Genomic DNA, 56378 nt, shown 5'->3' with positions numbered 1-56378 from the left:
CAGCCGCGAGGGGGTGCAGCGCGACCTGTTGCCCTTGATCGAGGGCACCACTGTCAGCACCAAACATGGCCCGGTGAAAACCGATCATATCCTGTTCATCGCCTCTGGCGCGTTCCACATCGCCAAGCCCTCGGACCTGTTGCCGGAATTGCAGGGGCGTCTGCCGATCCGGGTGGAACTGCGCGCGCTCACCGAAGAGGATTTCGTGCGTATCCTGACCGAGACCGACAACGCCCTGACCCGCCAGTACACCGCGCTGATGGGCACCGAAGAGGTTACTGTCAGTTTCACCGATGACGGCATCGCGGCGCTCGCCAAGATCGCGGCGGATGTGAACCAAAGCGTCGAAAATATCGGCGCGCGTCGGCTCTATACGGTGATGGAACGCGTGTTCGAGGAACTCTCGTTCACAGCACCCGATCAGGCCGGAGTGGAAATCACTGTGAATGCGCAATTTGTCGACGACAATCTGGGCGAATTGACCAAATCCACCGATCTCAGCCGTTACGTTCTGTAACGCATCCGGCTGATTATTGCCGCCTGTGCCAACCTGCCTCGCTGGACGCGGGGCGGGAATGCGTTAGCCTAGGGCCAAACCTCTAAAGGGCCGTTTCCCGTGCTGCGTTACCTTCTGATTATCCTGACCGCGACGACTCTGACCGCCTGCGTGGATCGCACCGTGTCCAAAACTTTGCCATCTGCGCTGAACGTCGGAACGGCCGAGACCATTTTTGCCACCACCACCCGCGCGCGCGAAGTGGATGGATCATATGGGTTCAAACGCGGTGAGACACTGCAATTTCTGGAGATGACAGTCTCTATCCCGCCCAACCACACGCCGGGAACGCTGGATTTTTCTTACGCCAATCCAAACCCTGAAAAACAGTTTGTCATGGCCGGGGTCGAAGAATTGCAGGGGCCCAAAGACATGAAATCACGCCTCAAAGGCGCAGATGAGGTGTCGATATTTATTCATGGGTACAACACCACACAGGCAGAAACCGCCTTTCGTGCCGCTCAGCTTAGTCACGATCTGAACATCCCCGGCGCGACAATGGTCTATTCCTGGCCCAGTCAGGCCACGGGATATGGCTATGCCTATGATCTGGACAGTATGCTGTTTGCCCGCGACGGGCTGGAAAAAACCGTCCGCCACCTGAAATCCATGGGTGTCAAACGCGTGGTTCTGGTGGCGCATTCCATGGGCACCGCCCTGACGATGGAGATGATGCGACAGGCCGAGCTGCGTGAACCCGGATGGTCCAAGCGCAACATCGAGGGGGTTGTTCTGATCGCGCCGGATCTGGATGTAGATCTGTTCCGGTCCCAGATGGATGTCATCAAGACCCCACCTGACCCCTTCATCGTCATCGTCTCGCAAAAAGACAAGCTGCTGAGCATCTCGGCCCGGCTGCGCGGCACTACCAAGGGCGAACGGCTGGGCAATATCAGCTCGACCGATGCGCTGGCCGAGTACAAGATCAGCATTCTGGACACGACGGCCTTTAATGATGACGCAGAATCCTCGCATTTCGTGGCTGCAACTTCGCCTGCATTGCTTGCGATCATCGGGTCGGCCCGCCGGGTCAGCAATACATTTGGCACCGAACAGCGGGGCATCGACGTGATTGCCCCAGCAAGCATCCGCAACCCGACCGGCGCGACCGAGATCGTTCTGACCGAAACAGGACAAGCGCAGGTCAGCTCTCCGTGACGCAGTTTCAGGCTGCCCGGTTTCTACGTGACAACGGGGCTTGGTTGGGTGCGGGCGTGGTTCTGACATTCCTGTCCAGTTTCGGTCAGACCTTTTTCATTTCGGTTTTTTCGGGCGAGATTCGTACCGCCTATGGGTTGAGCCATGGGGCGTGGGGTGGGTTGTATTCGCTGGGCACCACAGTTTCCGCCGTCGTCATGATCTGGGCCGGAGGTTTGACGGATATCTTCCGTGTGCGTGTGCTGGGCCCTGCCGTTCTGGCCGGATTGGCGCTGGCAGCATTGGCCATGGCGCTCAATAGCCTGTTGTTCCTGTTGCCGGTCGTAATCTTTCTGCTGCGCTTGTTTGGTCAAGGCATGAGCACCCATCTGGCCATGGTCGCAATGGCGCGCTGGTTCACCGCGACACGGGGCAAGGCGCTGTCAATCGCTTCGGTCGGGTTTGCGGTGGGCGAAGCATTGCTGCCAGTGATCTTTGTGGCCGCGATGGTGTTTGTGGACTGGCGGTTCCTTTGGGGGGTATCCGCCGGAGTGATACTTTTGGGAATCCCGGTCCTACTGCTTCTGCTGCGGAAAGAACGCACCCCGCAAAGCCTGGCCACCGAGTATTCCTCGGTCGGTATGCAAGGGCGCCACTGGACCCGGAGGCAGGCACTGCTGAACCCGCTTTTCTGGTTCATGACCCCTGCAATACTAGGGCCATCCGCCTTCATCACTGCGTTCTTCTTTCATCAAGTGCACCTGGCTGAAATCAAAGACTGGCGACATATTGAACTGGTGGCCCTGTTTCCGGTCTATACCGGGGTTTCGCTGCTTTCGATGTTTGCAGCGGGCTGGGCTTTGGACAAATGGGGCACTGCGCGGATGATGCCGTTTTACCAATTACCTATGGCAATTGGTTTCATGATCGTCTCAGCCACAGATACACTGGGAGGAGCTTCACTAGCGTTGATCTTTCTGGCCCTGACTGTCGGAGCAAACAGTACCCTGCCCAGCGCTTTCTGGGCCGAGTTTTATGGAACCCGCCATATTGGGGCGATCAAGGCGATGGCCACGGCGGTCATGGTATTGGGTTCAGCGATCGGTCCCGGTTTGACAGGAGTTCTGATTGATCAGGGTGTGGCACTGCACAAACAGTTCTTATGGATCGGTGTTTTCTTTGTTGCCGTTAGCGCGTTGGTCTGGATCGGAATTACACGCGCTGTCCGCGCGCTTTAGCGCGTGCGCCGCAGGTAGACGTAATACGCGCCATCACCGCCATGACTGATATGCGCAGGAGTAACCTGCAAAACCGCCTGCGCCAGCGGCGGGATCGACAGCCAATGCGGCACTTGATTGCGTAGAACGCCGCGCGGGGTGGGAATGGGACCGGGTTCATCCCGATCCTTGCCTTTACCGGTCACCACCAGAACCAGACGTTTGCCCTGTGCCTGCGCGGTCAGCACAAATCGGACAAGAGCAGGATGGGCCGTGTCCATGCGCATTCCATGAAGGTCCAGCTTGCCCTCTGGCTTGATCTTGCCGCGCTTCATGCGGCCAAATGCCTTGGTGTCCATCTGCACCGGGCTAGCCCGCAGCCGATCCGTGACAGAGGGCTGCAGCGAATTGCGCGATGGCTTGGCTGGCGCTGTTTGGCCAAGCTCGAACGGGTCGACCCGCGCTTTGGGCGTTTTGGTCGGCTTGGGCTTGGGCAGTTGGGTCGGATGTACGGATTGTGGCAACTCGGGATGCATCCGTTCAGCTTGTTTGGCAACTTTGCGCCATAGCTCGATCTCGTCCTCGGTCAGTTTGCGCCGGGTCATCAGAATGCATCCGGCAACAGCGCATAGGCGCGCTGGATTGGCAGCAAAACGACCATGCGCCCCGAATCCTTAAGACGACCAGCAGCACGGCCAGCCTCGTCCCCGGTTCCAAAGAAGATATCTGCCCGCTGCGCGCCTTTGATTGCGGCCCCGGTGTCCTGTGCAATCATCAAGCGGCGCAAAGGATCTTTGCCGTCCTTTTCGACCCAGACCGGTGCGCCCAGCGGAGTATAGGCCGGATCAGCGGCAATACTGCGCATGGTCGTGACAGACCGATTCATTGCGCCCAACGGCCCAAACTCGGGTGCCACGCGCGTGACCTCTCGGAAAAACACGTAAGAGGGGTTGTGAAACAGCAGTTCGGCACCGGCCTCGGGGTTTTTGCGGACCCAGGATTTTATCATCTGCGCACTGACCTGATGCGCAGCCAATGCACCTTGTCGGATCAGCTCTTTCCCGATCGAACGATACGGATGGCCGTTCGCCCCGCCATAGCCCACGCGCAATCCACCACCATCGGGCAGACGAATACGGCCCGAGCCTTGAATCTGCAAAAAAAACAGCTCGACCGGGTCATCGACCCATGCAATCTCAAGCCCGCGGCCGTTCATTGCCTCGCCTGTCAAAATATCGCGGCGGCTCAACCAAGGTCCATCGGCCCGTGCCTCGGGGGGCATTTTGTAGATCGGGTATTTGTACCGTTCGGTCCGCGTGCGAGAGCCATCCAGTTCGGGTTCAAAATACCCCGTGAACAGGGCATCATCGCCGTCCTCGACCAGAACGGGGCGAAAGAACAGTTCAAAAAAGGAACGTGCAGCATCCGCCTGGTAGGTGCGGGCGACAGCACACAGGGCGCGCCAGTCCGGATCTTCCAGATCTCCACATGTGTTCAAGAAAACTGAAAGGGCCGCACCGTGGTCATCGGCGGCCCAGCCATCAAGATCGTCAAAAGACAGAATGGAACGCGTCGCTTCGGCGCTGGCAGAGGTTGCCATCACAGCCCCCAGCAAAAGCGACCGAAGCGTAGCAATCATGCGTCCGTGGCAACAAGCAGCCAGTTAGGATCGTCCGAGCCCATGACGCGGGCAAAGGTCCAGCTGTCCTTTTGGCGTTTGACGGTGTTGGGGTTGCCTTCGATGATATCCCCACCACGATCCCGCACGACCGATGTCAGCTCACCCACAAATCGCATGGTGATTTCGGCCTCGTTGGTGTCCTTGTCAAACTTCACATCAGCCAGGGCGGTTTCCCGCACACCGATAAACTCGGCCTCGATAGTCAGACCCTGATCTTCGCGAGAGGCGACCACCGAGACAAATGTGTCAAACACTTCTTCGGACAAGAAGGGCTGGATTTCATCCAGATTGCCCTTTTCGAACCCCATGACGATCATCTCATAAGCACCGCGGGCGCCTTGGACGAATTCGCTGACAGAAAAGCCGGGCTCAATCCGTTTCATCGCGGCCAGGGATTGGGCCTGCTCGCTGTCTTCGGCGACGTGGTCGGTGATGTCGTGATCCGGGCCACCTTCGATCACCTCGAAGTCTCGGCGCGATTTATGCGCTTCCGGCTGCTGTTGAACGGGGGGCTTTTCAAATCCCTCACGCGTCCCCAGCACGCTTTTAAGGCGTAGGATCAGGAAAACGGCAATTCCGGCCAGGACCAGCAACTGGATCATCGGTTCGTTCATTTCATCCTCTTTATCAGACCGCAGCTTTGTATACGCGGCCTCATGCCACTATGTAGGTGACAGTTCGGGACAAGTCTACTGCCCGACCTGTAGTAAAGGATAACGCTTATGTATCTGTTTCTGGCATTTTTGCTGGTTCCGATCATCGAAATCGCCCTGTTCATTCAGGTCGGAGGTCTGATTGGCCTGTGGCCCACGCTTGCAATCGTCGTTGTGACCGCTGTTATGGGTACTGCTTTGGTCAGGACACAAGGTCGCATGGCACTGGCAAATCTGCAGCGTTCCTTTGCTGACCTTGACGATCCGACCGAGCCATTGGCCCATGGAGCGATGATCCTGCTGTCCGGTGTATTGTTACTGACGCCAGGCTTTTTCACCGACGCGGTCGGATTTGCCCTTCTTATTCAGGGGGTTCGCGTCGCTGTATTTCGATATCTGAAATCAAAAGTGCAGATCACTCAATTCCAGATGGGTACAGGCGCGCAGTTTCGCGGTGGCCCCAACCCATCGGGTGATGACGTGATTGATGGGGAATACACCGAAGTTCAACCCCGTCGGGACCCATCAAAACCATCGAAATGGGTGGATGGCCCGTGACCTGCATTGAGGTGCCGCGCCCAACTTGCTAAGCAATGGCGGATTTTAGTTTCGGAGTAGACCCATGGCCGAAGAAGACGCCAAAGAAAACACCGCAGCCGCACCGGCTGCACCTCAGATTCAAATGCGCGTTCTGGGACAATTCATTCGTGATCTGTCTTTTGAAAACGTGATGGCCCAAAAGGGTGTGTCGGGCGACGTGCAGCCCGAGATTTCTGTTCAGGTCAATCTTGACGCTAAAAAGCGTCAGGTCGAGCATCAGTATGAGGTCTCGGTCAAGCTGAACCTCAAGTCCAAAGCCAAGGGGATGGAAGACGTCCTGTTCCTGTGCGAGATCGACTATTGCGGTCTGTTCCATGTGGAAGGCGTGGCCGAGGATCAGCTGCACCCCTTCCTGATGATCGAATGTCCCCGGATGCTGTTCCCGTTCCTGCGCCGTATTGTCAGCGACGTGACACGCGACGGTGGATATCCGCCGGTCAATCTGGACAATATCGACTTTGTAGCTTTGTACCGGAATGAGCTGATGCGCCGTCAGGCCGAGGCGCAGAAAGCAGAAGCCTAAACGATCTGACCCGCGCCGGGGACACCTTCAGGCGCGGGTCCACAGGGCGTTTTCGCCCAGTTTTTCAACAAAACCTTCATGCGCCGCGCGCTCTTCTTCCGTGATCCTTGAGGCCAACGGCGTCGGACGGGCTGTGGGCCGCCATTCCTCACCCCCGGCTGCTGTTGCCGCCGCTGAAGTCGACAGACCAAAATCCGGCTGTCGTCCGCCGATCAGTTCGAGATAAACCTCGGCCAGGATCTCTGAATCCAAAAGCGCACCGTGCAGCGTTCGGTTCGAATTGTCGATATTGAACCGCCGGCACAGCGCGTCCAGAGTCGCGGGCGAGCCGGGGAATTTCTTGCGCGCCATAGCCAGCGTATCCAGCGCCTGTGCCATAGGCAGGGTCGGCAAACCCATCCATTTGAGTTCGGCGTTCAGGAATTTCATGTCGAACGAAGCGTTGTGGATCACCAACCGCGAATCCTGCACGAAATCCAGAAACCCCTGACCAACCTTTGCGAAAACCGGCTTATCTTTCAGCGTGACCTCGCCTTTTTCCGGCGGGCGCGGGTTATCCAGCAGGTCGGGGCCGATACCATGCACGCCAAAGGCCTCTTCGGGCATCCCGCGTTCGGGGTTGACATAGACATGATAGGTCTCGCCCGTGGCCATGTGGTTCCACAGCTCAACCGCGCCGATCTCGACGATCCGGTCACCGCTTTCAGGGTCAAAGCCCGTGGTTTCGGTATCCAGTACAATTTCACGCATCTGCCAACCCCGCCCGTATCCGCCTGACCACATCCTGCACCTGCGCGCGGGCGTGGTCCAGACTGTCCGTCTCGATCACATAGTCCGACCGAGCGCTTTTTTCGTCATTAGGCATCTGTTTGGCACGGATCTGTTCGAACTGCGCCTCGGTCATCGTACCGCGCGCCATCACGCGGCGCTTTTGTTCATCGGCTGGGATCGACACGCAGGCGATGGCGTCCATCGCAGCGTCTCCACCGGTTTCGAACAGCAAGGGAATGTCGAAAACCAGAATATCCGCCGTGGCATTCGCCCGAAACGACGCACGGTCTGCAGCGACCAAAGGGTGCACGATGCCTTCGATCTGTTTCAGCGCAGCCGGGTCATTTCCGATGATTTGTTTCAACGCATCCCGGCTGACGGCGCCGTCAACGATTGCGGCTGGGAAAGCTGCTTGCATTGGGTCAACGGCAGCTCCACCCCTTGAATAGAGTCTATGTACGGCCGCATCCGCATCCCACAGCGCGCAGCCTTCATCGACAAACATCTGCGCCGTCGTGCTTTTGCCCATTCCGATTGAGCCCGTCAGGCCCAGCGCGAAACTCATGACAAAACAGCCGCGCGCAGGTCCAAATTGACCTCGGGGCGGACGCCGAACCAGCTTTCGAAACCCGGCACCGCCTGATGCAGCAACATGCCTAGGCCGTCGACAGTGGTGCAGCCGACCTCTTCAGCGGTTTTCAGCAGATGAGTTTTCAACGGCGCATAAACCAAATCCGTCACAACCGCACCGGGCTGCAATCCGTCCAGCGGCACACGAAGCTCGGGCTGCCCTTGCATCCCCAAAGAACTGGTGTTGACCACCAATTCTGCATCCTCGATCACATTTCCGGCCTGAACCCAATCGACAACCTTGATGCTGGGCCCAAATTCATCGCGCAAGGTCTCGGCCCGTTCACGGGTACGGTTGGTCAGCAAAATCTCGGGCACCTCTGCGTCAACCAAAGCCTGAAGCACCGCCCGCGCGGCACCGCCTGCCCCGAACACAACCGCAGGTCCGCCCGACGGGGACCAATCCGGCGCACCGCTGCGCAGGTTCTCAAGGAACCCGTAGCCATCGGTATTGTCTGCGTGAATTCGGCCATCTTTCTGGAAAACCAGCGTATTTGCCGCGCCGATCTTGCGTGCCCGGTCCGAAACCTCGTCGGCCAGTCGCAGCGCAGCCTCTTTATGCGGAACAGTGACATTTGTCCCCACGAACCCAGCCTTAGGCAATGCGCGCAACACATCCTGCAAATCTTCCGGGGCCACATCCATCGGCACGTAGTGACCCGGCAGCCCATATGTCTTTAGCCAATGCCCATGTAACTGAGGTGACTTCGAATGCGCGACCGGATGACCAATCACCCCAGCCAAAGGAATTTTTGTCTTACTCATTGATCGATCACCCCTTTGACAGCCAGATAGTTCAGCAGCTCTAATAGAGGCATACCCAAAACGTTGAAATAGTCTCCGTCAATGGTGGCGAACAGGCGTGCGCCCTCTTCTTCAAGCTTATAGGCCCCGACCGCATGGCGGATGCTGTCCCAGTTACGGTCGATATAGTCGCGCAGATACGCATCCGAGCTCATCCGCATCCGCAGACGAACCTGACCCACATGCCGCCAGATCGGCTCGCCGTCTTGATAGATCACTGCAGCAGATAACAACATGTGCCGCTTGCCCCGCATCGCCTTAAGCTGCGCAAAAGCATCCTCGGCCGTTTTGGGCTTGGACAACAGCTGACCGTCGAAATCCAGTACTTGATCACAGCCCAGCACCATCGCGCCAGGGCTCTTGTCACTGACCTTGCGCGCCTTCATCTCGGCCAGCGCATCGGCAATGTCGCGCGGGCTGGCACCTTCGGCCAACAAGGCGCGTTTCATCGTCTCTTCGTCCACGCGCGCGACTTGGACGGTAAATGGCACGCCTGCGTTCTGCAAAAGTTGCGCGCGAATGGATGACCCCGAGGCCAAGATGATGGGGACAGACATGTGGAAAACCCCGTGTGCAAATCGTTGAGCGTTCTAGAATGGTTTGTATGGTTTTCAGGTTGACACGCAAGCCCGGTGTTTTCGACTGAAACTTCCCCGAGTCGCCCAAATCCTGTCCATCCGGGACAAGGATAAGTTTGTCGAATGGTATAACCCGATTTTTCTTAATTATCCAAAGAGTTATCCCCAGAAATACACATTCAATTATGGTTTAAAACACTGTTTTTTATGAATAATTTTTTTCCTCAACAGAATCACCTTGTTCAGGCTGAATTCTATCCACTTGGGGAAAACACATGTGTAAAAAAGTAATCCACGGAATTTATCCTCCCTACAAAACCATCTTCCTTTTTCTTTTCTTATTTTTTTATTAGGGAAGATCACAAGCAACGTCCGGAGCCAAAATGACTGATCTGCTTTTCACGATTTACCCATGGGTGAAGGCATTACATATCATGGCGGTGATCTCATGGATGGCTGGCTTGTTCTATCTGCCCAGATTGTTCGTCTATCACGTCGAAAAAGCACAATCGGTTGAGGGCGCGGAACCCATCTTCTTTGAAATGGAAGAAAAGCTGCTGCGTGTGATCATGCGTCCTGCGATGATCGTGTCGTGGGTGTGCGGGTTGATCATGGTGGTCACGCCGGGCATTGTTGGTTGGGATTTCGCGTGGCCCTGGGTTAAAGGCGCAGGCGTCATTGGGATGACCGGATTTCACCATTGGCTGATGGCACGGCGCAAAGACTTCCTTGAGGGGCGAAATAAGCTCACTGGGCGGCAGTACCGCATGATGAATGAGGTTCCGACCATTCTGATGGTTGCCATCGTTCTGGCGGTCATTCTGAAGTTCTGAGGGCACATTTGCGCCTAAGGGTCCGACGGGCGGTTTGACTCCGCTAAAGGTCACGCTTATGTAGGGATCAACACGCCCGTCCGGGCGGCGTATCTTCCGTACTGAAATTCCACTTCGTGCCGCACTGTCAGCGGTGAAGGTTTGTATCATGTCTACTGAATCCCTGAATCTGGCCGATCTGAAAGCCAAAAGCCCCAAAGACCTTCTGGCCATGGCCGAAGAGCTGGAGATCGAAAACGCCTCGACCATGCGTAAGGGCGAGATGATGTTCCAGATCCTGCGCGAACGCGCGGACGAGGGCTGGACCGTGGGTGGCGACGGCGTTCTTGAAGTGCTACAAGACGGCTTTGGTTTCCTGCGCTCGCCCGAGGCGAACTATCTGCCGGGTCCGGATGACATCTATGTGTCGCCTGACATGATCCGCCAGCATTCGCTGCGTACCGGTGATACCGTCGAAGGTGAAATCAAAGCGCCTGACGACAATGAACGCTATTTCGCGCTGATCAAAGTGACCAAGATCAACTTTGAAGAGCCCGAAAAGGCCAAACATAAAATCCTGTTCGACAACCTGACGCCTCTGTACCCCGATGAGCGCCTGAAGATGGAGATCGAGGACCCCACCATCAAGGATAAATCGGCCCGTGTGATCGACCTCGTGTCGCCCATTGGGAAAGGCCAGCGGTCGCTGATCGTGGCGCCTCCGCGGACGGGTAAGACGGTGATCCTGCAGAACATCGCGCATTCGATCGAACAGAACCACCCGGAATGCTATCTGATCGTCCTGCTGATCGATGAACGTCCCGAAGAGGTGACGGACATGCAGCGCTCGGTGAAGGGTGAGGTTGTATCCTCGACCTTTGACGAACCAGCGACGCGCCACGTGGCTGTGTCGGAAATGGTGATCGAAAAAGCCAAGCGTTTGGTCGAGCATAAACGAGATGTTGTTATTCTTCTCGATTCGATCACAAGACTTGGTAGGGCCTTTAACACTGTTGTCCCATCCTCGGGCAAGGTTCTGACCGGTGGTGTGGACGCCAACGCGCTGCAGCGCCCCAAGCGGTTTTTTGGTGCTGCCCGGAATATTGAAGAGGGCGGCTCGCTGACCATTATCGCCACCGCGCTGATCGATACCGGTAGCCGGATGGACGAGGTGATCTTCGAAGAATTCAAAGGCACCGGTAACTCGGAAATCGTTCTGGACCGCAAGATCGCCGACAAGCGTGTGTTCCCAGCCATCGACATCCTCAAATCCGGTACGCGGAAAGAGGATCTGCTGGTCGACAAGGGTGATCTGGCCAAGACTTTTGTTCTACGCCGTATCCTCAACCCGATGGGCACGACCGACGCGATCGAATTCCTGCTGTCCAAGTTGAAGCAGACGAAGACGAATGGCGAGTTCTTCGATTCAATGAATACCTGACACAGGTCTTAACCAACGCGAGGCCTTCGAATGGATACAATATTCGCCTTGGCCAGCGCGCAAGGCAAAGCCGGGGTGGCGGTGATCCGCCTCTCCGGGCCCATGGCGCATTCCGCGGCTGCAGATTTGACGGGCGGAGATTTACAGCCGCGCGGGATGAAGCTGCGGACCTTGAGGGCGCCAGATGGGTCACGCCTGGATGATGGGCTGGTTTTGACATTTCAGGCACCAGCCAGTTTCACTGGCGAGGACGTGGCAGAGCTGCAAATACATGGCAGTACCGCCGCGGTGAATGCCGTCATGCGTTGCTTGTCGGATACAAACGGTCTGCGCTTGGCAGAACCCGGAGAATTCACCCGACGCGCGCTTGAGAATGGTAAGATGGATCTGACCCAGGTCGAGGGGTTGGCCGATCTCATAGATGCGGAAACAGAAGCGCAGCGCAAGCAGGCGCAGGTAATACTTGCAGGTGGACTAGGAACGCTTGCGGAAAGATGGCGTCGTGATTTGATCAGAGCAGCTTCACTATTGGAGGCCGTGATTGACTTTGCCGACGAGGAGGTTCCAACAGACGTAACTCCTGAGGTCCGTTCTTTGATCTCTGGTGTTGTTACGGACTTGCAGCATCAGGCCGAAGGTGTCCGGATTGCGGAACGCATCAGATCTGGCTTTGAAGTGGCTATAGTAGGTCTTCCAAACGCAGGTAAGTCGACTTTGCTTAACGCATTGGCAGGGCGCGAAGCGGCGATCACTTCCGAATACGCTGGAACTACCCGAGACGTCATTGAAGTAAGGATGGACTTGGATGGGCTTCCGGTTACCTTGCTGGATACAGCGGGCCTTCGCGAGACTGAGGATCACGTTGAAAATCTGGGAATCGAGCTTGCCAGGAAACGGGCGGAAACAGCTGATCTTAGAGTTTTCCTTGCCGAAGATCCTGAATCATTGGGTATCTCTATGCAAAAGGGGGATATCCATGTGTTGCCGAAATCTGATCTTCGCAGTGTATCAGAGGGTGGAGTATCGGGTATAACAGGTCAGGGCGTGGATAGACTAGTTTCCGATATATCGGGGGTACTTGGTCAACGAACCACTAGTTCTGGTATTGCAACACGGGAACGGCATCGGGTTGCGCTGGTGAATGCTCAGACCTCTTTGATCGCTGCGATGTCGTTTCTTGAATCAGGCCCCGACATGTATGATATCGTGGCTGAGGAGTTGCGCAGTTCAATTCGGGCGCTCGAGGCGTTGGTTGGCAGAATAGGCGTGGAAGATTTGTTGGACGAGATCTTTTCAAGTTTTTGCCTGGGTAAGTAAGGAGTGTTTCACGTGAAACATTCAGATTTCGATGTTGTAGTTATTGGTGCAGGCCATGCTGGAACAGAGGCTGCTCATGCAGCGGCACGGATGGGCGCTAACACTGCTCTGGTGACACTGTCCGCGTCTGATATTGGCGTGATGTCCTGCAACCCAGCTATTGGAGGTCTGGGCAAAGGGCATCTTGTTCGAGAAATCGACGCGTTGGATGGCGTCATGGGCCGGGTCGCCGATGCGGCAGGAATTCAGTTTCGTTTGCTCAATCGCCGAAAAGGCCCAGCGGTGCAAGGGCCCAGAACACAAGCAGACCGAGCTTTGTACCGATCTGCAATGCAGAAAGAAACACAAGCACAACCGAACCTCACCGTAGTTATTGGTGAAGTCGTGGACTTTCTGATGTCCGGTAACAAGGTTGTCGGCATAAAGCTCTCGGATGAATCCGAATTACGCGCCGCTGCAGTGATCTTGACCTCAGGTACGTTCCTGCGGGGAATCATTCATATAGGAGATGTTTCCAGACCCGGTGGTCGAATGGGTGACAGGCCATCGGTTAAACTGGCTGAGAGACTGGATAGCTTCGAACTTCCATTAGGTCGGCTTAAAACTGGAACGCCACCGCGGCTTGATGGCCGCACCATTGATTGGTCTGGTCTGGAGCGTCAGGACGGTGATGACGTTCCGACGTTATTCTCATTTTTATCCAATACCGTCCAAGCGCCTCAAATTTCCTGCGGTATAACACATACCAACTCACGAACGCATGAGATTATCGAGCAAAACCTGTCGCGATCAGCGATGTATGGTGGCCACATTGACGGGATTGGTCCTCGGTATTGTCCATCTATAGAAGACAAGATCGTTAGGTTTGCAGACAAGGACTCTCATCAAATTTTTCTTGAGCCCGAAGGTGTGAATGACCACACAATCTATCCCAACGGAATCTCCACCTCTTTACCCGAAGATGTTCAATTGGAATATGTTCGGTCGATTAAGGGCTTAGAAAACGCAGAGATTCTTCAACCCGGGTACGCAATTGAATATGACTATGTCGATCCGCGGGTACTGACGTCATCACTGGCACTTCCCGAAGTGCCGGGACTATTCCTTGCCGGGCAAATCAATGGAACAACAGGTTATGAAGAGGCTGCGGCCCAAGGATTGGTTGCGGGTTTAAATGCTGCTTTGTCGGCATTTGATAGGGGCCCCGTCCATTTCACACGTTCAGACAGTTATATCGGCGTTATGATAGATGACCTGACAACGCGTGGCGTTGCTGAGCCGTATCGAATGTTCACGTCTCGGGCTGAATTCCGCTTGTCTTTGCGTGCTGACAATGCCGATCAACGTTTAACGCCGATTGGTTTGGATTTAGGCTGTGTGAAATCTGTTCGCAGAACCTCATTTAATGAGAAGATGGAAAAGCTTAGCTCTGCAAAAGGTAAGTTGATTGAACGCAGTTTTACGCCAAAGGAAATCCGATCTGCTGGTATCAATGTCAATCAAGACGGTAACCGCAGGGACGGTATGGCTATTCTAGCATTCCCAGATGTGTCGTTCGAAGGTTTACTTTCCTTAATTCCTGCTTTGGAAGCCGTCGACCAAGACATACGCCTTCAGGTAGAGCGCGACGCCTTATACGCGAATTATATCGAACGTCAGAAAAAAGATGTTGAGGCGATGAAGCGGGATGAGTCTTACGAGATTCCGCAGGACTTTGACTTCTTTGCTTTGGAAGGGCTGTCTTCTGAGATGAAGCAGAAACTATCGATTGCCAGACCTGAAAATGTCGCTCAGGCCGGACGCGTAGAAGGCGTAACGCCCGCAGCTTTGACTTTGGTCTTGGCAAAACTTCGGCGGAACCAAAAGGTGCGAAAAGCATGATCGGGGCGATTTTCGAAGGTCTGGATGTTTCACGTGAAACATTGGAACGGCTGACGACATATGTTGACTTGGTAAATCGCTGGAATCCTAAAATAAATCTTGTCTCTCGCAACAGTCTTAATGAAATTTGGGTTAGGCACATTAAGGACTCCGTTCAGGTTTATCGGTGTGCAGATACCTTCGACAATTGGGCTGACTTGGGTAGCGGAGGAGGTTTTCCAGGTATGGTCTGCGCTTTGATGGCGGTAGAAGAGAACCCAAATGCAGAGTTTACGTTTGTCGAAAGCGATCAAAGGAAATCGGCGTTTCTAAGGAATGTTGCGCGCGAATGTGGTGCCAATTGTAAGATCATGTCTAAGCGAATCGAAACAGTTGGCCCTTTGAATGCACAAGTTTTGTCAGCCCGTGCACTAGCGGATTTGAAGACGCTTTTATCCTATTGTGACAGACATTTAAGCGAGTCTGGTGTGGCGTTGTTGCCGAAAGGCGCAAACTGGAAAAAAGAATTGGACGACGCTCGGGAAGAATGGAATTTCCAAGCTGACCCGATTACAAGTTTAACAGAACCCCAAGCCGTTATCCTTAAGATTAAAGGAGTTTCACGTGGTTGACCTGTCTCGCCCCGCCGGCCCCAGAATTATAGCGGTTGCCAATCAAAAAGGTGGGGTAGGGAAGACAACAACTGCGATCAACCTCGCAGCGGGACTAGCCGAAGCAGGGTGTAATGTCCTGGTTGTCGATCTGGATCCTCAGGGCAACGCCTCAACCGGGCTTGGTGTTGAAGACCGGGATTGGACAACTTACGACCTTATTCTGGACGACGCTCCGTTAGAGGCAGTTATCCAAGAGACGGAAATTGGCGGACTCTACGTCATTCCGGCCACAGTGGATCTGAGTTCGGCGGATATCGAGCTTATTTCAAATGAGAAACGCAGCTACTTGTTGCACGACGCGTTGCGTCAAACGGCGATCGACAAGTTTGAATTTGATTTTGTCCTGATCGACTGCCCACCGTCACTGAACTTGCTGACTGTGAATGCCATGGTTGCCTCGCATTCCATCCTTGTTCCTTTGCAAAGCGAGTTCTTCGCCTTAGAAGGTTTGTCACAACTGATGTTGACGATCCGAGAGGTACGACAAACGGCGAATCCCGACCTCAGAATCGAAGGTGTTGTGTTGACCATGTATGACAACCGCAACAACTTGTCTCGGCAGGTCGAAAAGGACGCGCGTGACAATTTAGGTGAGATGGTATTTAAAACCAAGATACCTAGAAATGTTCGGGTCAGTGAGGCTCCATCTTATGCGTTGCCTGTATTGCAATATGACTCCGGCTCTTTAGGAGCGATGGCATACCGTCATTTGGCGCGGGAAGTCATTCATAAAAACAAAAAAGCCGCTGCATAAACGGTAAGAGGAGGGTCACGTGGCCGCAAAGAAAGCAAAACCCCGAGGTTTGGGCCGCGGATTGTCCGCTTTGATGGCCGATGTGACGCAAGAACCCGAAGGTCGCTCTGTATCCGAGCCGCGTCGTCCGGACATGACGGTGCCAATCGAAAAGCTGCACGCGAATCCTAATCAGCCACGTAGAACATTCTCGCGCGAGCGACTGGATGAACTTGCGGCTTCAGTCAAAGAAAAGGGCATCATTCAGCCGCTGATCGTGCGCGAGATCTCGGAAGGTGACTATGAAATCGTCGCGGGCGAACGGCGATGGCGTGCTGCTCAGATGGCGCAATTGCATAATATACCGGTGATCGTCCGAGATTTCGACGACACTGAGGTTCTGGAAGTCGCTATTATCGAAAACATCCAGCGCGCCGACTTGAACGCAGTAGAAGAGGCGGCGGGTTACAAACAGCTTATGGATCGCTTTGGTCATACGCAGGAGAAACTCGCCGAAGCACTGGGTAAAAGCCGCAGTCACATAGCGAATCTTTTAAGACTTTTGTCTTTGCCAATGGATGTTCAGCATTTCGTCGTTGAGGGGAAGCTTTCTGGCGGACATGCGCGGGCTTTGGTGACGGCTGAAAACCCGACCGATCTGGCGAAAACCGTCATTCGAGATGGTCTTTCCGTGCGTGCGACTGAGGCTTTGGTAAAAAAGCAGCACCAACCCGAAGCTGAAAAACCTGCGCCACGATCACGGAACTTGGACGCGGGCAAAGACGCCGATACGCGCGCGCTAGAAAAAGACCTGTCTGCAATTCTCGCAATGAAGGTTGTCATAAATCATAAAGCCGGAACCGAGACGGGGCAGGTTGTTTTGACATATGAGAATCTGGATCAGCTGGACGATCTGTGTGCCAAACTTAGCCGTTAGGCCGGGTCCAGATAAAAGTTAGCACACCGCCAAGAACGACTGCTTGAATTGCCAAGACGTAGATAGGCACGGCGATCAGAACAGAAATTCCAAAGACGGCGGCGATCGATACGGTGGCCGCTCTTTTTGCGGCGGGTCGAATGGCGCCAGAGCTCTGCCAATCCTGGATTAGTGGTCCAAACGTACGATGCGTGACTAGCCAGTGGTGCAAGCGTGAAGACGAGCGCGCGAAGAAGAACGCCGCCAACAGTAGGAACGGCACCGTGGGCAGAAGGGGCAGCACAATGCCGATCACGGCAAGCGCGACACTAATCAAACCCAAAGCTGCCCAGAGATACTGCATGTTACCCCAACAATTCTCGAATGACGGCGTTTAGAACTGCGCGTCCATCTTTGGTTGCGCGAAGTCGTTTATCATGCAGTTCGATCATCCCAAGTTCGCAGAGATGTTGCAGTTTTTCTTGTGGCAGAGGTTGCTTGGACAGAGCACCAAATCGATCAATATCTAGTCCTTCGTCAATCCTAATACCCATCATAAGGTATTCACTAGCCTGATCGTGCAAGGTTAAGGCAGCTCGTTCCTTCTCACCTGATCCCGCAGATGCAGCTTTCAGCCAAGCATTCGGCGATAGGTATGTTTCGGTGGCCCATTTTGTTCCGTTTGCGGTTACCCGTCCGTGTGCTCCGGGCCCGATGCCGACATAATCGCCATAACGCCAGTAAATCAGATTGTGTTGCGACTCTGACCCCGGTCGGGCGTGGTTCGAAACCTCATAGGCGGGCAGGCCGTGGGCCTCACAAATCTCTTGCGTGGCAAGATACATGTCAGCGGCGTGGTCATCCTCGGGCAGGCCGCGCAGTTTGCCCACCGCGTAACGGTCGCCAAAGGCGGTGCCTTCCTCAATCGTCAGTTGGTACAGTGACAGATGATCAACGGCCATCGACAGAGCTTCGGTTAGTTCCGCGCGCCAATCGTCCAACGTTTGATGCTGGCGGGCATAGATCAGGTCGAAACTGACGCGGTCAAAGCAATTACGGGCGATATCAAAGGCGGCGTGGGCCTCGGCCACCGTGTGGATACGGCCCAGACGACGCAGATCTTCATCGTTCAGCGCTTGTACCCCCATCGAGATCCGGTTCACGCCGGCATCACGATAGGCGGCGAAGCGCCCAGCCTCGACCGAGCCGGGATTGGCCTCAAGCGTGATTTCCATGTCATTGGCGGGCCGCCACAGGGCGCGGGCCTCATCAATCACAGCGGCAACGGTGTCGGGGTCCATCAGAGATGGGGTGCCGCCGCCAAAGAAGATCGTGTTCAGGACACGGTTGGGCGTTTCGGTGGCCGAGCGGCGCAACTCGGTCAGATATGCCTCAAGCCATTGTTTTTGATCTATATTACGCGATACATGGCTGTTGAAATCGCAATAGGGGCATTTGGCCTCGCAAAAGGGCCAATGCACGTACAGGCCAAAGCCCCCATTGCGCCAATCATCCGCCAAAGCAGCCCTTCACGAACATCTCCACCGCGCGGCCGCGATGGCTGATCTTGTTCTTTTCCCAGCGATCCATCTCGGCAAAGGTAATGTCATAGCCGTCGGGGACAAACATCGGGTCATATCCGAACCCGCCTTCGCCACGGATAGGCCAGACCAGATGGCCGGGGGCGATGCCTTCGAACACTTCGTCATGACCGTCGGGCCAGGCCAGAACCAGCGTGCTGCGGAACTGCGCGGTGCGCGGATGAGGGGCGTTTTTGGCTTCCAATTCATTATGAGCGCGGGTCATCGCCATCAGGAAATCCCGGCCATTGCCAGTTTCGGCCCAATCGGCAGTGTAGACGCCGGGTGCGCCGTTCAGCGCGTCGATGGTGATCCCGGAATCGTCCGACAGAGCAGGCAGGCCGGTCGCCTTTGCAGCGGCATGAGCCTTGATCCGGGCATTGCCGACAAAGGTATCCTCGGTCTCTTCCGGTTCGGGCAGGTTCATCTCACCCGCGCCAATGACTGTCACGCCAAAGGGTTCGAGAAGATGCGCCATCTCTTCGAGCTTGCCGTTGTTGTGCGTGGCAAACAGCAGCCTGTCGCTGTCGAACTTACGGGTCATGCGGTGGCGGCTTTCTGTGCCGCTGCCAGTTCGCCGACGCCTTTCTCGGCCAGATCCATCAGCTGATCCATCTGCGCGCGGCTGAAGACCGAGCCTTCGGCGCTCATCTGCACTTCGATCAGTTTGCCGGACCCGGTCATGATGAAGTTGCCGTCAACACCGGCTTCGCTGTCCTCAGGATAGTCCAGATCCAGAACCGGCTGACCGGCATAGATGCCACAGGACACGGCGGCGACGGGATCGACCAGCGGATCAGAAATCACATCGCCTGCTTTCATCAGCTTGTTCACCGCCAGACGCAGCGCCACCCAACCTCCGGTGATCGAGGCGCAGCGGGTGCCGCCATCGGCCTGAATGACATCGCAGTCGACGGTGATCTGACGTTCACCCAAGGCAACCCGGTCGACACCGGCGCGCAGGGCGCGGCCAATCAGGCGCTGGATTTCCACGGTGCGACCGCCTTGCTTGCCCGAGGCCGCCTCACGCCGCATCCGGGTGTTGGTCGCGCGGGGCAGCATCCCGTATTCCGCCGTCACCCAACCCAGGCCCGAGCCCTTGATGAAGGGCGGCACGCGATCCTCGATCGTCGCGGTACACAGCACATGGGTGTCGCCCATTTTGATCAGGCAGGACCCTTCGGCATGTTTCGTGAAACCTGTCTCGATGGAAACAGCGCGCATTTCGTCTAGATTACGTCCTGAGGGTCGCATGGAATTTCCTTTGTTTGCTGGCTTTGGGATACCGCCCCGTGGCGTTACGATGCAACCCCGATTGACCTTTCATTTGCCTGCGATTTAATGACGGACCAGCAGGGGGCCGCCGATGAGCGAAGCAAGCAAAATTCTGAATGAGATGAACGACCGCTCACGCGAGGTGTTCCGGTTGATCGTCGAAAGCTATTTGGAAAGTGGCGAGCCGGTGGGCAGCCGCACCCTGACCCGTACCCTGTCGGAAAAGGTCAGCGCTGCGACGGTGCGCAATGTGATGCAGGATCTGGAGTTTCTGGGTCTGCTGGACAGCCCTCATGTGTCTGCGGGGCGGATTCCGACGCAACAGGGGCTACGGATGTTTGTCGACGGGCTGCTTGAGGTCGGCGATCTGGGCGCCGATGATCGGCAGAAGCTGGATGAGACGTTAGGCTCTAACGCAGGTGATGTGGGCGGAATGCTGGACCGGGTAGGATCGGCTTTGTCACACGTGACACAAGGCGCATCATTGGTGCTGACGCCCAAACATGAGGCCGAAATCAAGCATATCGAGTTCGTCTCGCTGGGCCATGACCGGGCATTGGTGGTGCTGGTGTTCTCGGACGGGCATGTGGAAAACCGTCTGTTCACCCCGCCTCCGGGGCAGACGCCCAGTTCCATGCGTGAGGCGGCGAATTTCCTGAACGCGTTGATTGAAGGGCGGACGATCAGCGAAGTGCGCAAGCAGATGCTGTCTCAGATCGACGCGCGTAAACAGGAAATTGATGTGCTGGCCCGCGAGATGGTCCAAAGCGGTATGGCCGCGTGGGAGGGGGACGATGGCGACTCGGCCCGTTTGATTGTGCGCGGGCGGGCGAATCTGCTGCATGATCCCGCACAGGAAGAGGAACTTGATCGCATTCGCACCCTGTTTGACGATCTGGAACGTAAGCGTGACATCGCCGAATTTCTTGAATTGACCGAAGATGGCGAAGGTGTGCGCATTTTTATCGGCTCTGAGAACAAACTTTTCTCACTTTCGGGTTCCTCTTTGGTGGTGTCTCCATATATGAACGCTGATCGAAAGATAATCGGTGCGGTCGGGGTTATTGGACCCACACGTCTGAACTATGGACGGATCGTTCCGATCGTGGATTATACGGCGCAACTGGTCGGCAAGCTGATTTCCGACCGGAGCTAGAGGGTAAGAGATGGCAGAGCCCAAGAACGAAGATTTTCTGGACGATATCGCAGCCGCCGAGGCCGAAGAGCTGGCGGAAGAAATTGCAGAGTTCAGCGACGAAGCGCTGGAGCTGGACGAACTGCGCGCCGAGCGTGACGAGTACAAAGACCGGTTCATGCGCGCGCTGGCCGATGCTGAAAACGCGCGCAAGCGGGGCGACAAAGCGCGTCGCGATGCGGAACAATATGGCGGGTCGAAACTGGCCCGTGACATGCTACCGGTTTACGACAACATGAAACGCGCGCTTGAGGCCGCGACCGATGAGCAGAAAGAGGTTGCTGCCGGTCTGATCGAAGGTGTTGAGCTGACCATGCGTGCGCTGACGAACGTTTTCCAGAAACACGGGATCGAGGTGATCACCCCCGAGGTTGGTGATCGATTTGACCCAAATGTGCATGAGGCGATGTTCGAGGCCCCCGTGCCGGGCACCAAGGCAGGCGACATCATTCAGGTTTCTGCCGAAGGGTTCATGCTGCATGACCGTTTGCTGCGGCCGGCACAGGTTGGGGTGTCGTCGACACCTGCGAGCTGAGCGGTTGCAGAGTTTTGGGAAGGGGCGGTCAGGATTTGGCCGCCTCTTTCAGTTTGTAGATAAGGTCGAGCGCCGCGCGCGGGGTCAGCTCATCCGGCAGGATGTCGCCCAGCATATCCGTGACCGGTGAAGCCTTGGGCGCGGGCGGCGGAGGCGGCGGCGCGGCGGAAAACAGGGGCAGGTCGTCGATCAACGCCTTTTGCTTGCCACCTTCGCGTTCGGTTTTCTCCAGCTGGTCCAGAACGACGCGCGCGCGGTCGACCACGGAGGCGGGCAGCCCGGCCAGCTGCGCTACCTGAACGCCGTAGGAGCGGTCGGCGGCGCCTTTGTGAACCTCGTGCAGGAAGATGACCTCGCCTTCCCATTCCTTGACGGCGACGGTGGCATTATCGACGCCTTCCAGTTTGCCCGCCAGCGCGGTCAGCTCGTGGTAATGGGTGGCAAACAGCGCGCGGCATTGGTTGGCGGCATGCAGATGTTCCAGCGTGGCCCAGGCGATGGAGAGGCCGTCATAGGTGGCGGTACCGCGCCCGATTTCGTCCAGAATAACCAGCGCGCGGTCGTCGGCCTGATTAAGAATGGCGGCAGTTTCGACCATCTCGACCATAAAGGTCGAACGGCCACGTGCCAGATCGTCTGAGGCTCCGACCCGGCTGAACAATTGGCTGACCACGCCGATGTGGGCCTGTTCGGCGGGGACATAGCTGCCCATTTGCGCCAGTAGGGCGATCAGGGCGTTCTGGCGCAGGAAGGTTGATTTACCGGCCATGTTGGGACCGGTCAGCAGCCAGATCGCGGCCCCCTGATCGGCGCTCAGGTCACAATCATTGGCGATGAACGCATCGCCCGATTGCTGGCGTAGCGCGTGCTCCACGACCGGATGACGACCGCCTTGCACGTTGAACGCGCGCGAGCTGTCGACCTGTGGGCGGCACCAGTTCTCACCCCGCGCCAGATCGGCCAGCGCAGTGGTCAGGTCCAGCTCGGCCAGCCCACGCGCGGCTTGGTTGAGGCGGGCGGCAAGGGCCAGAATATCGCCAGAAAGCCTTTGATAGAGCCGCTTTTCAATCTCAAGCGCCAGATTTCCGGCGTTTAGGATGCGGGTTTCGATCTCGGACAGTTCCACCGTGGTGAACCGCACCTGATTGGCGGTGGTTTGGCGATGGATATAGGTCTCACTAAACGGCGGGTTCAGCATTTTCTCGGCATGGGTGGCCGTGGTTTCGATGAAATAGCCCAGCACGTTGTTGTGCTTGATCTTCAACGACGTGATGCCGGTGTGCTCTGCGTATTTCTGCTGGAACCCGGCGATGACGGAGCGGCCTTCGTCGCGCAGCGTTCGGGCCTCGTCCAGTTCGGCGTCAAAACCAGGGGCGATGAAACCGCCGTCGCGGGCCAGAAGGGGCGGCTCTGCGACCAAAGCCTCGTCTAGAAGGTTCAGCAGATCGTCGAACCCCACGAGGTTCTGCAACGCGTTCGAGAGCAGAACGGGCAGATCCTGCGCCTTGCAGATTTCGGCAATCGCGGCGGCTTGGGTCAGGCCGTTGCGGATCGCGGCCAGATCCCGGGGGCCGCCGCGTTCCAGTGACAGGCGCGACAGGGCGCGGTCCAGATCGGGGGTTTTGCGCAGGGCTTCGCGCAGGTCCGAGGCGATCAGGCTGTCCTTAGCGGCAAAACTCACGGCATCCAACCGCGCGTGGATCACGTCCAGATTGCGGGACGGGCTGGAGAGGCGCTGTTCCAGCAGACGTGCGCCGCCCGGTGTCACGGTGCGGTCAACCACCGACAGCAGCGATCCGGCGCGGCCGCCTGACAAAGACCGGGTCAGTTCTAGATTACGGCGCGTGGCGGCGTCGATCTGCACCACGCGGTCTTCGAATTCCTTCAGCGGTGTTTGCAGCAGGGGCAGTTTGCCCTTCTGCGTGATCTCAAGATAGTCGATCAGCGCGCCCATGGCCGACACTTCGGCGCGGCCAAAAGAGCCGAACGCATCCAAAGCGCCCACGTGAAACAGCCCGCAGATGCGTTTTTCCGCCGCCGTGCTGTCGAAACTGGCGCGTCCGATGGGCGTGAGCGAAGTCCCAAGATCCCGCACCGTCTCGTTCAGCGCCTGTTCCATCCCGTCGCCCACGATTAACTCGGACGGGGCCAGCCGCGCCAGTTCGGGGCTGAGCCGCACGGATGTCAAAGGCATCACGTGAAACGCTCCAGTGGAAATGTCAGCCCATGCCAGCGCGGCCTCATCCCGAACCTCGGCATAGGAGGCCAAAAAGTTGTGACGGCGGGCTTCAAGCAGGGCGTCCTCGGTCAGTGTGCCGGGGGTGACCAGACGCACAACATCGCGCCGAACCACCGATTTAGAGCCTCTTTTCTTCGCTTCAGCCGGGCTTTCCATCTGCTCGCACACGGCCACGCGAAAGCCTTTGCGGATCAACGTCAGCAGATACCCTTCGGCCGCATGGACGGGCACACCGCACATGGGGATGTCTTCGCCATTGTGCTTGCCGCGTTTGGTCAAGGCGATGTCCAGCGCTTCGGCGGCGTTCACCGCATCCTCGAAAAACATCTCGTAGAAATCGCCCATGCGGTAGAACAGCAGGGCGTCTGAATGGGTCTCTTTGATCTCAAGATATTGCGCCATCATCGGCGTGACTGTGGACAAAAGCGGCCCCCTTCTGGCGTCTTCCGGTCGCGACCTTACAAATCCCCCAACCGTGACGAAAGGTGAAAACGTATTGTCGTTGAGGCGCAGCCCCGCCTGCGTTATGACGCATAAGCCCCGAAGTCATGGAAACGACCTGTAAGATGCCCAAAACGAAGATCACCAAAGAAGAGGCGCTGGCCTTTCACCTGGACCCCACCCCCGGCAAGTGGGAGGTGCAAGCCACCGTTCCCATGACCACGCAGCGCGATTTGTCGCTGGCCTATAGCCCCGGCGTCGCGGTCCCTTGTGAAGCCATCGCCGAAGCGCCCGAGACGGCGTATGACTATACCAACAAGGGTAATCTGGTGGCTGTGATCTCGAACGGGACGGCGGTTCTGGGTCTTGGCAATTTGGGCGCTCTGGGGTCGAAACCGGTGATGGAGGGCAAATCCGTCCTGTTCAAACGGTTCGCCGATGTGAACTCGATCGATATTGAGCTGGACACCGAAGACCCGGATGAATTCTGTCGGGCTGTGCGCCTGATGGGGCCGACGTTCGGCGGCATCAACCTTGAGGACATCAAGGCGCCCGAGTGTTTCATCATCGAACAGCGCCTGAAGGAAGAGATGGATATCCCCGTCTTCCACGACGATCAGCACGGCACGGCAGTGATCTGCGCGGCGGGCCTGCTGAATGCGCTGCATATTTCAGGCAAGAAGATTGAGGATGTGAAGATCGTTCTGAACGGCGCGGGGGCCGCGGGGATTGCCTGTATCGAGCTGCTCAAATCGATGGGTGCAAAGCATGACAATTGCATCGTCTGCGACACCAAGGGCGTGATCTATCAGGGCCGGACCGAGGGCATGAACCAGTGGAAATCGGCCCACGCGATCACCACCGACCTGCGCACGCTGGAAGAGGCGATGAACGGTGCCGACGTTTTCCTGGGCGTGTCGGTCAAGGGGGCGGTGACGCAGGAAATGGTCGCCAGCATGGCCGATAATCCGGTCATCTTTGCCATGGCGAACCCTGACCCTGAGATCACGCCGGAAGAGGCGCATGAAGTCCGCGTGGATGCCATCGTCGCCACGGGCCGCAGCGATTACCCCAATCAGGTGAACAACGTTCTGGGCTTTCCCTACCTGTTCCGGGGCGCGCTGGATATCCACGCCCGCGCCATCAATGACGAGATGAAGATCGCCTGCGCCCACGCGCTGGCCAATCTTGCGCGTGAGGATGTGCCGGATGAGGTCGCCATGGCCTATGGCAAATCGCTGACATTTGGTCGCGACTACATCATCCCAACGCCATTTGATCCGCGTTTGATTCACCGTATTCCTCCGGCGGTTGCAAAGGCCGGGATGGATACCGGGGTTGCGCGCCGTCCGATCATCGACATGGACGCCTATGAGCTGAGCCTGAAATCCCGCATGGATCCGACGGCCAGCATTCTGCGCGGTCTGAACGCCCGTGCGCGTCAGGCGCAAAGCCGGATGATCTTTGCCGAGGGCGACGACCCCCGCGTGTTGCGCGCTGCGGTGACTTATCAGCGCTCGGGCTTTGGCAAGGCGCTGGTTGTGGGTCGCCAGGATGACGTCAAGCAAAAGCTGGAAGAGGCTGGGTTGGGCGATGCTGTGCGCGAGATTGAGGTGGTGAATGCCGCCAATACCATGCACCTCGATACCTATACCGATTTTCTGTATAAACGCCTGCAGCGTAAAGGCTTCGACAACAAAGATGTCTACCGTCTGGCGGCGCGTGACCGCCACGTGTTTTCCTCGCTGATGCTGGCCCATGGCCATGCGGATGGTCTGGTGACTGGGGCCACGCGTAAATCAGCGCACGTACTGGACCGTATCAACCATGTGTTCGATGCTGACGCCGCTCATGGCGCGGCGGGGGTAACGGCGCTTTTGTATAAGGGGCGGATCGTGCTGATCGGCGATACTTTGGTGCATGAGTGGCCGGATGAGAATGATCTGGCCAATATCGCCGAACGCTCGGCAGCTGTAGCGCGTCATATGGGGCTTGAACCACGCGTGGCCTTCGTCAGCTTCTCGACGTTTGGGTATCCGGTATCGGAACGTGCTGAAAAGATGCATCGCGCCCCGGCCGTTCTGGATCAGCGCGGCGTGGATTTCGAGTATGAGGGCGAGATGACCGTCGATGTGGCGTTGAACGTGGATCAGCAAGCGGCTTATCCGTTCCAGCGTCTGACGGGTCCGGCCAATATCCTGATTGTGCCTGCGCGGCACTCGGCCTCGATCTCGACCAAGCTGATGCAAGAGATGGGCGGCGCGACCGTGATTGGCCCGATCCTGTCGGGTGTCGATAAGCCGATCCAGATCTGCTCGACCGTCTCGACCGCGAATGACATCCTGAACATGGCCATTCTGGCCTCGTGCGACATTTCGGGTAAACCATGACGATCTGGAACCTCGGTTCGATCAATGCGGATATGATCTATGACGTGCCGCATCTGCCCGGACCGGGGGAAACGCTCTCGGCCAGCCGTCTGGACCGGTTTCTGGGCGGCAAGGGTGCGAATACGTCAGTGGCCGCGGCCCGAGCCGGGGCGCGGATTGCGCATATCGGGGCCGTTGGGTTCGACGGGCTTTGGGCACGGGATCGGCTGACCGAATATGGCGTCGATACTCGCCATATCGCGCAGGCGGATGTGCCGACGGGTCATGCGATCATCGCTGTGGATGCCGAGGGTGAAAACAATATCATCCTGTTTCAGGGCTCGAACCATGCGATTTCACAGGATCAACTGGGGCAAGCGCTGTCATCCGCGTCGCAAGGCGATCTGTTGGTGATGCAGAACGAAACCAATCTGCAGGTTGAGGCGGCGAAGATGGGCCGTGAAATGGGTCTGACCGTTTGCTATGCGGCAGCACCGTTTCAGGCAGAGTCCGTTCAGGCCGTGCTGCCATATCTGGATTTCCTGATCCTCAATGCGGTCGAGGCCGAGCAGTTGCACGAGGCCACTGGTCAATCTGTAACGGACCTTCAGATTGAGCATGTGATTGTCACATTGGGGGCCGAAGGCGCGCGGTATTATCATCGCGGAGAGGCCTCGGACTTCCCGGCCTATAAGGTACAGGCTGTGGATACCACCGGAGCAGGCGACACCTTTACCGGCTATGTTCTAGCGGGGATGGATCGCGGAATGCCGATGGCGCAGGCGATTTCACAAGCAAATCGTGCCGCGGCCCTGATGGTCACGCGGCACGGTACGGCGGATGTGATCCCTGACCTCAAAGAGGTCAGGGAAGCGCGGTTTGATTAAGACCCGGCAAAAGGTGCGTCGCCACCCCAAAGCTGTTTGACGCGGGCGTCGCGGCCACAGGCGTTGCGATAAGCCTTATAGGCATTCTTCTGACGCTTGGGTCCGAAGCGGGTGAAGACCAGCTTGTCGCCTTTGTAGTAATCCTGATGGTATTCATCCGCCGGATAGAATGCGCCTTCCTGCAGGATGGGCGTTACAACCGTCTGCCCCAAAGCGCGCTGGGCGTCGGCCTTTGCAGCCTCGGCCACGGCCTTTTCGCCGGCGCCGGATACGAAAATCGCCGTGCGATAGCTGTTTCCACGATCGCAGAACTGACCGCCGGCATCCGTTGGATCGACCGAACGGAAAAACATGTTCAGCAGGGTTTCACGGGAAACGCGAGCCGGGTCGAACGTGATCTGGACGGCCTCATAATGGCCGGTGCCGCCCTTGGACACCTGATCATATGTGGGGTTGGCAGCTTTGCCGCCGGTAAAACCCGAAACCGCTTCGATCACACCGGGGACGGATTCGAAATCGGATTCGACGCACCAGAAACACCCTCCGGCAACGGTCAGGGTCTCGGTTCCTGCTGCGGGCGCGGGGGCGGCACGCAGCAAGGCCGCGATCGTAATCAAAGCAAAAAGAAGCGTCGGTTTGACGTAGTCGAGATAAGCGATGCGTGTCATGGCAGGTCTCCTTCTGATAGAAACTTGCCTTCTCTTTTTGATCCGTGCAATCGCCTGACATCGTTTGTCACGCGCTGGTGAGACGAGTTTATCCCAGCAATTGCCCCAGCTTCATCGCAACGCCCATGTTTCCCGAAATCTTGAGCTTACCCAGAGCAACACCCGTCATCGGGTTTAATTTGCCCGTGAGCAGTTTGGTCAGGTTGCTTTGCGAGATTTTGATGGTGCAGTCCGTATCCTGATCCTGTGTCGTGGCCTGATTGTCGGCCAGAACAATCACGCCATCGGAACCGCAATCGAATTTGAGAGAGCCCTCAAAGCTCTTGCCTGCGAGGTTCTTTTGAATTCCGTCCGCGATCTCTTGCAACATGATATCCTCATTCCCTGTTCGCGGGACCGTAAAGAGCCAATGGGTTTATCCGCAAGCTTGACCAAAGGACAACTTACGTAACGGTGAAGAAAGCTCTGACCCTAGGCACAACGGCTAGTGGCGGTGGTTCAACTCTCTGAGGTTTTCCTGCCGTTCCTGGAACCCCGGATGGGTGCTGAACCAATCGGTACCGTGATCTCCGAACTCGGTATTGAGAATATCGAAAAACTCGGACAACCCATTTGGGTCAAAGCCTGACCGGGCGGCCAGATCGACCCCGTATCGGTCAGCAGACAATTCATGCTGGCGCGAGTAGGACAGGGACAAGATCAGATTGCCCTCTAGCAGAACCTCTTCAAGGACGGGGCCAGTATCCCCGGCCATCATTCCGATCAGGACAAATGTCCCAAGCGACCGATACAGCTGGGTCAAACCGTGCTGTTCAGCGACATGCCCGATTTCATGACCCAGCACACCTGCCATCGCGTCCACCGAGATCAGCTTTACCAGCTTATCGGTCACGACGATGGTTCCGTTGGGCAAGGCAAACGCGTTTGGGCCAATTCCTGGCAGGCGCCTAAATTGCAGATCGTAGGCAAAGTCTTGCGCCTCGGGTCCCATGGTGGTCAGAAGACGGTCGAAACTGTTCTGAACCTGTTCCTGTTGGTCCGGACTCAGGGTGGTGGGTTTCGCCAGCACTTTGTCTATTGCTTGCAAGGTGCTGGCATCGATGGCCGATACAAGCGGCGGTGGCGTCATCCAGACAGCCAGTGCGACCAGCATGGTCAGGCCATATTTCCATACACCCCAGGCGGCAAACAGACAGGTGATCGAGACCAGAATAAGCCGAGGGTGAAAGCGTTCGGTATTGTGCAGCCAGGATCCACTGCTATCGGAAATCAAGTGTTCCAGCGCGGCATGTCTGGTGGTCAGAAACAGGGTGCCATCTGGAAAATTCACCCTGCGTTCGGTCGACCCCACGCGGGACTCGATATCCAGCTCATCCGGGGCGCAGCGTGTTTGTATCTGCCCGTCTCCGTCGATCAACCAGACGGTATTGGATCCAACAGCCAGACGCGCATGGATTTCGCGTGAGCTGAGTGGTGGATAGGCGCGCCCTTCAACGGGCGCGCTGATATTATCGGGCAGATCTTGCAACGGTCAGACCGCGATACCGATGTCAAAGCCTTCGATGTCACCATAGGCATCACCAATGGCACTGACATTGGCCGTGACACCTCCGACGAATTCGTCCAGCGAACCCGAGGGGATAAAGGTGGTGTGATCGGCCAGATACCGCGCCCGGCGAACATGCGCCCATGGCAACATCAGACCAAGGGTCACAGCAATGACGACCGCATTTGAAACAGAAATCCACAGCAGGCGCAGTGCGTTCACATCCGAATGGAACCTGTGACCGTCGCCTAGAATGGCGTAGTTGTAAACCGTATTGCGCACCATGGCGCGATAGATGATCGAGGCCGGGACAAAGACCGCGAAAAGAAGCAACAAGATCAGGATAACGTCGATCGCGGCGGCCACGTCCTCGGGGTTGTCGTTGATCGAGGCTAGAGCTTCTACGAAATTCATGTTTACGCCAACCACTGCAATCGCAACGACGATGGTTCCCAAACCCCAAGCCATCGCCGCCAGTGCGGCCTTGTAAAACGGTCCGACGGGGCTGTCGAAGGACATTGCGGTTGCACCAAATTTGTGACCGTTCACGTGAAACCTCTGGACGGATCGCGTGACAAATGGCCATGTCGTATAGAGTGTCAGCGCGGCGATGATCGGGTACAGGAAGTAATTGGCCGCCGCCGATCCCCATGTGCCTTGAAAGTCGAACCGGACATTTGACCAGCTGGAGACACGTGCCTGAAACCGCAGTGAGCGGACCAGCAAATATGGGATCACGAAGATCAGCCCCAATATCAACACAAGGTTCACAATCGGGATTGCGCCGAGAACGGAGTAAATCACGATACCCGCAACGACGATAATTCGTCCGAACAGAATCTGAAGGCCGGTTGCGTGATAGTCAAAGCTGCGTCCCGCCACATAGGTGTTTTGATAAAAGTATTTCTTGGTCCGAACCTTTGCCCACGCGCTGTAGATTCCGAACGTGACAAGTGACAATAGCAAGTTGACGATCCAGATCCCGAAATACTCGCTGGCCGAGCCTCGGAACTCGAATTCGTTTGGGGTGCCTTGTGGGTGATTAGCCTGCATTTCAGCCTCAAAAGAATGGATAGAAAAAGGGCCGATCCCACAAGGGAACCGACCCGCTTTGTCTGAACATTCAAAAAGGCGATTATACGGCAGAGTTGCGACCGCGAAGCCCTATTCAACCTTTTGGTGCAGCGTTGCCGCTATTTCAGGCGCTTGTCGCGTGCGGCCAGCAGTTTCAATCGCAGCGCGTTCAGCTGAATAAAGCCCGCCGCGTCTGTCTGATCATAAGCACCGGCATCTTCCTCAAACGTCACATGCGCTTCGGAATACAGCGAGTGATCCGACCAGCGGCCCACGGTCGAGGCCAGACCTTTGTACAGTTTCACGCGGACGGTGCCGGTGACATGTTCCTGGCTCTTGTCGATGGCGGCCTGCAGCATATCACGCTCGGGTGAGTACCAGAAGCCGTTATAAATCAGCTCGGCATATTGCGGCATCAGCTGGTCTTTCAGGTGCATCGCGCCGCGGTCCATGGTGATGGATTCGATACCACGGTGAGCCTCCAGCAGGATGGTGCCGCCCGGCGTTTCATAGATGCCGCGCGATTTCATACCAACGAACCGGCCTTCGACCAGGTCCAGACGGCCAATGCCGTGCTTGCCGCCATATTCGTTCAGCTTGGTCAGGATGGTTGCGGGGCTCATCGCCTCGCCATTGATGCTGACCGCGTCGCCTTTTTCAAAACCGATTTCGATGAATTCGGGCTGATCAGGCGCATCCTCGGGATGGACGGTGCGCTGATAGACATAGTCGGGCGCCATATCGGCGGGGTCTTCCAGAACCTTGCCCTCGGACGAGGTGTGCAGCAGGTTCGCATCCACCGAGAACGGAGCCTCACCGCGTTTGTCCTTGGCAATCGGAATCTGGTTCTGCTCAGCAAATTCCAACAGCTTGGTGCGGCTGGTCAGGTCCCATTCACGCCAGGGGGCAATGACCTTGATATCAGGGTTCAGCGCATAGGCGGCCAGTTCGAACCGCACCTGATCGTTGCCCTTGCCGGTCGCGCCATGCGCCACGGCGTCGGCCCCGGTTTCGGCCGCAATCTCGACCAGACGTTTCGAGATCAGAGGCCGCGCGATGGACGTGCCCAGCAGATACAGCCCTTCATATACCGCATTGGCGCGGAACATGGGGAAGACGAAGTCACGCACGAATTCCTCGCGGATGTCTTCGATATAGATGTTCTCGGGCTTGATCCCCAGCAGCTCGGCCTTTTGGCGGGCCGGTTCCAGTTCCTCACCCTGACCCAGATCAGCGGTGAAGGTGACGACCTCACAGCCATACTCGGTCTGCAACCATTTCAGAATGATCGAGGTATCAAGGCCACCGGAATAGGCCAGAACAACTTTCTTGGGCGCGGACATCTGAACTTCCCCTTATGCGTAGAACGCTTGGCCCCTAACGGGTTTTGAAAGCGGGGGCAAGTTATCTGCGTTGACGGGGCGCGGGATTTGCGGTGAAACGGACGGAATGAGAACAAGGATTGGTTGAAGGGAAAGACTTTTGAACTTGGGTTGGAAGATTTTTGCGCACGCCGTAGCAATGGTTCTCGGAAACGTGCCAGCCGTCATTCGTATATTCTGGGCGCCCACTGTACTAAGCATCGCTGTCATAGGGTCATTTTTTTATTTGTCCGGCATGAGCGATTACCTAGTTTGGGGTGAGACCGTAAATGTTCCCAAAGAAAACCTCCCGAATTTCTTTTTTGTGTGGTTCGTTTTGATCTGGATCGTAACAGCCATTATAGGGGCTTGGGGTGTTACCACTTGGCACCGATACATTCTACTGGAAGAGTTTGCTTCGGGTTACATTCCCCGGTTCGACATAAAGCTGGCAGTCGGGTACGTCCTTAGATTATTTTTGCTGAGCGTTTTATTCTTGGCGATTATGGTCCCTGTCGGTTTCGTACTTTTAAGCGTCGCCCAAGCCATCTGGCCCGTCGCGCTGGTAGGCTTGGTTGTCGTGTTGGTTTTGCTCGGGGTTGCGTTCTTGCGATGGTCACTTATTTTGCCGGCATTCGCCGTCGGTAAATCAATGGGCTTGTCAGAAGGTTGGGACGCTTGGTCGCGAGTTCGGAGCCCGGGAAAGACCGCATTGGGCCTGATTTTCTTCTACATCATGTTTCAGTTGATCGTGAGTTCTGCAATCAACCTGCTTCAGTTCATTCCGCCTATTCACGGCATTTTATCGATAGTCTTTCAGGTCTTCGTTGCAATTCTGAACATCAGTCTCCTGACGACCGTGTATGGGTACGTTGTGGAAAAACGCGAACTCCTCTGACCCCGTACACATATGTATTCCTTGCTCTTTTAGTCAGGATAGGCCACTGAGCGGGGCATGAGTGATTTCATGACCCGCGCCCGCGCCGCCGAACAGGCGATGCGCTCTGTTTTTCCGGCAACGCCGCTACAGCGCAATGCCCATCTGTCTGATCGTTATGGTGCGGATATCTGGCTGAAACGCGAAGATCTCAGCCCGGTGCGGTCGTATAAAATTCGCGGCGCGTTCAACGCGATGCGCAAGCAGCAGGGACAAGACCTGTTCGTCTGCGCCAGCGCGGGCAATCACGCGCAGGGCGTGGCCTATATGTGCAAACATCTGGATGTGCGCGGCGTGATCTTCATGCCGGTGACAACGCCGCAGCAAAAAATCCAGAAAACCCGCATCTTCGGCGGCGACAATATCGAGATTCACCTGACCGGCGACTATTTTGACGACACACTGGCCGCCGCGCAGGCATGGTGCGCCGATCAGGGTGGGCATTTCCTGTCGCCCTTTGATGATGAGGACGTGATCGAGGGGCAGGCCTCACTGGCGGTTGAGATCGAAGAACAGCTGGGCCATCTGCCCGACCACGTGATCCTGCCGGTTGGCGGGGGCGGTATGTCCTCGGGCGTGGCGACGTGGTTCGGGGATCGCACTCATTGCCTGTTTGTTGAACCCAAAGGCGGGGCCTGCCTGCATGCGGCGATGGCGGCGGGGCATCCGGTGGCGCTGGATCATGTGGACAATTTCGTCGATGGGGCGGCGGTGGGCAAAATCGGCGCGAAACCCTTTGCGCTGCTCAAGGATCGCCACCTGTCCGACGTGCATGTCCTGTCCGAGGACCGCATCTGTACCACCATGATCGAGATGCTAAATGTCGAGGGCATCGTGCTGGAACCCGCCGGTGCGCTGGCGATCGAGGCGCTGGGCGATATCCAGAGTTTTATCCGCGGCAAGACTGTGGTCTGTGTGACATCCGGTGGGAATTTCGATTTCGAACGCCTGCCCGAGGTCAAAGAACGGGCGCAGCGCTATTCGGGTGTGAAAAAGTATTTCATCCTGCGCTTGCCGCAGCGTCCCGGCGCGTTGAAGGAATTTCTGAGTATCCTTGGCCCCGAGGATGACATCGCCCGGTTTGAATACATGAAAAAATCGGCGCGCAATTTCGGCTCGGTCCTGATCGGGATCGAAACCCGCAAGCCCGAAAATTTCGCCCGCTTGTTTGCGCATTTGGACGAAGCCGGATTCACCTATACCGACATCACCGAAGACGAAACGCTTGCACAATTCGTGATCTGACGGCGCATTTGTCGACCGACTTGTTTGCACTTGGAAATTCGCCTAGGCACGAGCGAGCGAACAAGACTGGAAAGTGCACAGATGAAGCCGCTTGCAGCAGTGACCATGGTATGGCGCGACTATTGGTATCTTGAAAAATGGGTCGCCTACTACTCGGCCCAGCTTGGGCCCGAGAACGTCTATATTCTGTCGCACGGAGCTGATCCTGAAATCGATCGGATCGGCGAGGGCTGCAATGTGATTGCGATTTTGCGCGATGGTTTGCACCAAACGTTTGAATATGCCCGCTGGCGAATGCTGTCGGATTTTTCAGCCATGCTGACTCAGTTCTACAGCCGAGTGATCGTTTCGGATTGTGATGAAGTGCTGCTGACCGCCGATGGATCGGGCTTGCTAGACTATGAATTCGCATTTGATGAAAACACCGCTGGCGCTGTCGGATTCAATTTGGTCACTTTGCAGGACGATGATGAAGATTCGTTGTTCAAAGGTGACAAGTTCAGTCTTTTCGAGGTTCCCTATTCGAAACCTTGTATCGTCCAGCGCCGAGCCGCTTTTGGAACGGGCGGGCATGGTGTGACAAACGACACATTCCGCCTGCTGCCGGGTCTGCTCAATCTGCACTTTCATTATGGTAATCTGCAAGAGTTGCATCGACGCCAAGAAGAAAGATCGCCGCTTGTGGACCAGTCCATGGCGGACGGCGTCAAGATCGCCAGCACACCAGGGCAATCGGTCGGTATCGTGGGCTGGCGTCGGCGCTCACGCCGTTTCCGTCGTCTTGTAAAAGAGCTTGCACGCACACAGGAATTGCCGATGGAAGAATGTGTCGAACTAAGCCGACAAGAGGCCACCCGAACGCTAAAGACAATGGCCGACGGATATTTCACCCACGACCGGGCGCTTGAGGTAACTTTGCGGAAATTCCGTTTTCCCGAGGGCTTTCCGATCAAACTGTAAGGCTACGAGATCTTCCCCAGATCAGACTTGAATTCCGCAGCTGATGCCTCATACACCTGAACGATACTATCGAGGTCTACAGACTTGCTGTTCCCCTGTGCGGAATGCCTTTCACCGTCTTGGCACAGCTTTGCCAATGATTGGAATCCCAGGCTGAGTGCGCTGCCTTTCAGAAAATGCAGGTTTTGGTCAAAACTAACCCGATGGGTGTCGGCGCGAAGGCGGCCAATTACCTCTTGTACTTCATCAAGAAAAATATTCACCACTTCGTCAAACTCGCTTGCGCCGACCTCATCCCTAAGCTGTTTGACTCTGGCCCAGTCGATCATGCCGCAAGCTCCGCAATAACTGTTGTCTGCTTGCTTAGCCCGCCCAAGGTAAACGTTGGGTTAAGAGGGTTCAGTATTGCCTTTCACCGGTTGTTAAACCGCTGCGCTATAGGTTGAGCAGAATTAGGTAGGCGACCCATCGCAGAGGACTCACGTGGCAGAGGTCAGTCGCAAAGACATCAGGTCAGAGCTGGATTTTGGAGCGATCCAAAAGGTGCTTGTCGTTGATGACAGCCGCCTGCAACGACGCATTCTTGTGGCGTCTCTGAAGAAATGGGGGTTCGAAGTTTTCGAGGCCGACAATGGTGAAGCGGCCATCGAGATCTGCGCAAACACACCGCCTGATCTGGTGCTCAGCGACTGGGTCATGCCGGGGATGAGTGGGTTGGAATTTTGTCGGGCCTTCCGCGCGTTGGACTGCGACCAGTACAGCTATTTCATTCTGTTGACATCAAAAAGCGAAAAGCAGGAAGTGGCGCGCGGTCTGGATGCGGGGGCCGACGACTTCCTGATCAAACCGCTTGAGGCGGATGAACTGCGCGCGCGCATTTCGGCGGGCGCCCGAATTCTGGATATGCAGCGTGAATTGTCCGAGAAAAACCGTATGATCGAAACCGCGCTGGAAGAGTTGCGCGTGGCGCATGACGCCATCGACAAGGATCTGATGCAGGCGCGCAAGATTCAGGAATCTCTGGTGCCGGAACTAACCAGAGAATTCGGCAAGTCGCGGGTCAGTTTGTTGTTGAAACCTTGCGGGCATATCGGCGGCGACCTGGTCGGTATGTTTTCGCCCGGCGTGAACCGGCTGGGATTTTACAGCATTGATGTCTCGGGCCACGGTATAACCTCGGCCATGATGACGGCGCGGTTGGGGGGGTATCTGTCCAGCAACCACTTTGATCAGAACGTGGCGATGGAAAAGCGATTTGACAAATTCTATGCGTTGCTGCCGCCGGAACAGGTGGCCGAGATGTTGAATTCTCGACTAATGGCGGATGCGGGTGTCGAAGAATATTTCACGATGGTTTACGCGATTGTCGATTTGCGCAACGGGCATCTTAAGATGGTTCAGGCTGGGCATCCCCATCCGCTAATGCTGCGGGCCGACGGAACCACCGAGTTTCTGGGCGAAGGCGGTTTGCCAATCGGCCTGCTGCCGGATGTCAAATTCCAGCGTACTGAGACCTATATGCAGCCGGGCGACAAACTGCTGCTGTATTCTGATGGCTTCACCGAATGCAGTATTGCTGATGGTGGCTTGCTTGAGGAAGAGGGGTTGCGAGACTTGGCGCTGAACTGCGTGCCCGAGCGATGTGGGACAGAGTTTCTGGATGATATGTTCTGGCGGCTGACACAGAAGATGGTGCCCAACACCGGAATGGACGACGATGTGTCCGCAGTTTTCTTTGAATACAGCGGAACCTAAAGGCCCTGTAAATGTAGCTTGGCGAAGTGGCGGTCGCCCGCATTGCCTAACATCCGCGCAGCGTCCGCGCAGTCCATCCATAGCGCCTCGTGAAACGGCTCGGTCGGGGGACCGATGCGGCGCACGGGTCGGGCGCGGTAGATCAGGCAGACCTTCTCGGCCCAGAGGTCGTATTCGGGCATGAAGGTAAAGCGCCGAAACGCGCCTACGCGACGCGGGGCAGCGATCAGCCAGCCGGTTTCCTCGAAGACTTCGCGATGCAGGGCGGTGATCGGTGATTCGCCCGGATCAATACCGCCTCCGGGCAGTTGCAGATCGGGGCCGGGCTGCAACTGGCAGGTCAGCAACAGGCTGCCGCTGCGCGGTAACAGAGCATAAACTCCGACACGTCTGATGTATTTCTGCCCTGATTGCGGGGTTTCACCGAACCGCCTGATCATGTATGGCCCCTTACAACCCGAAAACTTCGACCTATATGCTGGCGGTATGCCAATCTGTGGCGTGTAAGGAAACCCCATGTCTCTTGGAACCAAAATCGCGTGGGACGACACCGTCCTGCCTTTTCAACTTGATCTGTCGGATATGCGCGGCCGCGTCGCGCGGCTGGACGGGGTGTTGGATGGCATCCTGAAACAGCATGATTACCCCGAAAAGGTCGAGGCTCTGGTGGCCGAGATGGCCCTGCTGACCGCGCTGATCGGCCAGACCGTTGGGCTGCGCTGGAAGCTGTCTTTGCAGGTGCAGTCCAAGGGTGCGGTGCGCATGATTGCCACTGACTACTACGCTCCCACGCAAGACGGCGAACCGGCCCGCATCCGTGCCTATGCCAGTTTCGACCGTGATAAGCTGACCGATGCCGCCCCCTTTGATCAGGTGGGTGAGGGGTATTTTGCCATCCTCATCGACCAGGGTGAGGGAACGCAGCCGTATCAGGGCATCACGCCGCTGGCGGGCGGTTCGCTCAGCGCCTGTGCCGAGGCGTATTTCGCGCAATCCGAACAGTTGCCGACGCGGTTCTCGCTCAGCTTTGGTAAATCGACTGAGCCGGGCGTCGGTGAACACTGGCGCGCGGGCGGGATCATGTTGCAGCACATGCCCAAAGCCTCGCCCTTTGCCGCATCGGGTGAGGGCAGCGGTGAGATTTTGACGGCCAATGATCTTGTCGACGGCGACGAAGGTGAAAACTGGGGCCGCGTGAACATCCTGCTGGATACGGTCGAAGATCTCGAGCTGATCGGCCCCTCGATCGCACCCACCGACCTGCTGATCCGCCTGTTTCACGAGGAACAGCCGCGTGTCTATGACGCGCAGCCGGTGCAATTCGGCTGCACCTGTTCCGAGGATCGCGTGCGTCAAAGCCTGTCGATCTACTCGGCGCGCGATATCGAAAAGATGACCACGCCCGAAGGTGACGTGACCGCAGATTGCCAGTTCTGCGGCGCGCATTACGTACTTGATCCGGCCTCTGTCGGTTTTGATGCGGATGAGGCCTGATCCCACCGAACAGCTGCGGGCGGCGCTGCGCCGCCCCGGTCCGGGGTCCAGCGATTTCGACCTGAACCCCGACACGGTGCTGCCCGAGGGGCGCAAACTGCGTCCGGCCGGTGTGCTGGTTCCGATCTCGATCGCAAGCAATGAGCCGCGCCTGATCCTGACGAAACGGTCCTCGGCGCTGAAACATCATCCGGGCCAGATCGCCTTTCCCGGCGGCAAACAAGACGAAGGCGACGCGGATGTGACCGCAGCCGCCCTGCGTGAGGCGCAGGAGGAAATCGGCCTGCCCAGCGACGTGCCGCAGGTTTTGGGCCATCTGCCGCCGCACGAAACCGTCACCGCGTTCACTGTGACGCCGGTTGTGGCAATCCTGCGAGACCCGTTCCCGATCACCCCCGAACCGGGCGAGGTTGACGAGGTGTTCTCGGTTCCTCTGACACATGTGCTTGATCCGGCGAATTATGTTGTTGAATCGCGCCGCTGGGGTGGCCACAAACGGTATTATTATGCAGTGCCGTTCGGTCCTTATTATATCTGGGGCGCGACGGCCCGGATGTTGCGGGGATTGGCCGCGCGGATGAACGAATGACACAAATCTCGGACGGTTGGGTCGCGGACCCAGCAACCCAAAAATTGTGCGCAGCACTGACGGATGCCGGGGCGCAGGCGCTTTTTGTAGGTGGTTGCGTGCGCAATGCGCTGTTGAAGGCACCGGTTTCGGATATCGACATCGCAACGGATGCGCGCCCCGAACGGGTGATGGAGCTTACACAGGCCGCGGGCCTCAAGGCCATTCCCACCGGGATCGAACATGGCACTGTCACCGTGGTCAGCCACGGCGTCCCGCATGAGATCACCACCTTTCGCCGTGATGTAGAGACAGACGGTCGCCGCGCCGTTGTAGCCTTTGCCGACACAATCGAAGAAGACGCCGCGCGGCGTGACTTCACCATGAACGCGCTATACGCCCGGCCCGATGGCACCGTTTTGGACCCGCTTAACGGCTTGCCGGACCTGCAGGCGCGGCGGGTGCGCTTCATCGGCGCCGCCGAAAACCGCATTCGCGAGGACTACCTGCGCTCGCTGCGCTTTTTCCGGTTTCATGCATGGTACGGCGATATGGAAGCGGGTTTCGACGCGGATGCACTGGCCGCGATTGCTGCCAATCTGGACGGGTTGTCCGGCTTGTCCCGCGAACGAGTCGGGGCCGAGATGTTGAAGTTGCTTGGCGCGCCTGACCCTGCGCCCTCGGTCGCGGCGATGCGGCAGGCGGGGGTGTTGGCGCAGGTGCTGCCGGGGGCTGAGGATCGCGCGCTTGCCCCACTGGTCGCGTTGGAGGAACAGGCCGGGGCCACGCCTGACCCGATCCGCCGCCTGGCTTCCATAGCAACGCCCGAGATCGCCAAAACCCTGCGTCTAAGCAAGGCGCAGCTGCAACGCCTGACCCGGATGCGCGATGAGGCAATGGCTGCCACCAGCATTGCCGAGCTGGGCTTTCGCTATGGCGAAGAGGGCGGGATGCACGAAACCCTGCTGCGTTGCGCCTTGCTGGAACAGCCTTGGTCCGAGGCGATGCGCCAAGACCTGCGCGCCGGGGCGGCCGCCGATTTCCCCGTTCAGGCGACTGATCTGATCCCCGATTTCACCGGTCCCGCGCTGGGCAAGAAGCTGGCCGAGCTTGAGGCCCGCTGGATCGCATCCGGCTTTGCCCTGACCCGAAGTGATCTGCTGGGTGGGTAGGCGAGGTCTCAAAAAGGGATGACAAGTCGAAAGGTTTGTGGTTACGTGCGGCTGTCACATGAATGGAGGGATGCGAATGTATTACGGGATCTGGTTCGGCTAAAGCCGGAACACTTTGACCCGTAGGGGTGGTGTTCTGGCGCCATCTGTCTTCGCATGACCTGTTATCTGCTCAATCTGGAGCATCCTCCATGTTTCGCTATTTCGAAAACCTTGTTGACCCTTTTGTCGCCTATCAGGAAACCAACACACCACCCACACGGCTGTGGCCGTTCATGTTGGAATACACGCGACCGTTTTATCGGCTGTTCTTTTGGGCTGCGCTGATCTCGATCATCGTGGCCGGTGTCGAAGTCGGGCTGATCTACTATATGGGCCGCGTTGTTGACCTGCTGTCCGGATCTCCGGCCGAGGTTTGGCAGGCCCACGGCACCGAGTTGATCCTGATGGCCGTCTTCGTGTTGCTGCTGCGCCCGCTGCTGCACGTGGTGGACGTACTTTTACTAAACAACGCGATTTTGCCCAATATAGGCACTATTTTTCGTTGGCGCGCGCACAAGCATGTGCTGCGTCAGTCCGTGGGCTGGTTCGAGAATGATTTCGCGGGCCGGATCGCCAACCGCATCATGCAGACGCCCCCGGCAGCGGGTGAGGCGGTGTTTCAGGTCTTTGACGCAATCTCGTTCTCGCTGGCCTATCTGGTTGGTGCTGCGATCCTGTTGATGGCAGCTGATCCGCGTTTGCTTTTGCCGCTGCTGATCTGGTTTGCGCTCTACGCGATACTCGTGCGTTGGACGGTGGCGCGTGTTGGCCCTGCGTCGCAGGCGGCCTCTGATGCGCGCTCGGCTGTCACAGGGCGAGTTGTGGACAGCTATACCAACATCCATTCGGTCAAGATGTTTGCCCATGACGCGCAGGAACTCGACTATGCCCGCGAAGCCATCGAGGAAACCCGCCGTACCTTCCAGATCGAGATGCGGATTTTCACCATAATGGATGCGGTTTTGGTCACGTTGAACGGGCTGCTGATCGTGGGCGTTGTCGGTTGGGCGATTGCGCTGTGGATGCAGGGCAGTGCCTCGGTTGGGGTGGTAGCGGCGGCGACCGCTTTGACCCTGCGGTTGAATGCGATGACTGGTTGGATCATGTGGGCGCTGACCAGTTTCTTTCGCCAGCTTGGCGTCGTGGCCGAGGGGATGGAGACCATTGCTCGACCCATTGACCTGCTGGATGCGCCGGGTGCTCAACCCTTGCAGCTCAGCAACGGTCAGATCGACATCCGGGATCTGTCGCACCACTACGGGCGCAAAACCGGGGGGCTGGACCACATCAACCTGACGATCCAGCCGGGCGAAAAGATCGGCCTCATCGGGCGGTCCGGCGCTGGAAAATCGACCCTGGTAAAACTACTTTTGCGGTTTTACGACGTCGAACAAGGGGCGATTCTGATCGACGGTCAGAACATCGCGCAGGTCACGCAGGACAGTTTGCGCAGCCATATCGGCATGGTGCAACAGGACAGCGCGCTGCTGCATCGCTCGGTCCGGGACAATATCCTTTATGGCCGTCCCGACGCGACCGAAGAGCAGATGATCGCTGCCGCCAAACAGGCCGAAGCGCATGAGTTCATTCTGGATCTGCAAGATCCGCAGGGGCGCACCGGCTATGATGCGCATGTGGGTGAACGCGGTGTCAAACTGTCGGGCGGGCAGCGGCAGCGGGTGACGCTGGCACGGGTCATTCTGAAAAACGCACCGATTTTGCTGTTGGATGAGGCGACCTCTGCCCTAGATTCCGAGGTCGAGGCCTCAATTCAGGACACGCTTTACGGCATGATGCAGGGAAAAACCGTGATCGCCATCGCCCACCGGCTCAGCACGATTGCTCAGATGGACCGCATCCTGGTCATGGACGGTGGCCGGATCGTCGAGCAGGGTGCTCATGCGGAACTGCTGGCCAGCGGGGGGCTTTACGCGCAGTTCTGGGCGCGGCAATCTGGCGGCTTTCTGAACCCCGAGGCTGCGGAATGAAGCTCGCCGACCTGATCAACCCGTTCAAAAACACCGAAACGCCCCCGCCGCAAACGCTGGGGGCGTTCATCCGCTGGTGCCTGTCGGGCGCGTGGCCGATGATCTTTGTGGCCGCAGCCTTTTCGGCCACCGCCGGCGCGATGGAGGCAGGCACGGCTTGGATGCTGGGTCTGGTGATCGACCTGACCGCGGAAAACGGGCCCGAGGGCATTCTGAGCGGTCCCGCGCTGTGGACAATCTTAGGGGTGGCGGCGTTTTTTATGCTGCTGCGCCCGGTGTTTTTCGGGCTGTCGGCCTTTTCGAACAACTACATCGTCATGCCCAACATTCCGCCGCTGGTACTGGCCAAGCTGAACCGCTGGACGCTGGGCCAGTCTGTCACCTATTTCGACGACGATTTCGCAGGTCGGATCGCGCAGAAACAGATGCAGACCTCGAACGCGCTGGCCTCGGTTGTGTCGGAAACGATCAGCGCGATTGTCTTTGCACTGGCCTCACTTCTGGGCTCTTTGCTTTTGTTAGGGTCTATTCATCCGCTGGTGATCCTGCCTTTTGCCGCGTGGCTGGTGGTCTATTTCCTGCTGATCCGCTGGTATCTGCCGCGCATCCGCGTGCGGTCGGCGGCACGGGCCGGGGCGCGGGCGATGGTGTCGGGGCAGGTGGTCGATACAATCACCAATATCAAAACCGTGAAACTCTTTGCCCATTCCGTGTTCGAGGATCAGGCCGCGCGAAACGCGATGGTCGATCTGCGGGAAAAGATGCTGGCTTTTGGCAAGCTGTCGGCCAGTTTCCGGCTGATCCTGATGGTACTGGCCGGGGTTCTGCCGGTTCTGTTGTTGGGCGTCACGTTGATGCTGTGGCGCAACGGGATTGCGACTGCGGGGGATATCGTGGCGGCGGGTGCGGTCTCGATCCGCATTTCGCAGATGACCGGCTGGGTCAGTTTCACGCTGATGGGCCTTTATGCCAATGTGGGTGAGGTCGAGAACGGCATGAACACTCTGGCCAGGCGCGACCGGGTCGAGGATGCGCAAGACGCGACCGCCCTGCGCGTGCCCGAAGGCCGGATCGCCTTTGACCATGTCAGCTTTGCCTATGGCCGGGACGTGGGCGGTGTATCGGATGTGGATATGACCGTTCACGCGGGCGAGAAACTGGGCATTGTCGGCGCATCCGGCGCGGGTAAATCGACCTTGGTTTCGCTGCTGCTCAGGCTCTATGATGGGGAAAAAGGCGCGATTTTGATTGATGGGCAGGATATCAGTCAGGTCACGCAGGACAGCCTGCGCAGTCAGATCGGCATGGTCACGCAGGAAACTGCGATGTTCAACCGGTCCGCGCGCGAGAACATCCTCTATGGCCGTCCCGACGCCTCCGAGGAGGACATGATCGCAGCCGCTCAAAAAGCCGAAGCGCATGAGTTCATCCTGTCCCTGCAGGACGCCCATGGCCGCACGGGATATGACGCGCATCTGGGTGAGCGGGGGGTGAAATTGTCGGGCGGGCAACGGCAGAGGATCGCTCTGGCCCGCGCCATCCTCAAGGACGCGCCGATTCTGGTGCTGGATGAGGCGACGTCGGCATTGGATTCCGAGGTCGAGGCGTCAATCCAAACCGCGCTGCACCGGGTGATGCAGGGCAAGACCGTGCTGGCGATTGCGCACCGCTTGTCCACGCTCAGCGAGATGGACCGGATCGTGGTTCTGGATCAGGGCCGGATCGTGGAAACCGGCACCCATGAGGCGCTGTTGGAGCAAGGCGGTCTCTATGCCCGGTTCTGGCATCGTCAGTCCGGCGGGTTCATTCAGGCTGAGGCGGCAGAATAAGGCGCCAAAGGGCTTTTGTTGCGCGCAAAGCCCCGGTATCAGGCCCCCATGACGCAGCAATTCACCATAATCCGCCTTGGGCATCAGGGCGATGGCATCGCCGATGGCCCTGTCTATGCCCCGCGTACCCTGCCGGGTGAGGTGGTCAGCGGCACGGTGCTGGACCAGTTTCTGACCGATATTCGGGTCGAAACCCCCTCGGACCAGCGTATCAAGGCGCCGTGCCGCCACTACAAAGCGTGCGGCGGGTGTCAGCTGCAACATGCTTCAGACGATTTTGTCGCCGGGTGGAAAGTGGATGTGGTGCGCAACGCGCTGGCCGCGCAGGGGCTCGATGCCCCGATGCGGCCCATTCACACCTCGCCCGAGCGGTCACGCCGTCGCGCCACCATCGCCGTGCGGCGCACGAAAAAGGGTACTCTGGCCGGGTTTCATGGCCGTGCCTCGGACACGATCACCGAAATTCCCGATTGTCACCTGCTGGACCCGGCCCTGATCGCCGCGATTCCCGTGGCCGAAGCGCTGGCGCTGCTGGGCGGCAGCCGCAAGGGCGTGTTGGCCGTCACCCTGACCCTGTCCGAGGGTGGGCTGGACGTGGCCGTCAAAGGCGGCAAGCCGCTGGACGGCCCGCTGGAGCTGACCCTGGCGCAAGCAACCGAGAAACACGGTCTTGCCCGCCTCAGCTGGGACGGCGAAGTCATCGCCATGCGCCAACCCCCCATTCAACTCTTCGGCAAGGCGGCGGTCGTCCCACCGCCCGGCGCGTTTCTGCAGGCCACAAAAGACGGAGAACAGGCTCTGTTACAGGCGGTTTCGCAGGCCACGCAGGGGGCAAAGCGGATCGTTGATCTGTTTGCAGGCAGCGGAACCTTCTCTCTACCGCTGGCGGAAGCCGCCGAAGTGCATGCCATTGAAGGCGAGGCCGCCATGACCGAGGCGCTGGATCAAGGCTGGCGGCGCGCGCAGGGCCTCAAGAAAGTCACGACCGAGGCGCGCGACCTGTTCCGCCGCCCGTTGATGCCGGATGAGCTGAAATCCTATGACGCCGTGGTTATCGACCCGCCCCGCGCCGGGGCCGAGGCGCAAACGGCCGAGCTGGCGCAGGCCAAACGCCCGGTGATTGCCTATGTTTCGTGCAACCCGGTCACCTTTGCCCGCGACGCAAAGACGCTGGTTAACGCGGGATACGCCCTTGAATGGGTACAGGTGGTTGACCAATTTCGATGGTCGTCCCACACCGAACTTGCCGCCCGGTTCACCCTGAACCCCTAACCGCACAGGAGATCATCCCAATGGGGATCACTCAGCGCCTGCTGACCATCATCGAAGCCCCATGGTTTGGGAAATTCATCACCGGGGTCATCCTGTTCAATGCAGTGCTTTTGGGGATGGAGACCTCACCCACGTTGATGGAGGCTGCGGGCCCCCTGATCGTAACTCTGGATAAGTTGTGTCTTGCGATCTTTGTTGCTGAGATCGCGATGAAGCTGGTCGCAACGGGCCGCAGATTCTTTACAAGTGGTTGGAATATATTCGATTTTATCATCGTGGGCATCGCTCTTGTCCCGAGTGCGGGTGCCCTGTCGGTGCTGCGGGCCCTGCGAATTCTGCGGGTATTGCGGGTAATATCCGTCGCGCCGCGCCTGCGCCGAGTGGTGGAAGGCTTCATCTCGGCACTGCCGGGCATGGCCAGTGTGTTCCTACTGATGGCGATCCTGTTTTATATCGGGGCCGTGATCTCGACCAAACTGTTTTCCTACAGCTTCCCAGAGTGGTTCGGTGATCTGGGCCTGTCGGCCTATACGTTGTTCCAGATCATGACGCTGGAAAGCTGGTCGATGGGTATCGTCCGCCCTGTGATGGAGGTGTACCCCTATGCCTGGCTGTTCTTTGTCCCCTTCATCATGGTCACGACATTCGCCGTTGTGAACCTGCTGGTCGGTCTGATCGTGAATTCGATGCAGGATGCCCACCATGCCGAGGATGAGGTTAAAACCGACGCCTACCGCGATGAGGTTCTGGAGCGGCTGGAAAGCATCGAGCGCCGTTTAATTGAGCACTCGGACATCAAAAAGTGATTTCAGTTTTTGCCGATTCTGGCATAATCCTTGAAAAAAACAGAGCAGCAGGCAGTGAAACATGGATCGTCGAGCATTTGGAATGGGTGCTGTAGCAACGCTGGGCCTTTCGGCCTGCGCGTCGGCCAGCCCAAGATTTCTGACCTATGACGGGCCCGAGGTCACCTCATTAGTGATCAACAAGGGTGCACGTAAACTCTATCTTCTTCATAACGAACATGTCCTGAAGGAATACCAGGTCGACCTTGGCTTTGCTCCGCGGGGCACCAAGACCAAGCGTGGCGACGGACGCACGCCGGAAGGCACGTATCTGATTGATCGCCGCAATCCCAACAGCCGTTATCACCTGTCACTGGGTATTTCCTATCCCAACTCGCAGGATGTGGCTCAGGCGAAGGCGGCTGGCGTTGATCCGGGCGGAGACATCTTTATCCACGGCCAACCCAACAAGCGCGCCGAGCGTAAACGGGCAAAGAAAACAGATGATTGGACGGCGGGTTGCATCGCGGTCACTAACGAAGAGATCGAAGAGATCTATGCGATGGTGAACCGCGGCACGACTATCACGTTGCGCCCGTAGCCGGTTTCCATCCTCCGAACCCGAATTGCATATAGTCGCGCTGGTAGACATCCTCTGCCAGCGTTTCGAGTGTTTCGTCGTAAATTTCGGCCAATGTGAATGGCGCGTCATCGGGGGCTGTATCCGGCATGGGTGGGGCCTCATGACCCATCTCTCGCACCAGATCAGGAAGCGCTCTGGTCATTTCATCTTCGCGTAAGATCAGATCGGGCAGAGCGAACGACGCCATCCCCTCCAGGACTTGTGCCTGACTGCACCAGACGCCATCCACTCGAACAGGGGTCTGCCCGGCGAGGTTTTGGCGCAGAAACACCAGAAACGCGCTGAACGCTTCATGGTGTTGATCCAGTGAATAGGTTTCAGCGCGCACCTGTCCCGGGATCGGGATTTTGAACCGGTTGCGCAGTATGTTGCGTATCTTCAGATAGGCGCCAGGTTCGGTACTGAGGATGTACCTGCAAAACACCGAATGTGCGCGGGCCAAAGGATGGCGCACAACAGTGAACTTACGATGCCCGTTGTTGGACTGAAGCCAGTGCCGGGTTTGCTTGCGGTTCTGGTTCGTCAACAGATCCTCGGGTGACACCCCGTCGAGTTTGGCCAACCACGCCTTAACCCGATCCTCGACACCTCCGCGAACTGGCAAATACATCACTGGCGTGTTCGGTGCTGCAACGTAATTGGCGACAGCCGGACCTCTTCGAGGTTCAAAATTGGGTGTGCGATGCAGATTGAAATAGTCCAGCCCGTGCAGGGATTGCTCGGTCTCGTCAGGGTTGGTGACTTTGGCCAGAGGCGGCTCGGGGTTTTGCGGCTTGAGCGTGTCGTCGATCCGGGACAAGCGACTTTCCACACCTAACCACTTTGCCAGACCGTTCAGTGTTTCAAGACGATGCAGGTCATCATACGAGATGTAGAAGGCTGTTTGGCCGTTTGCCTGCAAATGGTGCAGCAAAAACAGCTGAAAATCCTGCTGCTGGTCCAGATAGTCCCTAAAGCTGTGAGGATCGAATTCAACCTGAGCTTCGCGCCGGCGTTTTACGTTCTTTAACTGCCATTGCTTGGTTTCCCGCGCTATCTGTAGGGAAATGAAACTGTCCAACGGATTGCGCGTCAGGATGATCTTGGCGCAACGAGGATCGCTCAAAACAGGCTCTAATACACGGGAATCATGCCCTTGGAAAAAACGAAATCCGTTCATTTCGCCGGGTGCAATCCTGATTGCTTCCAGCAGGCGTGACGGGTCGGCGTCCCGTTCGTCCAACGAAATGTCCAAAAGCGTGTCCGATTTAACGCGTCCTATGAAATGGGGATTGAACGCCTCGCCATGGCTTGTGACACCATCCAGTGCGTTCAGGTTCGCCTCGAGCAGGTTGGAGCCGGTGCGCATGGCGGCAAGGATGACAAAATAGTCGAAGCGAGGCTGCATAAGTGGTCACTGCACCAGATAGGGTTTGTGATAGGGTCTTGTCCGTTTGCCGAACACATCATCAGCAGGAAAATCGCCCATCAGGTAAGGGTGCATTCCTTGGTTTTTTAGGTTCTGCAGAAACTGTCCAAAGCCGCTCAGGTCGACCATCGTCGGCGCGGTGGTCAGATGGGCTTGGGTCTGCATTCCAATTTCGTCTGCCACAGTTTGCAGGGGTTCCATGGGGGATTCGACGAATTCAGCCAGTGACCACGTTCGTACCCGCGCTTTGGTCCAGACCGAGTTCAAAACCTCGAGCTGCTTGGTTTCGATCTGCTGAAGGCGCGCGGCCTCGCATCTGATGTCCGAAAAATTCATGTTTGACCGAAACAGTGGCACGGCCCAAGCCCCGGTCACGACGGAAATCTGCGCATTCCTGTCGCGTGCCAAAAACCAATTAAGCGACTGCGTATCGCGAGGCCCGTATTGAAAACACTGCCGCTCGCCGCGCGTGTTCCAGATCAGATTAGACAGGAAGGCGGTTGGGTTATAATCCCGCAAAGTCGCGCAGTCGCTGAGTGCGCCATTCGAGATCGTCTCACCCCCCGAAAACTGGGCACGTTCCGGGGCAAAGAGATGGCCATGGACGCGCGCACCAGTCGTATCCGTCAGCCAGCTTTCAAAATCGTCGAACAGTTCCGTAAAGCCTTGAAACACTGAGTAGGGAAAACACGTCAGACCGTTTTCGCTGCCATGCCGGGGAAAGCGGCTTTGCATGTACAAACCATCCCGCCCGCTCGTGCGACGCTCGACCGCTTTGGAAAACACTCGGTCGATCTTGCCGGGGTTCGGCTCAGTCGGAGTGACCGCGCTGCTCTGCTTGGTCAGAAAGGTCTGATACAAGCGGTCGGCATTGCACCAGATCTTGCGGGCCACAAAACAATCGGACCGCCGTAAAAGCTGTAAATGGTCGTCGTAGAATATATGCGGACGACCTTGGAAATCGAACTTGGACAAGGTCAGTGACCGGCTTTCGATATGTGTGGAATACAACCGGGCAAGTGTTTGGAAATAGCTTTCGTCCGGAATCCACACCCTCCGGAAATAGCGATCATACACCTTGCGTTTGGGGTCTTGCAGAATTGCGGACAGGGTCTGGCGTGTCAGACACCACCATTGGCTACCCATATGCGGAACCAGCCCCTCGGGAATGCTGCGACGCATTCCCAGTGTACGTTGCAATTTGACATAGGCATCAAACAGTTTGCGATGCCTGCGCCATGAAAACGGAAATCGTAACGTAAAGCGTTCCTGATCCAGGCCACCAATTGTCCAGCTTACGTCTGCCGTGGTTGCGCTTTCGATGAAATCCACTCTGGGGCGTTGCGCCAGGTACTCGATCAGTTCAGGTACTGGTCGCAAAGGTAGGCAAGCGCCGGAGGACAGGTAAACATGGTGAACGTCTGGGAACGCGTCCAGCATCAGTTCGGCCCCTGCCTGCGACGCCTCGACAAGGCCCCAACTGCCCCAAGGGCATTTGTGACGTCTGGAGAACCGGATAAGTGGATTGTCATCACAAGAGGCCACAAAATCCGAAAAGACCTGATCTGACACGTTCTGATCCACGTGGATCACGACGGGACAGCCTGACGCCGTCCAGTGCCGCGCAACCTGCTCGGCCCGGTGCAGAGCCGTGTGTACCAGCATGACGACGCCCAGATTGCTCATGCCCAGTTTCCTTTGGACATAAGGCCCAGAACCTCAAGCTGTCGCCAGTTGATGTACTTCTCGGACCACGTGCACCAAAAGACTGGCTGCTCGTCCAGGCCCTGCGCATAAGCCTGATATTCGCCGGATTTGCGATAATGCTGGCGACGGCCCATTTCTTCGCGGGCTTTTTCGCCCAGCGTGTTGATCAGTTTGGCGTGCAGCAGCGCGCCGCTGGCCTTTTCGCCGCCCCATTCGTCATAGACCTGGTTCAACCCTCGTGGCAGCAGCGAATGAGTCGAGCTGACATAAGCATAGCGACGATCCCATTTAACCAGCGGAATTTTGTTAAGCGCTGGTGCCTTTGACGGGGTGTCGCGAAAGAATACCCGTGCCCGTGGCCCACCTTGTATCCACAGATTTCCGTATTCCGGGTTCCGGGTGATCATGTAATTGCCGGAATCGAACCAACGAGCGATTTCGAACGGATCCTGCCCTTCGGTATAAACCTGTGCATCGACCGGGCCACGCGGGTACATATCCAGCAGCATCGTGCCAAAGCTGCGAACGGCGCATCCGTCCAGCCAATCTGTCAGTGCCCGCAGGGGCCGCGTGTCGCAAAACGGGTAGATAAAAAACTCATCCGGGTCCACGCTCAGAACCCAGTGCCCATGGGCATATTTGCGCAAAAGGTAGTTCGACCAATCTATCCCGAAGGTCGCGCGCCGATAGCTAGCGTTTGTATGCCAGACCGAAACATCCGGCTGCGCGGCCAGAAACTCGGTCGTGCCATCGTCGCTGTCGTTGTCCACGAAAAGAAAATGTTTCACACCCAGCTTGCGATAATATTCCAGAAAATAAGGAAGGCGGATTTTTTCATTCCGCACCACGCTCATCAGTAGGGTGTCGCGGCGTTTGATCTTGCCAGTGTTGTTTGAGACGGTCGAAAGCTCGCGTCGTTTTCGAACGCAGCGCAAAATACGGCGCTTGCGCCGCAGTCTCATTCGGTAAGAATCCAACAGGCTCACGTGACCGCCCAACCTTTTGATTTACGCGAGCATCCCCGGGGCCTGGATGTGTCAGAGTGGTGCCGGGTGATTGTCGAGTTATGCCATTTTTTCATGTATCAAAGCAATGCATTTACAAGTCGTTAGCCCCAGTGGCGGTTTCCCACTCAATCAGACCCATCAGTTTGGCTTGCTGCAGTGTCTTCCAACCCGTGTAGCGTGCGGATTGAGAGGTCCAGAGGGTCGGCCGGTCGGCTATCCCGTCATAGTAGTCACCAAATTGATCTGGATCGTGGAAATGCTGTCGGCGGGTTTTTTCGGACTGCGATTTTTCGACGATCTCGGGCAGGAATTTCGTATGCAGCAATACCCCGGATGGGGCCCGGTCATTCGGCCCGTTGTAGGTGGCATTCAAGTCTCGGGGTAATGCGGAATGGCACGAGTTTACAAAGGCATACCGCCGCGACCAACGTATCAGTGGAATCTTGTTCAGGGTTGGGGATCGATCCGGCTTATCTGCAAAGAACATGCGCTCCCGCACACCGCCCTGCACCCAGAGGTTACCTAAAGGCGATTGCCTTCGTGATCTGTAAGGCACGGGATCGAACCAGCTCAGCACGTTGGTTGGGTCGGTTTCAGAGTTATAAGGTTCGGCACCCAACGGACCTTTGGGGTACAGGTCCAGCATCAAAGCACCAAAAGCGCGTTGTCCCCTTGCGTCCAGCCATGCGGTCAGGTCGTGCAAGGTCCGGGTGTCGTAGTCAGGATAGACAAGCAGTTCGTCGGCATCCACCATCAAGGTCCAATGCCCGTGACCATAGCGCATCTGCAACGATGTCAGCCAATCCAAGCCGAAGCGCGACGCACGATAGCTGGCCTGCGTTTGCCATAGTGAAACATCCGGTTGGTCGCACAGCAGCTCGACCGAGCCGTCATCGCTACCATTGTCCACGATCAGAAAGTGGTCAACACCCAGCGCGCGATAATGGCGCAGGAACCAGGGCAGACGGGTGATCTCGTTGCGCAGAGTGGTAAACGCCAAAATGGTGTCTTGTCCGATCCCTGCGGTCCGGTTTTTCAGGGCCGTTAGGTCGTGGCGACTGCGAAAGGATCGCCACAACAGTCGCCTGCGTTTCAGCCGCAACCGATACTTTTGCGTCCAACTGATGGGCGGAAGGTTGTCGGGCGCGGAATCGGTCACCAAAAGCTCATTTCTCGTAATTGCCGTTCTGGTGCCAGCGCCAGGCATCGCCAATCATCGTCTCTAACGTTGATCTTTCCGGCGTCCAGCCCAGTTCCCCTCCGGCCCGGACGGAGCCCGAAACCAGTTTGGTGCAGTCTCCAGCCCGGCGCGGGCCGACGGAATAGGGCACCTCGCGATTGGTGACGGCTTTGGAATGGCCGATCACCTCCATCACCGAAAAGCCCGACCCGGTGCCCAGATTGAACACCCGGCTGCCCTTGCCCTGTTCCAGCCAATTCAGCCCCAGCACATGCGCATCCACCAGATCGCAGACATGCACATAGTCGCGGATACATGTCCCGTCGGGCGTGTCATAATCGGTGCCAAACACCGTCAGCCCGTCGCGCTTGCCGTCGATGGCATCCAGCATCAGCGGGATCAGGTGGGTCTCGGGGCGGTGGAATTCGCCCACTTCGCCCTCGGGGTCCGCACCGGCCACGTTGAAATAGCGGAAAATCACGTGGTTCAGCCCATGCGCGGCCTCGAAATCACGCAGGATATCCTCGATCGCCCGTTTTGAGGCCCCATAGGCGTTCAGCGGCAATTGCGCGGTGTCTTCATCCAGCACCACATTGTCATGTTCGCCATAGGTCGCGCAGGTCGATGAGAACACAAAGTTCCGGCAACCCGCAGCGACCGTGGCTTCGATCAAGTTAAGCGAGCCGGTGACGTTGTTGGTCCAGTATTTACCAGGCTCGGACATCGCCTCACCCACCTGGCTGAGGGCGGCGAAATGCATCACGGCGGCGGGTTGGTACTTGGCAAAAACCTCATCCAACCGGGCGCGGTCCAGCAGGTCGCCCTGTTCGAACGGGCCGAATTTCACCGCGTCCTGCCAGCCGGTGATCAGGTTGTCATAGGTCACAGGCGTATAACCTGCCTGCGCCAGCGCCTTGCAGGCATGTGATCCGATATATCCGGCCCCGCCGGTGACAAGAATATGTGTCAATTCAGTATCCAGTTTTCTAAACCGGGCGTGTTTAGTTCCTGTTGGATAAACACGCCGGCGTCAGTTTTATTCATTCCAGGCCCATCTCGGCCATCATCTGTTCCAGCTTGGGCACGTCCTGTGGGTTGTTCAACTCCCAGAACTGGCGGCCTTTGGCCTCAACCTCGACGCACAGAACTTTGCGGCCGTTTTCCATGAAGCGCAGCTGTTCCAGCCCTTCCAACTGTTCCAGAGGGCCCACGGGCCAAGTGGGATAATCGGCCAGCGCGTCGGGGCGATAGGCATAGACGCCCACATGGTGAAACACCGGGGTGTCGTCCGGGCCCGCATAGGTCTGCGCGGTATAGGGTACCACCTCTTTCGAGAAATAGAGCGCGCTGTGATCGGCGGCAAAAACGGCAGTGGTGCCACCAACCCGGCCATGTTTACGGTCGTTCAGCAGGCTGTTGAGCGCATCGCCATCGCAACGCAGCACTGGCGTGGCAACCCCGGCGTCGGGTGCGGCGCGCAGGCCCGCGATCAGGTCCTCGACAAACCAATGCGGCGTCAGGGGTGCGTCGCCCTGCAGATTGACCACAATGTCGTATCCCGCGCCCAGATTGGCATGTGTTTCGGCGCAACGTTCGGTGCCATTCTGGCAAGTTTCCGAGGTCATCACGACCTCGGCCCCAAACGCCTCTGACGCTTCGCGGATACGGTCGTCATCGGTGGCGACAACCACCTTGTCGACGCCCGAAACCGAACAGGCCGCGCGCCAGGACCGTTCGATCAGGGTCATGGCTTTGCCGCTAGCCCCGGTCAGCGGCACCAGCGGTTTGCCCGGATAGCGGGTCGAGGCGTAGCGGGCGGGAATAGCGATGAGAACAGACATCAGGCCTCCTTCAGCTCAACACCCGGAGCGTAGGCGATGAAGAACGGGTTTGCATAGCCGTCCTTGCCGTAGGTCAGGGGGGAATGATCGTCGAACCGCACCACTTGTCCGCCCGCACCGGCCAGAACAGCGTGGCCTGCGGCGGTGTCCCATTCCATCGTACGGCCCACGCGGGGGTAGAGGTCTGCTTCGCCTGTGGCGACCAGACAGAATTTCAGCGACGAGCCCGCGCTCTTGCTGTCCTTGACCTGATATTTGTTGATGTAATCCTCGGTCGCCTGATCCCGGTGCGACTTCGACGCCACGATCATCAACGCCGAATTGTCCGGTTTAGAGACTGATATCGGCAACACATCCCCCGCTTGTGCCTTGTCCAACGTGCCGGTTTCCTCGACCGATTGGCCATCCGGTTGGGTATAGAACATACGCCCTTTAGCGGGTGCATAGACAACGCCGCGCGTCGGTACGCCATTCTCGACCAAAGCGATGTTTACCGTGAAATCGCCGCGCCGGTTGATGAATTCCTTGGTCCCGTCCAGCGGATCAACGATCAGGAACGTTTCGCCTTTCTCCGAATGCGAGGCGGCCTGTTCCTCGGTCACCAGCAGAATATCGGGAAACGCAGCGCGCAACCCGGCCGAAATCAGAGCGTCTGCAGCCTCATCCGCTTCGGTCACGGGGCTGGCATCGGATTTGACTTTGACGTCGAAATCATCTGCCTCATAAATCTCCATGATCTTGTCGCCAGCTTCCAAGGCGAGGCGTCGAATGACGGGGATGAGGGCGTCGTAGGTCACAACAATGCTCCGTTCCAGTGATTTGTTGATCGAAAATCCTGACGGCCTTATGATGCGCCGGTTACGGAACGGCAAGAAATTCGTGGCAAATTGCAGGCGATTCAGCGGGAAAGAGTGCGTACGTGTTTTATTTTGAGCGAAATAAATCGCTGGTGGGCGGTGCCTTTACCACACTTGAGCTGATCTATCATGCGGTCGTGCGCAGCATCCGCTCGCAGCGGTCGAATGCTGTGCTGGCCGTGATTATGAACATTGTGCAAATTCTTGCGCTGGTCACGGTGTTCTATCTGATCATGACCTTGGTCGGTAAAATTACGGGTGTTGCGAAGATTCGCGGTAACCCGATCCTGTTTTTGCTGTCCGGGGTATTTCTGTTTCTGACCCATGTGAAGTCTGTCAGCGGTGTGTCTGGGGTTTCAACGGGCAACAATCCGATGATGTTGCATTCTCCGATGAACATGATGGTGTCGCTTTTGGCCGCGGCCCTTGGGACATTATATACTCAGCTCGTTTCGATCCTGGTGATCCTGTTTGTATACCACGTCGCGATCGAACCGCTTGAGGTGCAAGATCCGGGCGGTGCTTTCTACATGCTGGTTTTGGCATGGTTCACGGGATGCGCTGTAGGCGTTGTTTTCATGGCGCTGAAGCCTTGGCTGCCAACTTTTGTGTCCATTTCCTCGACCGTGTACCGGCGTATGAACATGATTTTCTCGGGCAAGATGTTTGTAGCCAACAGTTTGGGAGGGTTTACTTTATTGATGTTCATCTGGAACCCGCTGTTTCACATTATTGACCAGTGCCGCGGGTTTGTGTTTCGCAACTACTTTCCGCGCAATACAAGCTGGGAGTACCCGCTGTGGGTCGGACTTGTCTTGCTGCTGATCGGGTTGCTGGGCATTTTCTTTACGCGCCAGCATGTCTCGCAAAGCTGGGGTGCCCGCAGTTAACGTGCAACACGCAAAGTCAGATTGATCCGCCCCCCTTTGGGCAGCAACCGGGATGATCCGAACCTAATTCGGTCTATGCCATGATAGGCCAGGCGCGCAGGTCCGCCCATGATTACGACATCACCCGAGTTCAGCCAGATCGACTCGGTCTTGCCGCCGCGGGTGGTATTGCCGATGCGAAACAGCGCGTCGTCACCCAGTGAGACAGACAGAACGGGCCATGAAAAATCCGCCTCGTCCTTGTCCTGATGAAGCCCCATGCGCGTTCCTTCGCCGTAGTAGTTGATCAGGCAGCAATCGGGATCGCGTTCGGATGATGCGAGGTCCCGCCAGATATCAAGGATGGGGTCGGGGATAGCAGGCCATGACATGCCTTTAGGGTGCAGATCCTGATACCGATATCCTGCTTTATCTGATACCCATCCCAAAGATCCGGCGGATGTCATGCGGACTGACATTTCCTTGCCCGAAGCCGTAGTTGGTCGAAACAATGGTGCAGATTTCAGAATCGGCCGCAGCAGATTGACCAGTTGCGCCTGAGCGGGCCCGTCCAGATAAGCTTTTCTTATATCGAAATCGCGCAAAAGCAGCCGTGCCATCCAAGATTCCCCAATCCTTGCCAAAACCTTGCGAAAAAAGGCCACAGATTCCCGAAAACCTGCGATTTACACCGCTTGCAGGCTTTTGGTCTCGCCCTTATATACGCCGGGACGCGTGATGGTGTA

Annotated in this window: 56 protein-coding genes (1 of these 56 running past the window's edge); 29 read left to right on the top strand and 27 right to left on the bottom strand. The window is 57.2% G+C overall.

Annotation, left to right across the window (positions count from 1 at the left end; genetic code table 11):
• The 3 genes from hslU to ACR3EG_RS19765 all read left to right on the top strand — a co-directional run.
• Positions 1-517, top strand: the 3' end of a protein-coding gene (hslU, locus tag ACR3EG_RS19775; protein ID WP_170755526.1) for an ATP-dependent protease ATPase subunit HslU. It extends 791 nt beyond the left edge of the window; 517 of the gene's 1308 nt are visible here — the last part of the coding sequence; its start codon lies beyond the left edge, outside the window; it ends in the stop codon at positions 515-517.
• Positions 518-616: 99 nt separating this feature from the next.
• A complete protein-coding gene (locus ACR3EG_RS19770) occupies positions 617-1714 on the top strand; it encodes an alpha/beta hydrolase (protein ID WP_480498054.1) in 1098 nt (365 codons plus the stop codon).
• Positions 1711-2931, top strand: coding sequence for an MFS transporter (locus tag ACR3EG_RS19765; RefSeq protein ID WP_480498056.1), 1221 nt, complete (start codon positions 1711-1713; stop codon positions 2929-2931). Before ACR3EG_RS19770 ends, ACR3EG_RS19765 begins: the two co-directional genes overlap by 4 nt.
• Here the strand turns inward: ACR3EG_RS19765 and ACR3EG_RS19760 are convergent.
• Genes ACR3EG_RS19760 through ACR3EG_RS19750 form a run of 3 tightly spaced genes read right to left on the bottom strand, consistent with a single transcriptional unit; the run spans position 2928 to position 5205 of the window.
• A complete protein-coding gene (locus ACR3EG_RS19760) occupies positions 2928-3515 on the bottom strand; it encodes a Smr/MutS family protein (RefSeq protein ID WP_209196008.1) in 588 nt (195 codons plus the stop codon). The genes ACR3EG_RS19765 and ACR3EG_RS19760 overlap by 4 nt on opposite strands.
• Complete coding sequence (gene mltA / locus ACR3EG_RS19755) at positions 3515-4549, bottom strand: murein transglycosylase A (RefSeq protein ID WP_480498058.1); 1035 nt, start codon at positions 4547-4549, stop codon at positions 3515-3517. Before mltA ends, ACR3EG_RS19760 begins: the two co-directional genes overlap by 1 nt.
• Positions 4546-5205, bottom strand: coding sequence for a Tim44/TimA family putative adaptor protein (locus tag ACR3EG_RS19750; protein ID WP_170355605.1), 660 nt, complete (start codon positions 5203-5205; stop codon positions 4546-4548). Before ACR3EG_RS19750 ends, mltA begins: the two co-directional genes overlap by 4 nt.
• Positions 5206-5313: 108 nt before the next feature.
• Here ACR3EG_RS19750 and ACR3EG_RS19745 point away from each other — a divergent pair, with 108 nt between their 5' ends.
• On the top strand, positions 5314-5802 hold the full coding sequence (locus ACR3EG_RS19745) for an FxsA family protein (RefSeq protein ID WP_480498061.1): 489 nt from the start codon (positions 5314-5316) through the stop codon (positions 5800-5802).
• 64 nt (positions 5803-5866) lie between these two features.
• Positions 5867-6367 carry a protein-export chaperone SecB gene (gene secB, locus ACR3EG_RS19740; RefSeq protein WP_170355607.1) on the top strand — a complete coding sequence of 167 codons (501 nt, stop codon included), beginning with the start codon at positions 5867-5869 and terminating at the stop codon, positions 6365-6367.
• Between the two features lie 27 nt (positions 6368-6394).
• Here the strand turns inward: secB and dnaQ are convergent, their stop codons facing one another.
• Genes dnaQ through ACR3EG_RS19720 form a run of 4 tightly spaced genes read right to left on the bottom strand, consistent with a single transcriptional unit; the run spans position 6395 to position 9129 of the window.
• Complete coding sequence (dnaQ, locus tag ACR3EG_RS19735) at positions 6395-7117, bottom strand: DNA polymerase III subunit epsilon (RefSeq protein WP_480498063.1); 723 nt, start codon at positions 7115-7117, stop codon at positions 6395-6397.
• Positions 7110-7703, bottom strand: a complete 594-nt coding sequence (coaE, locus tag ACR3EG_RS19730; RefSeq protein ID WP_480498065.1) for a dephospho-CoA kinase — start codon at positions 7701-7703, stop codon at positions 7110-7112. Before coaE ends, dnaQ begins: the two co-directional genes overlap by 8 nt.
• Positions 7700-8533 (bottom strand): shikimate dehydrogenase, encoded by an 834-nt coding sequence (locus ACR3EG_RS19725; RefSeq protein ID WP_480498067.1) that lies wholly within the window; start codon positions 8531-8533, stop codon positions 7700-7702. The genes coaE and ACR3EG_RS19725 overlap by 4 nt, the downstream gene beginning before the upstream one ends.
• Positions 8530-9129, bottom strand: coding sequence for a Maf family protein (locus ACR3EG_RS19720; protein WP_480498069.1), 600 nt, complete (start codon positions 9127-9129; stop codon positions 8530-8532). The genes ACR3EG_RS19725 and ACR3EG_RS19720 overlap by 4 nt, the downstream gene beginning before the upstream one ends.
• Before the next feature lie 404 nt (positions 9130-9533).
• On the opposite strand from ACR3EG_RS19720, the gene ACR3EG_RS19715 reads away from it, so the two are divergent.
• The 7 genes from ACR3EG_RS19715 to ACR3EG_RS19685 all read left to right on the top strand — a co-directional run bounded on the left by ACR3EG_RS19715 (position 9534) and on the right by ACR3EG_RS19685 (position 16924).
• Positions 9534-9983 (top strand): CopD family protein, encoded by a 450-nt coding sequence (locus tag ACR3EG_RS19715; protein ID WP_209195995.1) that lies wholly within the window; start codon positions 9534-9536, stop codon positions 9981-9983.
• Between the two features lie 148 nt (positions 9984-10131).
• On the top strand, positions 10132-11403 hold the full coding sequence (gene rho, locus ACR3EG_RS19710; RefSeq protein WP_480498071.1) for a transcription termination factor Rho: 1272 nt from the start codon (positions 10132-10134) through the stop codon (positions 11401-11403).
• A gap of 30 nt (positions 11404-11433) precedes the next feature.
• Complete coding sequence (mnmE, locus tag ACR3EG_RS19705; RefSeq protein ID WP_480498073.1) at positions 11434-12720, top strand: tRNA uridine-5-carboxymethylaminomethyl(34) synthesis GTPase MnmE; 1287 nt, start codon at positions 11434-11436, stop codon at positions 12718-12720.
• 12 nt (positions 12721-12732) lie between these two features.
• A complete protein-coding gene (gene mnmG, locus ACR3EG_RS19700; protein WP_480498075.1) occupies positions 12733-14601 on the top strand; it encodes a tRNA uridine-5-carboxymethylaminomethyl(34) synthesis enzyme MnmG in 1869 nt (622 codons plus the stop codon).
• A complete protein-coding gene (gene rsmG / locus ACR3EG_RS19695) occupies positions 14598-15212 on the top strand; it encodes a 16S rRNA (guanine(527)-N(7))-methyltransferase RsmG (RefSeq protein WP_480498077.1) in 615 nt (204 codons plus the stop codon). The genes mnmG and rsmG overlap by 4 nt, the downstream gene beginning before the upstream one ends.
• Positions 15205-16008: a ParA family protein gene (locus ACR3EG_RS19690; RefSeq protein WP_480498079.1), complete on the top strand. Its 804-nt coding sequence runs from the start codon at positions 15205-15207 to the stop codon at positions 16006-16008. Before rsmG ends, ACR3EG_RS19690 begins: the two co-directional genes overlap by 8 nt.
• Before the next feature lie 19 nt (positions 16009-16027).
• Positions 16028-16924: a ParB/RepB/Spo0J family partition protein gene (locus tag ACR3EG_RS19685; RefSeq protein ID WP_480498081.1), complete on the top strand. Its 897-nt coding sequence runs from the start codon at positions 16028-16030 to the stop codon at positions 16922-16924.
• Here the strand turns inward: ACR3EG_RS19685 and ACR3EG_RS19680 are convergent.
• From ACR3EG_RS19680 to rph, 4 genes are read right to left on the bottom strand one after another with little or no spacing between them, the layout of a single operon-like run.
• Positions 16914-17267 carry a YbaN family protein gene (locus ACR3EG_RS19680; protein WP_480498083.1) on the bottom strand — a complete coding sequence of 118 codons (354 nt, stop codon included), beginning with the start codon at positions 17265-17267 and terminating at the stop codon, positions 16914-16916. The genes ACR3EG_RS19685 and ACR3EG_RS19680 overlap by 11 nt on opposite strands.
• A gap of 1 nt (position 17268) precedes the next feature.
• The gene (gene hemW, locus ACR3EG_RS19675) at positions 17269-18423 is read right to left on the bottom strand and encodes a radical SAM family heme chaperone HemW (RefSeq protein ID WP_480498085.1); all 1155 of its coding nucleotides are present in this window, start codon (positions 18421-18423) and stop codon (positions 17269-17271) included.
• On the bottom strand, positions 18413-19027 hold the full coding sequence (rdgB, locus tag ACR3EG_RS19670; protein WP_480498087.1) for an RdgB/HAM1 family non-canonical purine NTP pyrophosphatase: 615 nt from the start codon (positions 19025-19027) through the stop codon (positions 18413-18415). The genes hemW and rdgB overlap by 11 nt, the downstream gene beginning before the upstream one ends.
• Positions 19024-19737 carry a ribonuclease PH gene (gene rph / locus ACR3EG_RS19665; protein WP_480498089.1) on the bottom strand — a complete coding sequence of 238 codons (714 nt, stop codon included), beginning with the start codon at positions 19735-19737 and terminating at the stop codon, positions 19024-19026. The genes rdgB and rph overlap by 4 nt, the downstream gene beginning before the upstream one ends.
• Before the next feature lie 112 nt (positions 19738-19849).
• Between rph and hrcA the strand changes: the two genes are divergently transcribed.
• Together hrcA and ACR3EG_RS19655 are read left to right on the top strand one after the other, a co-directional pair.
• Positions 19850-20914 (top strand): heat-inducible transcriptional repressor HrcA, encoded by a 1065-nt coding sequence (gene hrcA / locus ACR3EG_RS19660; RefSeq protein ID WP_480498091.1) that lies wholly within the window; start codon positions 19850-19852, stop codon positions 20912-20914.
• A 10-nt stretch (positions 20915-20924) separates the two neighbouring features.
• On the top strand, positions 20925-21488 hold the full coding sequence (locus ACR3EG_RS19655; protein ID WP_480498093.1) for a nucleotide exchange factor GrpE: 564 nt from the start codon (positions 20925-20927) through the stop codon (positions 21486-21488).
• A gap of 28 nt (positions 21489-21516) precedes the next feature.
• Here the strand turns inward: ACR3EG_RS19655 and mutS are convergent, their stop codons facing one another.
• Positions 21517-24132 (bottom strand): DNA mismatch repair protein MutS, encoded by a 2616-nt coding sequence (gene mutS, locus ACR3EG_RS19650; protein ID WP_480498218.1) that lies wholly within the window; start codon positions 24130-24132, stop codon positions 21517-21519.
• Positions 24133-24293: 161 nt separating this feature from the next.
• Between mutS and ACR3EG_RS19645 the strand changes: the two genes are divergently transcribed.
• Together ACR3EG_RS19645 and ACR3EG_RS19640 are read left to right on the top strand one after the other, a co-directional pair.
• A complete protein-coding gene (locus ACR3EG_RS19645) occupies positions 24294-26558 on the top strand; it encodes an NADP-dependent malic enzyme (RefSeq protein ID WP_480498095.1) in 2265 nt (754 codons plus the stop codon).
• Entirely contained in the window at positions 26555-27424 is an 870-nt protein-coding gene (locus ACR3EG_RS19640) for a ribokinase (RefSeq protein WP_480498096.1), read from the top strand. Before ACR3EG_RS19645 ends, ACR3EG_RS19640 begins: the two co-directional genes overlap by 4 nt.
• On the opposite strand, the gene msrA is transcribed toward ACR3EG_RS19640, so the two are convergent.
• From msrA to ACR3EG_RS19615, 5 genes are all read right to left on the bottom strand, one after another.
• Positions 27421-28092 carry a peptide-methionine (S)-S-oxide reductase MsrA gene (gene msrA, locus ACR3EG_RS19635; RefSeq protein WP_209195965.1) on the bottom strand — a complete coding sequence of 224 codons (672 nt, stop codon included), beginning with the start codon at positions 28090-28092 and terminating at the stop codon, positions 27421-27423. The genes ACR3EG_RS19640 and msrA overlap by 4 nt on opposite strands.
• Positions 28093-28180: 88 nt before the next feature.
• Entirely contained in the window at positions 28181-28462 is a 282-nt protein-coding gene (locus tag ACR3EG_RS19630) for an SCP2 sterol-binding domain-containing protein (RefSeq protein ID WP_170355627.1), read from the bottom strand.
• 114 nt (positions 28463-28576) lie between these two features.
• Positions 28577-29620: a M48 family metallopeptidase gene (locus ACR3EG_RS19625; protein WP_480498099.1), complete on the bottom strand. Its 1044-nt coding sequence runs from the start codon at positions 29618-29620 to the stop codon at positions 28577-28579.
• A gap of 3 nt (positions 29621-29623) precedes the next feature.
• Positions 29624-30691: a YjgN family protein gene (locus ACR3EG_RS19620; protein WP_480498101.1), complete on the bottom strand. Its 1068-nt coding sequence runs from the start codon at positions 30689-30691 to the stop codon at positions 29624-29626.
• A gap of 140 nt (positions 30692-30831) precedes the next feature.
• Entirely contained in the window at positions 30832-32055 is a 1224-nt protein-coding gene (locus ACR3EG_RS19615; protein ID WP_480498103.1) for an argininosuccinate synthase, read from the bottom strand.
• 274 nt (positions 32056-32329) lie between these two features.
• Between ACR3EG_RS19615 and ACR3EG_RS19610 the strand changes: the two genes are divergently transcribed.
• The 3 genes from ACR3EG_RS19610 (at position 32330) to ACR3EG_RS19600 (ending at position 35215) form a co-directional block, all read left to right on the top strand.
• A complete protein-coding gene (locus tag ACR3EG_RS19610) occupies positions 32330-32971 on the top strand; it encodes a hypothetical protein (RefSeq protein ID WP_480498105.1) in 642 nt (213 codons plus the stop codon).
• Between the two features lie 57 nt (positions 32972-33028).
• Positions 33029-34255 carry a threonine ammonia-lyase IlvA gene (gene ilvA / locus ACR3EG_RS19605; protein WP_480498107.1) on the top strand — a complete coding sequence of 409 codons (1227 nt, stop codon included), beginning with the start codon at positions 33029-33031 and terminating at the stop codon, positions 34253-34255.
• A gap of 81 nt (positions 34256-34336) precedes the next feature.
• The gene (locus ACR3EG_RS19600; protein ID WP_480498108.1) at positions 34337-35215 is read left to right on the top strand and encodes a hypothetical protein; all 879 of its coding nucleotides are present in this window, start codon (positions 34337-34339) and stop codon (positions 35213-35215) included.
• A 2-nt stretch (positions 35216-35217) separates the two neighbouring features.
• Here the strand turns inward: ACR3EG_RS19600 and ACR3EG_RS19595 are convergent, their stop codons facing one another.
• Complete coding sequence (locus tag ACR3EG_RS19595) at positions 35218-35544, bottom strand: Hpt domain-containing protein (RefSeq protein ID WP_480498110.1); 327 nt, start codon at positions 35542-35544, stop codon at positions 35218-35220.
• A gap of 154 nt (positions 35545-35698) precedes the next feature.
• Between ACR3EG_RS19595 and ACR3EG_RS19590 the strand changes: the two genes are divergently transcribed.
• Positions 35699-36970 carry a PP2C family protein-serine/threonine phosphatase gene (locus ACR3EG_RS19590; protein WP_209195952.1) on the top strand — a complete coding sequence of 424 codons (1272 nt, stop codon included), beginning with the start codon at positions 35699-35701 and terminating at the stop codon, positions 36968-36970.
• Here ACR3EG_RS19590 and ACR3EG_RS19585 read toward each other — a convergent pair.
• The gene (locus tag ACR3EG_RS19585; RefSeq protein WP_480498112.1) at positions 36967-37410 is read right to left on the bottom strand and encodes an NUDIX hydrolase; all 444 of its coding nucleotides are present in this window, start codon (positions 37408-37410) and stop codon (positions 36967-36969) included. The two genes, ACR3EG_RS19590 and ACR3EG_RS19585, sit on opposite strands and share 4 nt — an antisense overlap.
• Before the next feature lie 76 nt (positions 37411-37486).
• Between ACR3EG_RS19585 and hslO the strand changes: the two genes are divergently transcribed.
• From hslO to ACR3EG_RS19545, 8 genes are all read left to right on the top strand, one after another.
• The gene (hslO, locus tag ACR3EG_RS19580) at positions 37487-38464 is read left to right on the top strand and encodes an Hsp33 family molecular chaperone HslO (RefSeq protein WP_480498114.1); all 978 of its coding nucleotides are present in this window, start codon (positions 37487-37489) and stop codon (positions 38462-38464) included.
• Positions 38454-39053 carry a CoA pyrophosphatase gene (locus ACR3EG_RS19575; protein ID WP_480498116.1) on the top strand — a complete coding sequence of 200 codons (600 nt, stop codon included), beginning with the start codon at positions 38454-38456 and terminating at the stop codon, positions 39051-39053. Before hslO ends, ACR3EG_RS19575 begins: the two co-directional genes overlap by 11 nt.
• Complete coding sequence (locus tag ACR3EG_RS19570; protein WP_480498118.1) at positions 39050-40204, top strand: CCA tRNA nucleotidyltransferase; 1155 nt, start codon at positions 39050-39052, stop codon at positions 40202-40204. The genes ACR3EG_RS19575 and ACR3EG_RS19570 overlap by 4 nt, the downstream gene beginning before the upstream one ends.
• Before the next feature lie 191 nt (positions 40205-40395).
• The gene (locus ACR3EG_RS19565) at positions 40396-42234 is read left to right on the top strand and encodes an ABC transporter ATP-binding protein (protein ID WP_480498120.1); all 1839 of its coding nucleotides are present in this window, start codon (positions 40396-40398) and stop codon (positions 42232-42234) included.
• The gene (locus tag ACR3EG_RS19560) at positions 42231-44063 is read left to right on the top strand and encodes an ABC transporter ATP-binding protein (protein WP_480498121.1); all 1833 of its coding nucleotides are present in this window, start codon (positions 42231-42233) and stop codon (positions 44061-44063) included. The genes ACR3EG_RS19565 and ACR3EG_RS19560 overlap by 4 nt, the downstream gene beginning before the upstream one ends.
• Positions 44064-44111: 48 nt before the next feature.
• On the top strand, positions 44112-45335 hold the full coding sequence (locus tag ACR3EG_RS19555) for a class I SAM-dependent RNA methyltransferase (RefSeq protein WP_480498123.1): 1224 nt from the start codon (positions 44112-44114) through the stop codon (positions 45333-45335).
• A 20-nt stretch (positions 45336-45355) separates the two neighbouring features.
• On the top strand, positions 45356-46141 hold the full coding sequence (locus ACR3EG_RS19550) for an ion transporter (RefSeq protein ID WP_170355643.1): 786 nt from the start codon (positions 45356-45358) through the stop codon (positions 46139-46141).
• Positions 46142-46202: 61 nt separating this feature from the next.
• A complete protein-coding gene (locus ACR3EG_RS19545) occupies positions 46203-46721 on the top strand; it encodes a L,D-transpeptidase family protein (RefSeq protein WP_480498125.1) in 519 nt (172 codons plus the stop codon).
• On the opposite strand, the gene ACR3EG_RS19540 is transcribed toward ACR3EG_RS19545, so the two are convergent.
• The 7 genes from ACR3EG_RS19540 to cysQ form a co-directional block, all read right to left on the bottom strand.
• Complete coding sequence (locus ACR3EG_RS19540; RefSeq protein WP_480498127.1) at positions 46705-48150, bottom strand: nodulation protein NodH; 1446 nt, start codon at positions 48148-48150, stop codon at positions 46705-46707. The two genes, ACR3EG_RS19545 and ACR3EG_RS19540, sit on opposite strands and share 17 nt — an antisense overlap.
• Before the next feature lie 6 nt (positions 48151-48156).
• Complete coding sequence (locus ACR3EG_RS19535; protein WP_480498129.1) at positions 48157-49857, bottom strand: DUF5927 domain-containing protein; 1701 nt, start codon at positions 49855-49857, stop codon at positions 48157-48159.
• Positions 49854-50840, bottom strand: coding sequence for a glycosyltransferase family 2 protein (locus ACR3EG_RS19530; RefSeq protein WP_480498131.1), 987 nt, complete (start codon positions 50838-50840; stop codon positions 49854-49856). Before ACR3EG_RS19530 ends, ACR3EG_RS19535 begins: the two co-directional genes overlap by 4 nt.
• A gap of 136 nt (positions 50841-50976) precedes the next feature.
• The gene (locus ACR3EG_RS19525; protein WP_480498133.1) at positions 50977-52044 is read right to left on the bottom strand and encodes a glycosyltransferase family 2 protein; all 1068 of its coding nucleotides are present in this window, start codon (positions 52042-52044) and stop codon (positions 50977-50979) included.
• Positions 52045-52051: 7 nt separating this feature from the next.
• The gene (gene galE / locus ACR3EG_RS19520) at positions 52052-53035 is read right to left on the bottom strand and encodes a UDP-glucose 4-epimerase GalE (RefSeq protein ID WP_480498135.1); all 984 of its coding nucleotides are present in this window, start codon (positions 53033-53035) and stop codon (positions 52052-52054) included.
• Positions 53036-53105: 70 nt separating this feature from the next.
• Positions 53106-53906 carry a 3-deoxy-manno-octulosonate cytidylyltransferase gene (locus ACR3EG_RS19515; protein WP_480498137.1) on the bottom strand — a complete coding sequence of 267 codons (801 nt, stop codon included), beginning with the start codon at positions 53904-53906 and terminating at the stop codon, positions 53106-53108.
• Positions 53906-54703, bottom strand: a complete 798-nt coding sequence (gene cysQ, locus ACR3EG_RS19510; RefSeq protein WP_480498139.1) for a 3'(2'),5'-bisphosphate nucleotidase CysQ — start codon at positions 54701-54703, stop codon at positions 53906-53908. The genes ACR3EG_RS19515 and cysQ overlap by 1 nt, the downstream gene beginning before the upstream one ends.
• A 122-nt stretch (positions 54704-54825) precedes the next feature.
• Between cysQ and ACR3EG_RS19505 the strand changes: the two genes are divergently transcribed.
• Positions 54826-55653, top strand: a complete 828-nt coding sequence (locus ACR3EG_RS19505) for an ABC transporter permease (protein ID WP_480498141.1) — start codon at positions 54826-54828, stop codon at positions 55651-55653.
• Here the strand turns inward: ACR3EG_RS19505 and ACR3EG_RS19500 are convergent.
• Positions 55650-56252 (bottom strand): alpha-ketoglutarate-dependent dioxygenase AlkB family protein, encoded by a 603-nt coding sequence (locus ACR3EG_RS19500; RefSeq protein WP_480498143.1) that lies wholly within the window; start codon positions 56250-56252, stop codon positions 55650-55652. The genes ACR3EG_RS19505 and ACR3EG_RS19500 overlap by 4 nt on opposite strands.
• Positions 56253-56378 lie beyond the last annotated feature (126 nt).

The sequence above is a fragment of the Ruegeria sp. AM7 genome, from assembly GCF_056535965.1.
This window is presented reverse-complemented; position numbering and strand designations above follow the sequence as displayed.

What these genes read in the sequence shown, in the direction of transcription:
- ACR3EG_RS19610 (WP_480498105.1), top strand. Translation starts at nt 32,330, where the DNA reads ATGAGCGATTACCTAGTTTGGGGTGAGACCGTAAATGTTCCCAAAGAA.
- rdgB (WP_480498087.1), bottom strand. Translation starts at nt 19,027, where the DNA reads ATGACCCGTAAGTTCGACAGCGACAGGCTGCTGTTTGCCACGCACAAC.
- ACR3EG_RS19720 (WP_480498069.1), bottom strand. Translation starts at nt 9,129, where the DNA reads ATGTCTGTCCCCATCATCTTGGCCTCGGGGTCATCCATTCGCGCGCAA.
- ACR3EG_RS19745 (WP_480498061.1), top strand. Translation starts at nt 5,314, where the DNA reads ATGTATCTGTTTCTGGCATTTTTGCTGGTTCCGATCATCGAAATCGCC.
- ACR3EG_RS19550 (WP_170355643.1), top strand. Translation starts at nt 45,356, where the DNA reads ATGGGGATCACTCAGCGCCTGCTGACCATCATCGAAGCCCCATGGTTT.
- hslO (WP_480498114.1), top strand. Translation starts at nt 37,487, where the DNA reads ATGTCTCTTGGAACCAAAATCGCGTGGGACGACACCGTCCTGCCTTTT.
- ACR3EG_RS19530 (WP_480498131.1), bottom strand. Translation starts at nt 50,840, where the DNA reads ATGAGACTGCGGCGCAAGCGCCGTATTTTGCGCTGCGTTCGAAAACGA.
- ACR3EG_RS19760 (WP_209196008.1), bottom strand. Translation starts at nt 3,515, where the DNA reads ATGACCCGGCGCAAACTGACCGAGGACGAGATCGAGCTATGGCGCAAA.
- ACR3EG_RS19585 (WP_480498112.1), bottom strand. Translation starts at nt 37,410, where the DNA reads ATGATCAGGCGGTTCGGTGAAACCCCGCAATCAGGGCAGAAATACATC.
- ACR3EG_RS19630 (WP_170355627.1), bottom strand. Translation starts at nt 28,462, where the DNA reads ATGTTGCAAGAGATCGCGGACGGAATTCAAAAGAACCTCGCAGGCAAG.
- ACR3EG_RS19750 (WP_170355605.1), bottom strand. Translation starts at nt 5,205, where the DNA reads ATGAACGAACCGATGATCCAGTTGCTGGTCCTGGCCGGAATTGCCGTT.
- ACR3EG_RS19655 (WP_480498093.1), top strand. Translation starts at nt 20,925, where the DNA reads ATGGCAGAGCCCAAGAACGAAGATTTTCTGGACGATATCGCAGCCGCC.
- dnaQ (WP_480498063.1), bottom strand. Translation starts at nt 7,117, where the DNA reads ATGCGTGAAATTGTACTGGATACCGAAACCACGGGCTTTGACCCTGAA.
- ACR3EG_RS19560 (WP_480498121.1), top strand. Translation starts at nt 42,231, where the DNA reads ATGAAGCTCGCCGACCTGATCAACCCGTTCAAAAACACCGAAACGCCC.
- secB (WP_170355607.1), top strand. Translation starts at nt 5,867, where the DNA reads ATGGCCGAAGAAGACGCCAAAGAAAACACCGCAGCCGCACCGGCTGCA.
- ACR3EG_RS19595 (WP_480498110.1), bottom strand. Translation starts at nt 35,544, where the DNA reads ATGATCGACTGGGCCAGAGTCAAACAGCTTAGGGATGAGGTCGGCGCA.
- ACR3EG_RS19535 (WP_480498129.1), bottom strand. Translation starts at nt 49,857, where the DNA reads ATGAGCAATCTGGGCGTCGTCATGCTGGTACACACGGCTCTGCACCGG.
- ACR3EG_RS19680 (WP_480498083.1), bottom strand. Translation starts at nt 17,267, where the DNA reads ATGCAGTATCTCTGGGCAGCTTTGGGTTTGATTAGTGTCGCGCTTGCC.
- mnmE (WP_480498073.1), top strand. Translation starts at nt 11,434, where the DNA reads ATGGATACAATATTCGCCTTGGCCAGCGCGCAAGGCAAAGCCGGGGTG.
- ACR3EG_RS19715 (WP_209195995.1), top strand. Translation starts at nt 9,534, where the DNA reads ATGACTGATCTGCTTTTCACGATTTACCCATGGGTGAAGGCATTACAT.
- coaE (WP_480498065.1), bottom strand. Translation starts at nt 7,703, where the DNA reads ATGAGTTTCGCGCTGGGCCTGACGGGCTCAATCGGAATGGGCAAAAGC.
- ACR3EG_RS19725 (WP_480498067.1), bottom strand. Translation starts at nt 8,533, where the DNA reads ATGAGTAAGACAAAAATTCCTTTGGCTGGGGTGATTGGTCATCCGGTC.
- hrcA (WP_480498091.1), top strand. Translation starts at nt 19,850, where the DNA reads ATGAGCGAAGCAAGCAAAATTCTGAATGAGATGAACGACCGCTCACGC.
- rho (WP_480498071.1), top strand. Translation starts at nt 10,132, where the DNA reads ATGTCTACTGAATCCCTGAATCTGGCCGATCTGAAAGCCAAAAGCCCC.
- ACR3EG_RS19500 (WP_480498143.1), bottom strand. Translation starts at nt 56,252, where the DNA reads ATGGCACGGCTGCTTTTGCGCGATTTCGATATAAGAAAAGCTTATCTG.
- mltA (WP_480498058.1), bottom strand. Translation starts at nt 4,549, where the DNA reads ATGATTGCTACGCTTCGGTCGCTTTTGCTGGGGGCTGTGATGGCAACC.
- ACR3EG_RS19565 (WP_480498120.1), top strand. Translation starts at nt 40,396, where the DNA reads ATGTTTCGCTATTTCGAAAACCTTGTTGACCCTTTTGTCGCCTATCAG.
- rsmG (WP_480498077.1), top strand. Translation starts at nt 14,598, where the DNA reads ATGATCGGGGCGATTTTCGAAGGTCTGGATGTTTCACGTGAAACATTG.
- mutS (WP_480498218.1), bottom strand. Translation starts at nt 24,132, where the DNA reads ATGATGGCGCAATATCTTGAGATCAAAGAGACCCATTCAGACGCCCTG.
- ilvA (WP_480498107.1), top strand. Translation starts at nt 33,029, where the DNA reads ATGAGTGATTTCATGACCCGCGCCCGCGCCGCCGAACAGGCGATGCGC.
- ACR3EG_RS19540 (WP_480498127.1), bottom strand. Translation starts at nt 48,150, where the DNA reads ATGCAGCCTCGCTTCGACTATTTTGTCATCCTTGCCGCCATGCGCACC.
- ACR3EG_RS19600 (WP_480498108.1), top strand. Translation starts at nt 34,337, where the DNA reads ATGAAGCCGCTTGCAGCAGTGACCATGGTATGGCGCGACTATTGGTAT.
- ACR3EG_RS19645 (WP_480498095.1), top strand. Translation starts at nt 24,294, where the DNA reads ATGCCCAAAACGAAGATCACCAAAGAAGAGGCGCTGGCCTTTCACCTG.
- ACR3EG_RS19555 (WP_480498123.1), top strand. Translation starts at nt 44,112, where the DNA reads ATGACGCAGCAATTCACCATAATCCGCCTTGGGCATCAGGGCGATGGC.
- ACR3EG_RS19545 (WP_480498125.1), top strand. Translation starts at nt 46,203, where the DNA reads ATGGATCGTCGAGCATTTGGAATGGGTGCTGTAGCAACGCTGGGCCTT.
- rph (WP_480498089.1), bottom strand. Translation starts at nt 19,737, where the DNA reads ATGCGACCCTCAGGACGTAATCTAGACGAAATGCGCGCTGTTTCCATC.
- ACR3EG_RS19515 (WP_480498137.1), bottom strand. Translation starts at nt 53,906, where the DNA reads ATGTCTGTTCTCATCGCTATTCCCGCCCGCTACGCCTCGACCCGCTAT.
- ACR3EG_RS19640 (WP_480498096.1), top strand. Translation starts at nt 26,555, where the DNA reads ATGACGATCTGGAACCTCGGTTCGATCAATGCGGATATGATCTATGAC.
- ACR3EG_RS19615 (WP_480498103.1), bottom strand. Translation starts at nt 32,055, where the DNA reads ATGTCCGCGCCCAAGAAAGTTGTTCTGGCCTATTCCGGTGGCCTTGAT.
- msrA (WP_209195965.1), bottom strand. Translation starts at nt 28,092, where the DNA reads ATGACACGCATCGCTTATCTCGACTACGTCAAACCGACGCTTCTTTTT.
- ACR3EG_RS19570 (WP_480498118.1), top strand. Translation starts at nt 39,050, where the DNA reads ATGACACAAATCTCGGACGGTTGGGTCGCGGACCCAGCAACCCAAAAA.
- ACR3EG_RS19575 (WP_480498116.1), top strand. Translation starts at nt 38,454, where the DNA reads ATGAGGCCTGATCCCACCGAACAGCTGCGGGCGGCGCTGCGCCGCCCC.
- ACR3EG_RS19620 (WP_480498101.1), bottom strand. Translation starts at nt 30,691, where the DNA reads ATGCAGGCTAATCACCCACAAGGCACCCCAAACGAATTCGAGTTCCGA.